Here is a 56644-nt window from a genome sequence, read left to right as displayed (position 1 = left end):
ATGGCCCTTGCCGGCGATCAGGACGATGTCGTCGTCGTTCGCCTCGGTGATCACGCGCTCGATGGCGTCGCGACGCCCGTCGATCGACCACGCTGTGGCCGGCGCCGTGAGTCCGGCCGCGACCGCGTCGCGAATGGCCTCGGCAGACTCGGTGCGCGGATTGTCGTCGGTGATGACCACGCGATCGGCATGGCGCTCGACCGCTTGCGCCATCGGCGCGCGCTTGCCGGGATCGCGATCCCCGCCGCAGCCGAACACGCACCACAGAGCGCTTCCTTCCCTCCCGGGCAGGTGCTCGCGCAGCGCGGCAAGCGCGTTGTCCAGCGCAGCGGGGGTGTGGGCGTAGTCGACGATCACCGCCGGCCCGCTCCTCTCATCGGTGGCCGGCACGCGCTGCATGCGACCGGGGACCGGGGTGAGCGCCGCCGCTGCCGGCCAGATCGACTCGAGCGAATGGCCGAGCCCGTAGAGCGTGGTCATCGCCAGCAGCGCATTGTCGAGGTTGAACCGCCCCATCAGCGGCAGTTCGAGCACGTGTTCGTCTTCCGGCGAGGCGATGACGGCGCGCAGGCCGGTCGGCAGTGCCTCGCAGCCGGCCACACGCAGCGTGGTCGCCTCCTGGCTGCCCGTGGCGAGTACGCGCACGCCCTCGGGCAGACCCGCGAGCATCAGTCGGGCGAGCGGATCGTCACCGTTGACGACGGCGAGGCGCACTCCATCGCGTTTGAAAAGCTTCGCCTTGGCCGCCGCGTACGCTGCCATGCTGGCGTGGTAGTCGAGATGATCGCGACTCAGGTTGGTGAAGACCGCCGTATCGATCGGCGTATCCCCGAGCCGATCCTGTGCCAGTGCGTGGGAAGAGACCTCCATTGCCACCGTCTCTACCCCCTCGGCGGCCATCTCTCCCAGCATCTGCTGGAGCGCGAGCGGGCCGGGCGTGGTCTGCAGCGCCGGACGGAGCGCCCCGGGACGACCGTAGCCGAGCGTACCCACGACGCCAGCCGGCTGGCCGAGGCCCTCGAGCAGCGCGGCGATATAGTGCGTCACCGAACTCTTGCCGTTGGTCCCGGTCACGCCGATGAGGCGAAGTGTCTCGGGCACGGCGAACAGTACGCGCCCCAGGGCCGCCAGGCGCTCGGTGATGCCCTCGAGCGCGATCACGCGATCGTCGCTTTCCCAGCGAGGGTCCAGCGCCGCCCCTTCCGCGAGCACGAGTGCGGCGCCCGAGGCGAGCGCGCTGTCGATGTATTCGCGCCCCTCTGCCGCGACGCCGGGCGTGGCGATGAATAGCGTTGGCATCGCCGAGGGCGTCTCATCGGCCACGTCGCGGCTGTCCTGGGTCAGTCGCAGCGTGTCGTGCTCCGCGACCCCGTGCGCGAGGCGCGCGGCCGCCTCGGGGTACGCCAGAGCCTCGAGCGCCGCGACGAGTCGTGTCGTCTTGATTTTCATGGCGCCGTCTCCTCTTCGGGTTGATCCGGCGGCACGTCGAGCAGACGCAGCGCGCTGCCGACGACGCGGCTGAACACCGGGGCCGCGACCAGGCCGCCGTAGTAATCGCCCTTCTTGGGGTTGTCGATCATCACGACCGTGACGATGCGGGGATTCGTCGCCGGCGCGATGCCGGCGAAGAGCCCGCGATATTCGGTCTCCTGATAGCCCTGGCTGGTCACCTTGCGCACCGTGCCGGTCTTACCCGCGATCTGATAGCCCGGCACCATCGCCAGATGTCCACCGGCATTGGGCCGCACGATCTTCTCGAGCATATCGAGCAGTTGATGGGCCACCGTTGGCGACATCACCGGATCGCTCTCGGGTTCGCCACTGAGCTTGAGCAACGAGGGGTGCAGGCGATTGCCGTCGTTGGCGATCGCGGTATAGGCGCTCGCCAGCTGCATCGGCGTCACCGCGACGCCGTAGCCGTAGGCCATCGCCGCCTGCGAGCTGCGAGCGAGGTTGTTCGGTGCCGGTAGACTGCCGCTGTTCTCGCCAGGGAATCCGGTGCCCGGCGTCTGCCCCAGACCGAGCGCCCGATAGCGGTTCCAGATGGTGTCCTTGTCGAGCTCGAGCGCGATGTGCGCCATGCCGATGTTGGACGAGTGCAGCAGGATGCCGGCCGGGTCGAGCTTGCCGTAGTTGCGAAAGTCCTTGATCGTGAAGCCGTCGACGACCATCCACCCCGGACTGGTGTTGATGATCGATTCGGGCGTGAACTGCTCGCTGGCGAGCGCCGCGGACATCGCCAGCGGTTTCATGACCGACCCCGGCTCGATCGCGTCAGTGATCGCCTGGTTGCGCAGACCGCGGACATCGACGTCGGATCGGTTGTTGGGGTTGTAGGACGGCAGGTTGGCCATCGCCAGCACCTCGCCGGTGTGTGCGTCGAGCATCACCAGCGAGCCGCCGTCGGCGTCGTTCTTGCGGATGCCGGCGGCGAGTTCGCGATAGGCCATGTACTGCAGGCGCAAGTCGATGGAGAGCGAAAGATCGCCGCCGGGCTTGGCATCCTCGATCAGATGCAGATCCCGTACCAGGCGCCCCTTGCGATCCTTGAGCACGCGGCGCTTGCCGGGCTGACCGGTGAGATAGCGGTTGTAGGCGAGCTCCAGCCCCTCCTGGCCCTGATCGTCGACGTTCGTCACCCCGACGAGCTGAGCGGCGACTTCACCGGCCGGGTAGTAGCGCTTGTATTCGTCCCGGGCGTAGACGCCGCTCATCTGCAGGTCGAGCACGGGTTCGGCCTGTGCCGGCGTGAGCTGCCGACGCAGATACATGAACTCGTGGTTGGCATAGCGCTCGATCCGATCCTGAAGCTGCTGCGGATCGACCTTGAGCGCGCGGGCGAGCACCGCCTGCTGGATGGGGTCCTGCGTCAGCTCCTGAGGATTGGCCCAGAGCGTCACGACCGGCGTCGAGATCGCCAGCGGATCGCCGTTGCGGTCGCTGATCATGCCGCGGTGGGCCCCGATGGACTCCACGCGCAGCGTACGCGCGTCACCCTGATTCTGAAGAAAGCTGCGGTCGATCACCTGCAGGTAGACCACGCGCCCGATCAGCGCCGAGAGCGCGATCAGGATGACGAAGAGCATGAACCAGTAGCGTCCGGGGCGAAGCGGAGCATCCGGCGCCCGCCGCTTCGACGACGCCGAGGGACGCGAGGCATTCATGGATGGATCACCTTGACTTCATCGACGCCCGGCACCCGCATTTCCAGACGCTCGGTGGAGAGCGATTCGATTCGCGCCGGCGAGGACCAGGTACTCTCCTCGAGCAGCAGGCGTCCCCACTCGGTCTGAAGGGCATCGCGCTGATTCTCGAGTTTCTGAAGGCGCGCGTACTGGACGCGTGTGAGATGAGAGGTGCTGATGATGGCCAGCGCGCTCGCCAGAATGGCGGCGACGAGCAGCGTCAGGATCAGTGACCGCACGCTGACCCGGCGCGCGAAGGGCCAATCGCCCAGCCTCGAGGGCGTGCGTCTTCCTTGAGCGGCCATGGAGCTCCTCACGCCAGCTTTTCGGCGATACGCATTACCGCACTGCGCGCACGGGGATTGATTTCGACTTCGTGCTCGTCCGGCCGAAGCGCCTTGCCCACCGGCTTGAGCCGCTTGTTGAGCTGATCCTCGCGTATCGGCATACCGCGAGGCAAGTGAGTGTCACCGCGGGACTGATCCCGAATGAAACGCTTCACTAGCCGGTCTTCGAGTGAATGAAAGCTGATCACCACCAGTCGTCCGCCCGGCGCCAGCGCGTTCAGGGCGGCATCCAGCGCCCGCTCGAGCTGGCCCAGCTCGTCGTTGAGGTGAATACGGATCGCCTGGAACACCCGTGTTGCCGGGTGCTTGTGCTTCTCCCACGCCGGATGCGCGGCCTTGACGATCTCGGCGAGCTGGTGGGTGCGCTCGATCGGCGCCTCCTGGCGGGCCGAGACGAGCGCTCGGGCGATACGTTTGGCGAACCGCTCCTCACCGTAAGTCTTGAAGACCCTCGCCATTTCGTCGGCGCCGGTGCGCGCGAGCCACTGCGCCGCCCCGATACCGGACTCGGGATCCATGCGCATGTCGAGCGGGCCGTCACGCAGAAAGCTGAAACCGCGCTCGGGATCGTCGAGCTGCGGCGAGGAGACCCCCACGTCCAGCAGCACGCCGTCGAGTCGACCGAGCAGGCCGGTTTCCTCGGCATGACGATCGAGCTCGGCGAAGACGCCGCGACGCAGACTCAGGCGAGCGTCATCGATATCGCCGCCGGCGGCGAGAGCTGCGGGGTCGCGATCGAGTGCCAGCAGACGTCCGTCGGCATCGAGGCGTTCGAGAATCGCGCGCGTATGCCCTCCGCGCCCGAAGGTACCGTCGAGATACCGCCCGGACGGATCGCGGACCAGCGCATCCACGGCGCCGTCGAGCAGGACACTGGTGTGGCGAAAATCGCGGGGAGAGGCCGCACCGTCGTCGGCGAGGGATGAAGCGTTGTCACGGTGCAGCATGGAGGTCTCGGTCGCGTTGGCGATAGAACAGGAGGGAGCCGGCCGATAAGCCGGGTTCTGTCGAGGACAGTCATTCATCTAGGGGTCGCGTCGCCACGACCCTCGAGCAACCTACCCGGATCCAGCGCGGGCCGCGCCTAAGGATCCCTATTTGGTCTTGCTCCAGGTGGGGTTTACCGTGCCACGCACTGTTACCAGGCGCGCGGTGCGCTCTTACCGCACCCTTTCACCCTTACCGGCAGCGAATCGCTGCTTAGGCGGTCTACTCTCTGCTGCACTAGCCGTCGGCTTGCGCCGCCCAGGCGTTACCTGGCACCTCGCCCTATGGAGCCCGGACTTTCCTCCCCCGGATCAACCGGCGGCGACTGTCTGGCCGACTCCCAAGCGCGCAAGAGTACCAGCCCCCCGCCCCCCTCTCAAGGCCGCAGTGACGCGGCATCGAGCCGTGGCGTGCGTCGCCGGACACCGACACTCGAACAGCCACTAACCTCACCCCTCGCCCGGTGCATCCTTGAGCGTCAGCGCCAGCTGATACCACTGCTTGCGCCGGCCGCCCAGCAGTCGCGTGGCCACCCCGGCCGCACTCTTCACGCCGACGCCCTCCGCCAGGAGCGCCTGCAGCAGCGCTTCGCCTTCGGCGTCGTCGACGGCGGTATCGGCGGCGGGCGCGCCGGCGAGCATCACCACGAACTCCCCGCGCGCCTGATCGCTGTCCTCGGCGATGGTCTCGAGCAGCGACGCGGCGCTGCCGTCGAGCAGCGTCTCGAACGTCTTGGTGAGCTCGCGGGCAAGCACCACGCGCCGCTCGCCGAGGGTGGTGGCGACATCCTCGAGGAGATCGCGAATCCGGTGCGGCGACTCATAGAACACGCGCGTCTCCTCGCGGCTCGCACCCGCTTCCAGCTGGCGCCGGCGCGCTGCGGACTTCGCCGGCAAGAATCCTTCGAAGGTGAAGCGGTCGGTAGGCAGACCGGCCACGCTCAGCGCGGCGACCAGCGCACAGGGGCCGGGGATCGGCACCACACGGCAGCCTGCCCGGCGCAGCTCGCGCACCAGCACGAAGCCGGGGTCGGAGATCAGTGGCGTACCGGCATCGCTGACCAGTGCCAGACTCTCCCCGGCGAGCAACCGCGCGCGAAGCTGATCCACTCGCCCCGCCTCGTTGTGCTCGTGCAGCGAGAGCAGCGGTCGCTCGACCCCCAGGTGCTTCAGCAGCCGCTGGGTATGCCGGGTATCTTCGGCGGCGATCGCGTCCACCTCGGCGAGGGTTCGCGCTGCGCGTGCGCTCATGTCCTCGAGATTCCCAATCGGCGTGGCGACCACGTACAATACGCCTTCTTTTCTCTCGCTCATTCGATACCATCCGGGTTGATAGGCGATAACTGGGTCGCGAGCGCCCGTGCGCCGGGCGTCATGGCGACTCACTCGACGTCACGCTTCGAGCGTCGACGCCACAGGGACACGGGTTCGAGCCGCCTTCACGCCGGCTCGACGGCAGCGATCGCGACGTCGCGTTGCGAAAGGCGCGCCTCGTACAGGTAAAGGGACAGACACTATGGGTTATTCGCTGCGGCGATTTCTTCTGCCATTGATGGCGACGCTGGCGCTGGCCGGCTGTGCGGGGCAAAGCATGATGCCGGGCAGCAGTGGCCCGGATGCGCAGACACTGCTCGAGCAGGCGAACCAGCAGAGCGGCGGGGAGGCGGCCTCGACCCGGCTCGAAGCGGCCGACATCCTAGCACGCCAAGGCGATTCGGCGCAGGCACTGGCCATCGCCAGCCAGATCGATCCGCAGTCGCTCGCCCCCGCCGAGCGGGTACGCTGGGCCATGGTGCTGTCGGACGCGGGCCTTGCCGAGAAAGACGGCTGGAATACCGTCCGCGCCACCGACATCCTGGATAGCGGCATCGAGATTGCCGACCGCGATGCGCAGACCCTGCGCTATCGCCGCGGCATCGCTCTCAACCTGATCAACGAGCCCGAGGCCTCCGCGGAGCTGCTGATCCAACTGCAGCGCAATGACGCCCCCTATGAGCTGACCGACGATATCTGGGCACCGCTGTCTCAGCTCAGCCCTACCGCTCTCGACACCCTGGCCGCGTCCGGCAGCGACCCCCTCACCCAGGGCTGGGTCGAACTGGCCCGACTCTACCGCGCCAGCGGCGGCGATGTCGGCAGCCTGTTCGATCGGCTGGGCCAATGGAGCAGCCGCTATCCTGACCACCCTGCCAATCGCCGCCTGCCGAAGGATCTCAACGCGCTTCGCCAGCTGGAAGGCCAGGAAGTGGAGCGCGTTACCGTGCTGCTGCCGGAGAGCGGACCGCTTGCCAATATCGCCTCGGCCATTCGCCAGGGTATCGAGGCTCGCGCCAGTGACGCTCGCACCCAGGGCGAGAGCGTCCCGGCCCTGACTTTCGTCGACTCGAGCCAGCAGAACATCGATGCGCTCTACGCACAGGCGACCATGAACGGGGCACAGGCAGTGCTCGGCCCCCTCGACAAGGACACCGTCAGTGAGCTGGAGACACGCGACAGCGTGCCGCTCCCGACGCTGGCGCTCAACTATGGCGAGCACCCGCGCAATCAGGCAAGCGATCTGTTCCAGTACGGCCTTTCCGCCGAAGATGAGGCGCGTCAGGTCGCTCAGCGCGCCTATCAGGACGGACGACGTCGCGCCGGCGTGATGGTGCCGAGCAACGAGTGGGGCTCGCGGATTCTCGCGGCGTTTCGACAGCGCTGGGAGAACGAAGGCGGCCAGATCGCCTCGGTCGTGAGCTATGACCCCTCCGGCTCCGTTGCCAGCGCGGTGCGCAACCTTCTCGACGGCAAGCGCACCGACATGGACATGCTCTTCTTGCTAGCACTGCCGAGCTATGCCCGCCAGATACCACCGACGCTCGACTTCTATTACGCCAGCACGCTGCCGATCTATGCGACGTCGCACCTCTACGAGGGCTCGCCACAGCCCCGCGCCGATCACGACCTCGACGACGTTCAGTTCGTGGATGTCCCCTGGATGATTCCGGATGCCGCCGTCGGCGGAACCGATGCCCTGCCCTTCGTATCGACCTATCGCCGCCTGTCGAGCGACGGCGATCCCGGCCTGCTCAAGCTCAATGCCATGGGCGTCGACGCGTTCGAGCTGGCGCGGCGCCTGCCGGTCTTCCGCGCCCTGCCCAACACTCAGCTGTTCGGCGCGACGGGCAACCTGGAAGCGCAGGACGATGGTCGGATCCGACGGACGCTACCCTGGGCGGTATTCCAATCCGGGGCGCCTCAGCCGCTGCTGACAGCCCCCAACCCGGCGCTGACGCCCGGCCCGGTTCTCGATACCGGAAACCGAGGTGGCGGCGATGGCGAACAGCCCAGTGGCGCCGTGCCACCCTCCGGACAGCCGCTCAACGGCCTCGACGACGAGAGTTTCAACGGCGATGCCTCGCTCTGATCCCCGCTTTCGCGGCGAACAGGTCGAGCAGCAAGTGGCGCACTGGCTCACCGAGCGCGGCCTGACGCTCGTTGCCAGCAACCAGCATGCCAAGGGCGGCGAAATCGACCTGATCCTGTGGCACGGCCAGACCCTGGTCTTCGTCGAGGTACGCCATCGTCGCGACACCCGCTACGGCCATCCGCTGGAGACCGTCACACCCGCCAAGCAGCGCCGCATCGTCAAGGCGGCGCGTTTTTATCTTCAGACGCAGCGGCTATCATGCCCGTGCCGCTTCGATGTCGTCGGCGTGACGGGCCAGGCGCCCGCGCTGGAATTCGAATGGATTCAGGCCGCCTTCGACGCATATTGATCGCCCAATAGGCTTCTCATGGATTTTCAATCGCGCATTCTCGATCACTTCAACGCCAGCATCGATACCAAGACTTACGCCAGCGAAGTTCTTCCCCCCTTCATCGAAGTCGCCAGCCAGATGATGGTTCAGTGCCTGGTCAGCGAAGGTAAGATTCTGGCCTGCGGCAACGGCGGCAGCGCCGGTGATAGCCAGCACTTCTCGTCCGAGCTGCTCAACCGGTTCGAGCGCGAACGCCCGAGCCTGCCGGCGCTGGCGCTGACCACGGACACCTCGACGCTAACGTCCATCGCCAATGACTACAGCTACAACGATGTCTTCTCCAAGCAGATTCGCGCCCTCGGCCAGCCGGGCGACGTACTCCTGGCGATATCGACGAGCGGCAATTCGGCCAATATCGTCCAGGCGATCCAGGCCGCCCACGACCGCGAGATGAGCATCGTCGCCCTGACCGGTCGCGATGGCGGCGACATGGCGTCGCTGCTGGGTCAAGAAGACTGCGAGATTCGAATTCCCGCGACCTCGACGGCGCGCATTCAGGAAGTACACCTCTTGGTCATTCACTGTTTGTGTGATCTGATCGACGAACAGCTTTTTGGCAGCAACGAGTAAGCCTCATGAAAAAGACCCTGATCGTCTCCTCCTGCCTCGTCGCCCTGCTCTCTCTCGGCGGTTGCGCCAGCGAAGGACCGAAGGAGAACTACAACGAGCGCACGCCGGGCGCCGAAGTCGAAGACAGCACCATTCAGAGCAAGATCTTCGATAGCCTCGAGGCAACCGACGCGCGCTTCGGCGACACTCACGTCAACGTCGACAGCTACAACAGCAACGTCCTGCTCACGGGCCAAGTGCCCAGCGACGAGCTCAAGCAGAAGGCCGGGGAGATTGCGCGCAACGTTCGCAGCGTGCGCCAGATTCACAACGAACTGATGGTTTCCGCCAACACGCCGATCAGTCAGCGCATGAACGACACCTGGATCACGGGACGCATCAAGGCCAATCTCGTTGCCAACGATCAGGTCGACGCCAATCTCATTCGTGTGATCACGGAAAATGGCACCGTCTATCTCATGGGCATGGTGTCTCAGGCACAGGCCAGCGAAGTCGTGGCTGCCGCCTCCGGAGTCGGTGGAGTCCAGCGCATCGTCAAGGTCTTCGAATACCTCGACTGAGCCAGACGCCCCCAGACGGACACAAAAAAACCACCGCCGGGTCACCGGGGTGGTTTTTTTGTCGTCGTGACATCGAGTCCGGCCGCGTAAGGGACCTATCCGACTCGCGTTCTCGAGCGCTTACTTGACGATACGCAGCGAGGGTTTGCCTCGATCCGGCTTGCCGTCAGTATCATCACTGTCGGCGTCCGGCTTGTCGTCTGCAGGCGCGTCACTGCGTCGTTCGATGCTCTCGAGTGTCGGCCGCTCCTGCCCTTCCTCTTCGAGCTCCGCATCCGCTTCACTCGCGTGGTCAGGCATGACGGGCTCCTGCCCGAACACCATGCCGACACCGTTTTCGCGGGCGTAGATCGCAATCAGCGCATCCGTCGGTACGATCACTTGCATCGGTTGACCGCTGAAGCGGGCGCCGAACGTCACGGCCGCATTGTCGATCGACAGATCCCGAACCGCAGCAGGCGCAACGTTAAGCACGATCTGCCCGTTCTGGACGAACTGCTGAGGTACGCGCACGCCTGGCTTGCCGGCATCGACGACGATGTAGGGTGTCTGGTCATTGTCGAGCAACCATTCGTACAGGGCTCGGGCCAGGTAGGGACGGCTCGTCAGCATGGGATCTCCTTTCGAGCGGCTAGCGAAGAATGCCGATCAGCTACGCATCTCACGTTCGGACTCGGACAGTGCCACCTTGAAGGTGTCACGCGCGAAGACGCGCTCCATGTAGTCCATCAGCGGCTTGACCTGCTTCTCGGGCAGTTCGACGCCGAGCGCCGGCAGGCGCCAGAGAATCGGGGCGATACAGCAGTCCACGAGCGTGAATTCATCGCTCATGAAATAGGGCATGTCTTCGAAAATCGGGGAAATACCGGTCAGGCTCTCGCGCAGTTCCTTGCGCGCCTTCTCGGACTCTTTCTTGGGACCGCGCTGAATCTGCTCGACCAGCGGACACCATTCGCGCTCGATGCGATGCATCCAGAGACGGCTCTGGGCGCGAGCGACCGGGTAGACAGGCAGCAGCGGCGGATGCGGGAAACGTTCGTCCAGATACTCCATCATGACCTTGGACTCGTAGAGCACCAGATCGCGATCGAGCAGTGTCGGTACGCTGTTGTACGGATTCAGGTCGGCCAGCTCAGCATTGTGCTCTTCCGCCGAGACATCGAGGATATCGACGGCCACGCCCTTCTCGGCCAGCACGATTCTCACGCGGTGACTGAAATGGTCATCGCTGCCGGAATAGAAGGTCATCGACGATCGCTTGGCCACTACACCCATGAAACTTTCCTCGCATTAATTGAGCTGCGCATGATAACACGACACGCTGTTGGCCACGGCGAGCGACCGGGAAGCGGACGCACAGGGCCTGACGTCAAACGACAAAACGCCCGGCTGTAACAGCCGGGCGTCGAGCGCGAAGAGCGATTCCGAAGAATCAGCGCTTGGAGAACTGCGGACGACGACGCGCCTTGCGAAGACCGACCTTCTTACGCTCGACTTCGCGAGCGTCACGCGTCACGTAGCCAGCGGCGCGAAGCGGCTTGCGAAGCTCTTCGTTGTACTCCATCAGGGCACGCGTAATGCCGTGACGAATGGCGCCCGCTTGCGCGGAACCGCCGCCACCCTTGACGGTGATGAAGGCGTCGAACTGGCCGGTCGTTTCGGTCAGCTCGAGCGGCTGGCGAACAACCATCTGCGCGGTGACACGGCCGAAGAAATCGCCGAGTTCACGATCGTTGACGGTGATCTTGCCGGTGCCCGGCTTGAGGAACACGCGAGCGGTGGAGGTCTTGCGACGTCCGGTGCCGTAATACTGTTGTGCCATGGTGGTCTACCCTCAGATGTTCAGTTCTTGCGGCTGCTGCGCGGCGTGGGGATGTTCGGTACCGGCGTACACCTTGAGCTTGGCGTACATGGCACGACCCAGCGGCCCTTTGGGCAGCATGCCCTTGACGGCGGATTCGATGACGCGCTCGGGGGCGTGATCGATCAGCTTCTCGAACGACATGGAGCGCAGGCCACCCGGATAACCGGTATGACGATAGTAGTTCTTGGCTTGCGCCTTGTTGCCGGTCACTTTCACCTTCTCGGCGTTGACCACGACGATGTAATCGCCGGTGTCGACGTGCGGGGTGTATTCCGGCTTGTGCTTGCCACGCAGGCGGCGAGCGATTTCCGTCGACAGACGACCGAGCGTCTTGCCCGCTGCATCGACGACATACCAGTCGCGCTGCACGGTCTGCGGCTTGGCACTAAACGTCTTCATGAGTGTTTCACCAGATAAGCGTGTTTGGGCTGAGGCGCACCTCTAGCCATCCCTATTTTTCTTGGGTTACCCGAAGGCGATCGCTTCAACTCGAGAAGAGACCGCGAGCCTCGGCGCAACGGCTCGAGACCCTCTTCGCCGTAGGCCTGAGCCCAGGGGCAACGTAACGAAGAGCGCGCATTGTACACGAGCGCTGATTGCCAATAAAGAGATTCGTCGCCCGCCGTCCAAGTGATGCGCGCCCTTCGACAGCCGGCTCGCCGTCAGGGTTTGTGCGTCAGTGCCAGATAGTCTCGAGACTGCATTTCCTGCAAGCGCGACAGCGTGCGCTCGAACTCGAAACCAAGATTACCGCCGGCGTAGAGCGATTCGACGTCGGTCTCAGCGGAGAGCAGCAGCTTCACGGCGCGGTCGTAGAACTCATCGACCATGCTGATGAAGCGCCGCGCCTGATCGTCGCTGGCCGCGCCCATCTTCGGAACGTTGGACACCAGCACGGTGTGAAACTCCCGCGAAAGCTCGATGTAGTCATTCTGACTGCGCGGGCCGTCGCAGAGCACCTTGAAATCGAACCATGCGACACCTTCGTGCTGACGTCGCGCGGTGAGCGTTCGATGATTGATCGTCAACGTGACGTCACTCTCGCCTTCCTGACCGGCCACCGAGCGAAAGCTCTTCGCCAGCTGCGACTCGGCCTGTTCGTCCAGCGGCGAGTGAAAGATCTCTACCTGCTCGAGCGCGCGCAGCCGGTAGTCGACCCCCGAATCGACGTTGACCACCTCGCAGTGGCGCTTGAGGAGATCGATCGCCGGCAAGAACCGCGCTCGCTGCAGGCCGTCCTTGTAGAGATCGTCCGGCACGATGTTGGAGGTGGCGACCAGCACCACCCCCTGGGCGAACAGGGCCTCCATCAGGTTGCCAAGGATCATCGCGTCGGTGATGTCCTTGACGTAGAACTCATCGAAGCAGATGACACGCGCCTCGCTGGCGAACTCCGCGGCGATCTGCGTCAACGGATTCTTCTCGCCCTTGTGGGCCTCGAGCTCTCGATGAACGCGCTGCATGAAGCGGTTGAAGTGCGTGCGCATCTTGCGCTCGAACGGCAGCGACTCGAAGAACACATCGACCAGATAAGTCTTGCCCCTCCCTACCCCGCCCCAGAAGTAGAGCCCGGTGATAGCGGGCACGGCCGGCGGCGCATCGTCACTCTTGCCGCTCTTGCCACGCTTGCCGAACAGTCCCGCCACCTTGGTCAGGGCCGACTCTCCGCCCGCACCGCCGACGGAGGGCTTCGGTGCCGGCGTACTGACGAGATCGTCGAAGAGCCGCTGAAGATGCTGAACCGCGTTTTCCTGAGCGGCATCGCGACTGAATCCTTCGCGCTCTAGGTCAGCCTGATAGCGCGCCATGGGCGTCGGGGAGCGAGAGTGAGACGTCGCGGAACTCGAAGGACTCATATCAGGGCCGTGCCTCGGATCGGAAAGTGGAGTGCGAAATGAAAACGTGGAGCGAAATTATAGCGCCCGTCGGCGGGCTTAACAGTGCCGCCTCGGCGTGGGATAGTCGCACCGATTGCGCCATCGCCGCGAAACCGCCCTGCCGGCGGCACGGGGTCGCGTTTTGAAGCACCGGGGTCGCCTCGAGGTTTGACCCGATCAGCGACCGAGTCGATATACTACGCGGTACCCATCACGCGAACGGCCGTGCCAACGCGGCAATGAGGAGCGCACTGTGAACGAAAGCAACATCGACTGGATTCTGGCGATCGCCTGTTTCTTGGCGGGCATCGGCATCGGCGCCCTCTGTTATCACCTGCTCAACGCCAATGTCGCTCGCAACCAGAAGGTACGCCAGCGTCTGGCGCAGACCGAGCTCGAACTCAATCAGGTCAAGGACGCGCTCAACGACCATTTCTCCAAAGTCGCTGACCTTGCCGGTAGCATTCAGCGTCAGAGCCAGGAGCTCGAGCACCATCTCGCCCATGGCGCCGACAAGCTGGTCGACGACCTCAAGCTCAAGCGCCGCCTGCATGGCGGCGAAACGGAGGACGAAGAGGTCGATGCCCCGCAGGTTCCGCGCGACTATGCCGACGGCGCCAAAGGAACGCTCTCGGAAGATTTCGGCGTGCGCCGACGCAACGAGGAATCCGAGACCGCCTCCCCGCCGCGCTACTGATCGACCAACACCTCGGCCGGGCGCGACCCGGCCCGAGCCGATGCTCGACGCCTGCACTCCCCGCGTCAGCGGTCACTAAGGGCCGGCTTGAATGCCGCATTCTCGCTCCCCCCTCGCTCAACCCGCTTGCTTCCCGCCCGGCATTCACGTCGCGTCCGCATGAAAGACCCTAGAGCCGAAACGTGCCGCGGTCACGCCGGGTTGTCGATATCCACGAACCGATGCTCCGCGTCGAAACGGGTGGCGAGCCACTCGCCGAGTTCGCGGACCCCATCGCGCTCGGTGGCATGATGCCCCGCGGCCACGTAGGTTATCCCCATCTCCCGCGCCATGTGTGTAGTGCGTTCGGATATCTCACCCGAGATGAACGCCTGCGCCCCCGCCTCGGCCGCCGCCGGCAGCATGTCCTGCGCCCCCCCGGTACACCAGGCGATGCGCTCTATCTCTCCCTCGTGACCCGTTACCACGGTGGGGCTACGACCCAGGGCCGATTCGACACGCGCCCCGAGTGACTCAGTGGTCAGCGACGTCTCGGGCCGACCGAACCACAGCAGACCCTTGCCGAGCTCGTCATCCAGACAACGCTCGACCTCGAGCCCCAGGCGGCGTCCCAAACAGGCGTTGTTGCCCAGTGAGACATGGGCATCCAAGGGCAGATGATAGGCGAACAGGTTGATCCCGTTTTTGAGTAGCGTGGCAAAGCGCCGCTGCTTCATGCCAGTGACCGCGACGGGTTCGTTCTTCCAGAAGTAGCCGTGATGAACCAGTACGGCGTCCGCCTGCCAGGCGACCGCCTCGTCGAGCAGTGCCTGACAGGCCGTCACGCCGCTGAGCACTCGACTGACCGTCTCGCTGCCTTCGATCTGCAGACCGTTGACGGTGTAGTCCTTGAACGTCGATGCCTTCAATTCGGCATCCATCGCCTGGTTCAGCGCATCTCGGGAAATCATGGCGGCTCCAGCGTCGAATGAGGATGAGTGCTAGACTCTTGCGTTTCGCTTGGCGGCAGCGATCATCGCGAAGCGCCCGTTTCGCGGTTTCGCCGTCGGCACGATCGTGTAACGAATGACCGTCGCGCAGCGAATCGCTGGCGATATTGTGTCAGCGCCGCCACGTAGCGGAAACCATCATTCTCGTACCAGCCGTCGAACGATAAGAACGGATTGGCTCACCCGGCCACACCGTCATTCAAGGATCCGCGCATGCGCCGCCATTTTCTGGCCTATTTCTGGCCCGCGCTCTGCGGCATCGGCTTTGCCGTGGCGCTGCTCTACGCCTTCCCGAGCCTGCTCGGTCACACTGCCGGGCCCCCCATCGATGCCCCCCAGCTGATCGAAGCCCCCGCTCTCGATCGGCGCCAGGGGCCGGTGAGCTACTCTCAGGCGGTCAATTATGCCGCGCCGGCGGTGGTGAACGTCTACTCCTCGCGGGAGGTCGACGTCAATCAGCATCCTCTGATGTCGGACCCTTTCTTTCGCCAGTTCTACGGTCGCGACATGCCTCAGCGCCAGCGCATGCTGTCGAGCCTGAGTTCCGGCGTCATCGTCAGCGAGAGCGGCTATATCCTGACCAACAACCACGTCGTCAACGACGCCGACCAGATTCAGATCGCCCTGCGCGACGGCCGCGAAGCGATCGCCCAGGTCATCGGCACCGACCCCGACAGCGATCTCGCCGTGCTCAAGATCACCCTCGACGATCTCCCCGTTATCAAATTGAGTGACTCGGAAAACGTCGCCATCGGCGATGTGACGCTCGCGATCGGCAACCCGTTCGGCGTCGGACAGACGGTGACCATGGGCATCATCAGCGCCACCGGACGTGATCATCTCGGCCTGAACGCCTACGAAGATTTCATACAGACCGACGCCGCGATCAACCCGGGCAACTCGGGCGGTGCGCTGGTCGACGCTAACGGTGCCCTGATCGGCATCAACACGGCGATATTTTCCCGCTCCGGTGGCTCTCAGGGCATCGGCTTCGCCATTCCGGCCAACGTGGCCCGCGACATCCTGGCGGACATCGTGACGCACGGTCGGGTGATTCGCGGCTGGCTGGGTGTCGACGCTCAGCAGATGACACCGGACCTCGCCACCTCGTTCGGCCTGAAGACGTTGAGCGGAGTGATCATCGCCAACGTGATCGACGACGGGCCGGGAGACGAGGCGGGCCTCCAACCGGGGGACATTCTGATTTCGATCGATGGCGCCCCCATTCGTGATCCGCGCGATACCATGGTCGATATCGCCGAGATCGCCCCCGGCACGCGGCTGCCCGTCACGCTGATTCGCGGCGGGCAGCAACGGGAAGTCATGGTGACGGTGGGCGAGCGCCCCGAACCGGGCGATGCCGAAGAGGCCGACGGCACCCCCGCCCCGGAGACGGAAGAGAACGACAAGGGGGAGGTCACGCCACCGGCGGCCCCAGAAGGCGCCCCACGCGGCCCCGACAATGAAAACGCCGACGAGCCGGCAATGCCAGAAAGCAACGCCAGCTCGGAAGCGGCGGCGTGGCCGCCCTCTTCGATGATCCCCGCGCTTCAATCACCTGACAGCGAGCTATCGCTGTAGCGAGCCCGGAGCGTCGCGCGTCACGAACATCACGATCGAAGCGGTTCGGGCGCGGCGCCCGGTGATAGCTGGGCCACAATCCAGGTAGGCCGGTCGAACAGGATCGACCGCCCGATGACGGCCGACCGCGTTGGGTCGATCAGCGTTTGAAACGACTCTCGGCCGAGCGGGCATGAGCGGTGAGCGACTCGCCGCGGGCGAGCACGGAAGCCGTGCGCCCCAGGCGGTCGGCGCCTTCCGGCGAGCACTGGATCAGCGAGGACCGCTTCTGGAAGTCGTAGACGCCCAGCGGCGAGGAGAAACGGGCGGTGCCGGAGGTGGGCAGAACGTGGTTCGGCCCGGCGCAGTAATCCCCCAGCGCCTCTGCCGTATAGCGACCCATGAAGATCGCGCCGGCGTGGCGCACGCGTTCAGCCATTGCCTGCGGTGCCTCGACGGAGAGTTCGAGATGCTCGGGGGCGACGCGATCGACGATGGCGATGGCCTCCTCCTCACTCTGACAGCGAATCAGCGCCCCGCGGCGCGAGAGCGATTCGCGAATGATCGCTTCGCGCTCCATCGTCGGCAGCAGGCGTTCGATGGCGGCCTCCACGGCGTCGAGATGTGCCGCGTCCCAACCGATCAGCATCGCCTGGGCATCCTCGTCGTGCTCGGCCTGAGAGAAGAGATCCATCGCCAGCCACTCGGGATCGGTGACGCCGTCGGAGACGATCAGAATCTCGGAAGGTCCGGCGATCATGTCGATCCCCACCTGACCGAACACCGCGCGCTTGGCGGTCGCCACGTAGATATTGCCCGGCCCGACGATCTTGTCGACCCGCGGCACGCTCTCGGTGCCGTAGGCGAGCGCCGCGACCGCTTGGGCACCGCCCACCGTGAAGACCCGCTCGACACCGGCGAGGTGCGCCGCCCCCAGCACCAGATCGTTGAGCACGCCGTCCGGCGTAGGCACGACCATCACGATCTCGCTCACGCCGGCGACCGCTGCGGGAATGGCGTTCATCAGCACCGAGGAGGGATAGGCCGCCTTGCCGCCCGGCACATAGATGCCGACGCGGTCGATCGGCGTCACCTTCTGACCCAGCAGCGTGCCGTCCGCCTCCTCGTACTGCCACGAACTCGGCTTCTGATGCTCGTGGTAACGGCGAATTCTCTCGGCGGCATGCTCGAGCGCTTCGCGCTGCGTCTCCGGTAGCGCGGCGAAGGCCCGCGCGAGGCGCTCACGGGGGAGCGTGAGTGCCGCGACGTCCGCCACGTTCAGACGATCGAAACGATTGGTGTACTCGATCAGCGCGGCATCCCCCCGGGCGCGAATGCCGGCGATGATCTCATCGACCCGGGAACCGATCTCGTGGTCGGAAACGCCCTCCCAGGCCAGTAGCGCCTCGAGGCGCGAGTCGAAGTCGGCATCCTGAGTGGACAGGCGAGCGAGGGGGCGCGATGGACTCATGACATTCTCTCAAAGGCGACGGCGCAGGCTTGCGCCACGGGACGGTATCGAAAAGACGCTACTGGCTACTGACTGACTGGGGGCGAGCGCCCCGCCGCCGGGCGATTCATTCGGCAGCGGTGAGCGACTGGCGTCAAACGTTCTGCTCGCGCGCGGTGACCGCCGTGCGCAGACGCTCGATGAGCGGCTTGAGTTCGGCGTGCTTCATCGTCATCGACGCCTTGTTGACCACCAGCCGCGTACTGATGTTCTCGATCAGCTCGCGCGGCTCCATGCCGTTGGCGCGCAGCGTATTGCCGGTGTCGACGATGTCGACGATCTCGTCGGCCAGGTTCATCAGCGGCGCGAGTTCCATGGCGCCGTAGAGCTTGATCACCTCGGCCTGGATACCCAGCTCGGCATAATAACGTCGGGCGACGTTGACGAACTTGGTCGCCACCCGCCGCCGGGCACGCGCCGGCGAGGCGCCCACGATCCCCGCGGTCATCAGTCGGCAGCGCGAGATACCCAGATCCAGCGGCTCGTAGAGCCCGTCGGCGCCGTGCTCGAGCAGGACGTCCTTGCCGGCGATGCCCAGATCCGCGGCGCCGAGCTGGACGTAGGTCGGCACGTCGACGGCGCGAATCACCACCAGCTTGACGTGCTCGAGGTTGGTGTCGAACAGCAGCTTGCGGCTCTTGCCGAAGTCATCGGCGGGCACGATGCCGGCGTCCGCCAGCAGCGGGAGCGTCTCCTCGAGAATTCTTCCCTTGGAGAGCGCGACTATCAGTTGATCGCTCATGTCATCCATCTACGGTCGTTCGGTTCGATCCCCGCGGTGACGCCCAGGGCGCCGCCGCGCGATTCGCTAGCCCGGTACGCGGCGGATCTTCGCACCCAGCAGCTGCAGTTTCTCTTCGATGCACTCGTAGCCGCGGTCGATATGGTAGATGCGATCCACCAGGGTCTCGCCACCGGCGACCATTGCCGCCACTACCAGGCTCGCCGAGGCGCGCAGATCGGTCGCCATGACCGGCGCCCCGGAGAGGCGGTCGACGCCGGTGACCACGGCGGTATTGCCCTCGAGAGCGATCTGCGCCCCCATGCGGTTGAGTTCCTGCACGTGCATGAAACGATTCTCGAAGATCGTTTCCACCACCGTTCCCGTCCCCTCGGCGACCGCATTGAGCGCCACGAACTGCGCCTGCATGTCGGTGGGAAAAGCAGGATACGGCGCCGTGCGAACGTTGACGGCCTTGGGACGGCGGCCCTGCATGTCGAGTTCGATCCAGCCCTCGCCGGCCGTGACGGTCGCCCCGGCCTCTTCGAGCTTGCTGATCACCGCCTCCATGATGTCCGCGCGGGCGTTGCGGACACGCACCCGCCCGCCGGTCGCCGCCCCGGCCACCAGAAAGGTGCCGGTCTCGATACGGTCGGGCATCACGTCGTAGTGGCAGCCGTGAAGACGCTCGACGCCCTCGATGGTGATGGTGTCGGTGCCGTGACCGCGGATGTTCGCCCCCATGGCGATCAGACACTCGGCCAAATCGACGACTTCCGGCTCGCGGGCGGCATTCTCGAGCACCGTCGTCCCCTCCGCGAGGGTCGCCGCCATCAGCAGGTTCTCCGTGCCGGTCACCGTCACCGTATCGAAGAAGATGGTCGCACCCTTGAGGCGGCCATCGACGCGCGCGCGGATGTAGCCGCTCTCGACGCGGATCTCCGCCCCCATCGCCTCGAGCCCGCGAATGTGCAGATCCACCGGTCGCGAGCCGATGGCGCAACCGCCGGGCAGCGAGACGTCGGCCGTCCCGAAGTGCGCCAGTAAGGGGCCGAGCACGAGGATGGAGGCGCGCATCTTCTTGACCAGCTCATAGGGCGCGTGACAGTCGCGGACCTGCGAGCCATCGATCTGAATGCTCATCTTCTCGCCCATGACGGGCTCGATGCCCATACGACCGAGGAGCTCGAGCGTCGTGGTGATGTCTTGCAGGTGCGGCAGATTGCCGATGGTGACCGGCTCGTCGGCGAGCAGCGTCGCGGTCAGAATGGGTAGCGCCGAATTCTTGGCGCCGCTGGCCCAGACTTCACCGTTCAGCGGGCCGTTACCGGTAATGATCAACTTGTCCATGAAGGTTCGCTATGCACTCGAACGAGAAGCGACCCCGTGGGGCCGCGAGGCGACGATCAGAGGCCGGTGTTGTCCGGGGCGCTCTGCCACTGGGCCGGCGTGAAAGTCTTGATGGTGACGGCGTGTAGCGCCCCCGAAGCGATCTCGTCGGAGAGCGCGCCGTAGATCAGCTGCTGGCTCTTGACCTTGCTCATGCCGTCGAACACCTCGCCCACGGCGGTCACCTGGAAGTTGCAGCCCTCGCCCTGGATATGAAATTCGCAGCCGTCGATTCGCTCCTCGAGGCGGCTTTTGACGTCGCTGGGTTGCATGGCAACACTCTCCCTGATGGCGGCTGGTTCAAATACGATCGGAAAGCGCCACATGGTAGCGGAAAGCGGCCCGGGTTGGCGACGCCGTGCCATGCAAAAACGTGACAGCCAGGGTGACGTCGAGCGGCGACAGGCCACAGGACTCGTTACACCGAGCGCCCGCACGATCTCCAGGGGTGCCTGCGGGGCCCCGGTGCGACTTGCAAGCCCATAACGACAACGCGGCGACCGATCGAGATCGGCCGCCGCGTCGAAACGGGCCAAGGTGAACCGGCGCGCTCAGGCGCAGGTCGTCTCACGAGCCGGCATCAGCGCCGAGAGCTCGGTAATGTCCATCAGTCGCTGCAGCGGCTGCGAGAGCGAGACGCGCTCGAGACGCAGCGAGTGATGCTGTACGCCCCTCACCCATACCAGCAGCACGCTCAACACGGCGCTGCTCGCCACTTCGACGCCGGTGAGATCGAACGAGACTTCGGTCTCGGCCGCCTGATCGGCGAGCCACTGGCGGCCCGCTTCGGCCAGCGGCCCGGCACTATCGAAATCGGCTTCGCCCCGAATGGTGAGGACGCATTCGTCGACGACGTCGAGCGTTGCATCCTCGCGTTCGAGAAGCCGACTCAAGAGTCGCCGCCCTGCTCGAGCTCCTCGGTGCCGACTTCCGGTGCCCAACCGTTGATGACCGCGTCGATGTCACGGTTGTTGTCGCGCATTGCCTGGTCGAACTGGTTGCGGAAGGTCAGCCCCAGATTGATCCCGTTGACGATCACGTTGATGACCTTCCACTCGCCATTGCTCTCACGCATCGTGAAACTGACCGGGTAGGTCTGGCCGCTGGTGGAGACCACGTCCATGCCCACCGACTCCTGATCCTCGTAGCGCCCGGCGTCGTCGTTCGCTTTGACGTTCAGCGTCTCATAGTCGAACGTCACCAGACCCTTGGCATAGGTATCGATCAGCGTCTTGCGAAAGACGTTGACGAAGCGCGAACGCTGCTCCGGCGTCGCCGCGCTGAAGTAACGCCCCATCACACTGGCACCGATGTAGCGAAAATCGGCGACGTCTTCCATGTTGCTGTCGACGAGCGAGGCGAGTTCGCCTTCATGACTGGCGTAGTAGTCCTTCTTGCCGTCGATTTCGTTCATCAGCGAATCGACGCTCTGACGCACGACCGCTTCTGCCGAACGCTCCTGGGCCTGCACGGTACCGGCAAAGAGCGCCAGCAGGGTCGAGAAGAGTACGGCTGCGACGGCAAAACCGCCGCGGTTTGAGGCAAATGACGTTTTCATGATCGACTCCTTGTCCTATCAATTGGCCATGTTGGATACGAACTGCTGGATCAACTCCTCCAGCACCAGCGCCTGCTGGGTATCGCGTATGACGTCTCCATCGTGAAGCGTATCCGGCGCGCCGCCGACTGTCAGGCCGATGTACTGCTCGCCCAGCAGCCCCGACGTCAATATCGCCGCGGTCGTGTCTTCGGAGAGTTTGCCGTCGTACTCCGAATCGAGCTCCATGATCACCTTGGCATCGAACCATTTCGGATCGAGCTCGATATCGGTGACCTTGCCGACGCGCACGCCGGCCATGGTGACCTTGGCATTGGGCCGCAGGCCGCCGATGTTGGAGAAGTTCGCGTTCAGCGTGAACGTATCGTTGGGCACGCCTACCCCGAGGCCGCTGACGCGCAGCCCCAGAAATACCAGCCCCAGAATCCCCGCCAGCATGAAGATGCCGACTCCCAGCTCGAGTAAGCTATTGCGCTTCATCCCAAATCTCCAAACATCAAGGCGGTAAGTACGAAATCGAGTCCCAGCACCGCCAGCGAGGCGTACACGACCGTGCGGGTGGTCGCGCGTGAAATGCCTTCGGAGGTCGGAATCAGGTCGTAGCCTTGGAACACTGCGATCCAGGTCACGACCAGACCGAACACCAGGCTCTTGACCATGCCGTTGAGCACGTCACCGACGAAGCTCACGCTGTCCTGCATGTTGCTCCAGAAGGAGCCGTCGTAGACGCCCAGCCACTTCACGCCGACCAGATAGCCGCCCCAGATACCCACCACGCCGAAGATGACGGTGAGAATCGGCAGCGATACGAAGCCGGCCCAGAGTCTTGGGGCCACGATACGCCGCAGCGGATCGACACCGATCATCTCCATGCTGGTGAGCTGCTCGGTCGCCTTCATCAGACCGATCTCGGCGGTGAGTGCCGAGCCCGCTCGTCCGGCGAACAGCAGTGCTGCCACGACCGGCGCGAGTTCACGCACCAGCGACAGCGCCACCATCTGTCCGAGCGCTTCATCGGCGCCGAAACCGACCAGAATCGTGAAGCCCTGCAGCGCCAGCACCATGCCGATGAAAAGCCCCGAGACCAGCACGATGGCAACCGACATCACCCCGACGAAGTGCATCTGCCGAAGCCAGAGATGAAGACCTTCCCGAGAGGGAAGGCAGATGATGGACTGAACGAGAAAGAGCCCGGCACGCCCGACTGCTGCGAGCATCTCCAGCGTGCCCCGGCCGAGCAAAGCGATACGATCGATCATGAAAACTGCCCCGCCGGTGCCAGGATATCGTCGTAGAAATCGGGCGCCGGATAGTGAAACGGTACCGGCCCGTCCGGCTCACCGTGCACGAACTGACGCACGTGCGCGTCGTCGTTCACGTCCAGCGTGCTGGGTGTGCCGTGGGACATCACCTGACCGTCGGCGATGATGTAGACATAGTCGGCGATGGAGAGCGCCTCCTTGATGTCGTGAGAGACCATGATCGCGGTCAGCCCCAGCGCCTGATTGACCTTCTTGATCAGCTGGACCAGCACGCCCATCGAAATCGGGTCCTGCCCCACGAAGGGCTCGTCGTAGAGCACCAGGTCCGGATCGAGAGCGACGGCGCGCGCCAACGCCACCCGTCTCGCCATGCCGCCGGAGAGCTCGGAGGGCATCAGGTGGCGCGCGCCGCGAAGCCCCACAGCCTGCAGCTTCATCAGCACGATGTCGCGGATCATGGCATTGGGCAGCTCGGTATGAATTCGCAGCGGAAAGGCCACGTTCTCGAAGACATCGAGATCGGAAAACAGCGCCCCGCTCTGAAACAGCATGCCCATGCGCCGGCGCAGCTTGAACAGCGAGCGTCGAGACAGCTTGTGAACGTCCTGACCGTCGATGAGCACCTGCCCTCGGTCCGGCGTCAGCTGGCCGCCAATGAGTTTGAGCAGCGTCGTCTTGCCGGTACCGCTCGGGCCCATGATGGCCGTGATTTTACCGAGAGGAATCTGAAGGTCGACGCCGCGAAAGATCTGAGTCTTGCCGCGCCTGAAGTGCAGATCCTTGACCTCGATCATGATCGGGTCATTCATGCATCATCCACCGTTGGGGAGCTGGAATATTATCGAACATTGTATCTTAACCTGAGCGAAGGCGCCCAGTCGCTGATCGATACGCCATCGGATCGTCGATGCGAGGCGCACCGCCAGAACGTCGGCGTCCGGTGCCGGTCCACCGGCGTCACTCGGCTCTAGCGCATCGAGCACCGAACCGACGCCACGACCACGTAGACGGAATACCGCAACGTAGTCGGCAAACACCCGCGCGTCGAACCGCCTCAACGTCCGGCATCCGTGACTCGCGCGCCAGTCGTTCCATCAGAGGCGGCGCGAACGCGTGCCGCATCCGCGCTGACGACCGAACACCCGGCGTCGTCGGGGGACGAATCCCGCTGCGATCGTAGGTATACTCCCTCGCCACACTCTCGACTCAGACTGATCTCGTCAGGCTTCGGCGCCTATCCGGCCGACGAGATTGCGGGCTACCGATGACACACTCCCAATTCGACTTTCGCGCCAGCGCCCGCCATACGCTGACGCTCGAGCAGCAGGCGATCGGCGAACTCGTCGATAAGCTCGACGCCGCTTTCGATCGCGCCTGCGAGACATTGATGGCCTGCCGTGGCCGGCTCATCGTCACCGGCATGGGCAAATCCGGGCACATTGCCCGCAAGATGGCGGCCACCTTCGCCAGCACCGGGTCGCCGGCGTTCTACGTACATCCCGGCGAAGCGAGCCACGGCGATCTCGGCATGATCACCGGTGACGACGTGGTCGTCGCCCTCTCCAATTCCGGGGAGACCCAGGAGATCACCGGGCTGCTGCCGTTGTTCAAGCGCCTGGGAACGCCGTTGGTGAGCCTCACGGGTCGCGCGCGTTCGACGCTCGCCCGCTACAGCGACGTGCACATCGACGTCGGCGTCTCCCGCGAGGCGTGCCCCCACGACCTCGCCCCCACGTCGTCGACCACCGCTGCGCTCGCCATGGGCGACGCCCTGGCACTGGCGCTACTCGAGGCACGCGGCTTCAGCGCCGAGGATTTCGCGCTCTCTCATCCCGGCGGCACGCTGGGCAAACGACTGCTGCTCCGAGTCCGCGATCTGATGCACAGCGACGCTCGCCTGCCGAGCGTTCCCGCCGGCAGTCCGCTGCGAGAGGCGCTACTGGAAATGACCCACAAGGGAATGGGCTTTACCTGCGTGGTGGATGAACACGGTCGCCTCGCCGGTGTCTACACCGACGGCGACCTGCGCCGCACGCTGGACCAGCGCGGCGACTTCGCAACGCTTCGCGTCGACGACGTCATGACCCGCGGCGGCAAGACCGCCGCTCCCGACATGCTTGCCGCCGAGGCGGTGCGTATCATGGAAGACAACCGTATCACCGCACTCGCCGTAGTGGAGAACGGCTTCCCCGTCGGCGCCCTGCACATGCACGACCTGTTGCGAAGCGGCGTCATTTGATCGGCCCGACCTGCGAGGAGACTGCGTGAAACAGACCGCGAGATGGCAATCGCCGTGGGGCCGTCGACTCGGCCTCGTCGCGATCCTGCTGCTGCTCGGTGGCGGCCTGGCCTGGCTGGACCAGCGCGGCGAGCAACAGGACGAGCCGGTACCCGGCAACGAAGCGGGCGAGCCTGACTACTACCTGGAGGACGCGAGCCTGACGCGATTCGATGCCGATGGCCGCCCCTATCAGCGGCTCGAGACACCGCGCATGGTGCACACACCTGCCGACGACGTCATTCGCGCCGAGACACCCCACGGCTATCTCATCGACAGCGACGAGCGTCAGTGGCAGATCACCAGCGAAAGCGCCCGGCTGCTACGCGGCGGCGAAGCGCTCACCCTCGAGGGCGATGCACGCCTCGTGCAGCCCGATCAGGCCTGGCAACTCGCCACCCAGACGCTGCACTACGACAATCAGGATGCCCACGCCTGGAGTGACACGCCGTCGGTCTTGAGCCAGCATGATCAGCGCATGAGCGGCGAACGCTTCGATGCCTGGATCGATGACAACCGCATGCGCCTGACGAACGACGTCAAAGGCTACCTGCCCCAGCAACCTGAGGATCAATGATCATGAGGCGAGAACTCGGCCCCCTGCTGATGCTGACGGCGCTATGCCTGCCCGTCACCCCGGCCTTCGCCCTCGACGGCGATGCCAGTGCCCCTATCGAGATCGCCGCCGACCAGCTGGAGATCGACGACCGCGAGGGCACCGCGGTCTACTCCGGCACCGTCGACATGCAGCAGGGCAGCATGAAACTCAACGCCGCCCAGGTCGATATCCGGCGCGGCGACAACGGTCAGGTGAGCCTGGTGACCGCCAGAGGCGGTGGCGGTCGGGCCTATCTCGCCCAGACCCCCGCGCCGGACGAGGCGCAGGTCGAGGGCTGGGGCAACACCGTCATCTACCATGCCGCCGAGCGACGCGTGGAGCTGGTCGGCAACGCCGAGCTGCACCAGGGCGGTGACACGTTCGACGGCGCCTACGTCGAGTACTATCTCGACTCGCGCCGCGTGAGCGCTCGCTCGAGCCGTAGCGGCGAAGGCGAGAGCGATGGTCGCGTGCGCATGACACTCACCCCGCGGCAGTCTCAGCCGTAGCGCCGCCGGCGTGAACCGAGGTTAAGGATCGATGAAAACGTTAACGGCCGCCAACCTGGCCAAGAGCTACAAGGGACGCCGCGTCGTCCACGATTTCAGCCTGACCCTGCGCCAGGGAAGCATCGTCGGCCTGCTCGGCCCCAACGGCGCCGGCAAGACGACGTCGTTCTACATGATCGTTGGCCTGGTCAAGGCCGACGCCGGCAGCGTCCACATCGATGAGCGCGACCTGAGCCGCGCGCCGATGCACGACCGCGCCCGGGCCGGCATCGGCTATCTCCCCCAGGAGGCCTCGATCTTTCGCAAGCTCAGTGTCGCCGACAACATCATGGCGATTCTGGAGACGCGCAAGGACCTCGATCGCGCCGGCCGCCGCCAACGCCTCGAGGAACTCCTCGGTGACTTCCACATCGAGCACATCCGGGACAATCTCGGCATGTCGCTCTCCGGCGGCGAACGCCGACGCGTCGAGATCGCACGCGCCTTGGCCACCGAACCGGCGTTCATCCTGCTCGACGAACCGTTCGCCGGCGTCGACCCCATCTCGGTCGGCGACATCAAGAGCATCATTCGCCAGCTTCGCGACCGCGAGATCGGCGTTCTCATCACCGACCACAACGTTCGCGAGACGCTCGACATCTGCGACAACGCCTATATCGTCGGCGACGGGCAGATCATTGCGGAGGGGCGCCCGGAGGCGATTCTCGACAACCAGCGCGTTCGAGAGGTCTATCTGGGGCACGAGTTCCGCCTTTGACGCCGAGGGTCGTGCTCTTCCCCTCGCCCCTACCAGGTAGCCAACCGCCCCTTCTGCCGGCGGCGCCCGCCTTCGCCGCCGGCGCGGCGAACAACCTCGCCCCAACACCCCCCTTGGCGGGCGCCGACACTATTGCGAGAAACGATGACCGAACCGCTGGCATGCTTGTTGCATGTCAATCGTTGAAAGTCGCGAGGTTCGGCATTACGGTAGTGGCTGACTGTTGCGACCGACGACGTTAGCGCCATGTCCATGAAAGCCTCACTGCAACTCAAGGTCGGCACGCAGCTGACGATGACGCCGCAGCTACAGCAGGCGATACAGCTGCTGCAGCTCTCCACGCTCGATCTTCGCCAGGAGATTCAGCAGGCGCTCGAGAGTAACCCCCTGCTCGAGCTCGAAGAGGAGTACGGCGAACAGCTCCTCGACGAGCCCGCCGAAGACGACTGGGCGAGCGACATCCCGGCAGAGCTCAGCGTCGACAGCGACTGGGGCGACACCTATCAGGATTTTGCCGCCAGCGAATCGATGGGCGAAGCGCCCGATCTCGATCGCAATGCAGCCGTCGTCGGCCTCGGCGAGCATCTGCTGTGGCAGCTAGCGATGGGCGACTTCGACCCGCGCGACGCGGCGTTGGCGACCTATCTGATCGACGCCATCGGCAGCGACGGCTACCTCGGCGACTCGCTCGAGGCGCTGGCGGCGGGATTGCAAGACGCGATTCAACCGGTGTCGACGGCGGAGCTCGAGCGCATCCTGTCGCGAATCCAGCGTTTCGATCCGATCGGCGTGGGCGCGCGAGACCTGCGTGAGTGCCTGCTGCTGCAGCTCGATGTACTCGACGCCGACACCCCGCTGCTGGTTCAGGCCAAGCGTCTGGTCCGGCAATTTCTCGAGGCGCTGGCCGCCGACGACCGACGCCTGCTCAAGCGTCGCCTGCGGCTCGACGACGACGAACTCGATGCGGTCATCGCGCTGATCCGAACCCTGGACCCTCGCCCGGGGCAGCGTTTCGCGAGCACGGGGAACAGCTACGTCATTCCGGACCTCATCGCCCGCGTAACGCCCGAGGGCTGGCGCATCGAGCTCAACGCCGACGCCCTGCCGCGCCTGCGCATTCAGCCGGACTATGCCGCCCTGATTCGACGGGCGGACAAAAGCGATGACAACGTCTTTCTACGCCAGCATCTGCAGGAAGCGCGCTGGCTGATGAAGAGTCTCTCGAGTCGCAACGACACCCTGCTACGGGTCGGTCGCGAGATCATGGAACGCCAGGTCGCGTTTCTCGAACGCGGTGAAGAGGCGATGAAACCGTTGATCCTCGCCGACATCGCCGAGCGCGTCGAACTCCATGAATCGACGATTTCGCGGGTGACGACCCAGAAGTTCATTCATACCCCGCGCGGGGTGTTCGAGCTCAAGTACTTTTTCTCCAGCCAGGTGGGCGGTCAAAGCGGCGACGCCGACAGCGTCTCGAGCACCGCGATTCGGGCGCGGCTGAAAAAGCTGATCGGCGAGGAGCCGGCGCGCAAACCTCTCTCCGACAGCAAGCTGGTGGCGCTGCTCGCCGAAGCGGACATCAACGTGGCCCGGCGCACCGTGGCGAAGTATCGCGAGGCGATGGGCATCCCCTCCTCCAGCGAGCGCAAACGGCTCTCCTGAGGACGAATCCGTGAACGAGCGCGGTCGCGAGAACGATGGCGTCGATGAAACCTCGCCCATGCCTTTGCACCAGTGGGAAAAGGGTTACAATCAGAAGGGCCAACTGCCGCAACAGGAGCGTGCCATGCAAGTGAACGTTACCGGCCATCACGTCGAGCTGACCGATGCACTCAGAGACTACGTCGGCGAAAAGCTCGAGCGTCTCGAACGTCACTACGACAACATCACCAACGTCCAGGTCACGCTCAGCGTCGAGAAAGAGCGACAGCAAGCGGCCTGCACCCTGCACGCGGCAGGCAAGGATCTACACGCCGACGCCAGTGACGTCGACATGTACGCCGCCATCGATGCGCTGGCCGACAAGCTCGACCGTCAACTCGTCAAACACAAAGAGAAGGCACAAGCCCGCGCCCAAGGCGCTGGCGCCCGCTGACGCCTGATGATCACACTGGAAACGATCCTGCCCCCCGAACGGACGCTGTTCGACGTGACGGGGGGTAGCAAGAAAAGGGTGCTGGAGTTCTTCAGCACCTTCATCGCACAGAACACGCCGAGTCTCGATAGCCAGGAAGTCTTCAGCCGCCTCATCGGTCGCGAGCGACTGGGCAGCACGGGTATCGGCAACGGTGTCGCCATTCCCCACGCACGCAGCCCGCACTGCAAGTCACCGGTGGCAGGGTTCATGCGGCTGGAGGATGCGATCGATTTCGACGCCATCGACGGCGAGGCGGTCGATCTGATCTTCGTGCTGCTGGTACCCGAAGAGGCCGATGACGCCCATCTGTCGCTGCTCGCCGAGGTCGCCGGCATCATGAGTCAAACGAGCGTACGTCAGGCGCTGCGTCAGGCCGACTCACAGCGTGCGCTCTACCAGGCACTGGTCGAGGCCATACGCCATCACCGAGACGTCGAAGACGGATAGCCATGCAACTCGTCATCATCAGCGGTCGCTCGGGCTCGGGTAAATCCATCGCGCTCCAGGCGCTGGAGGATCTGGGCTACTACGCCATCGATAACCTTCCGGCCAATCTGCTGGCACCGCTGATCGACGAGCTGCGTACCGCGCCGCCAACGCGGTCCAGCGTTGCGGTCAGCATCGATGCGCGAAACCTGCCCGAATCGCTGGAACGCTTTCCCATGCTGCTGGATGCCGTTCGCCAGCGGGGCATCGACTCTCAGGTCGTCTATCTGACGGCCGACGCCAAGGTACTGCTCGAGCGCTATTCGGCGACCCGTCGTCGTCATCCGCTGACGCGGGGCAACGACATGACGCTCGCCGAAGCCATCGACAGCGAGCAGGAGTATCTCGCCCCCATCCGACGCGTCGCCGATCTGGTCATCGATACTCAGGGGCTCTCGGTTCACGATCTGCGCGGACGCATCTCGGAACAGGTGGCCAAACACGCCGGTGGCCGGCTGACGCTGACCTTCGAATCCTTCGGGTTCAAACGTGGCGTGCCGCTCGATGCCGACATGGTCTTCGACGTGCGCTGCCTACCCAATCCCTTCTGGGACCCGAACCTGCGTAGCTACGACGGCCGCGACGTTCAGATCGTCGAATTTCTCGAGAGCTACCCGGACGTTCATGCCATGGCCGAGGACATCCACGCCTGGCTGACACGCTGGCTACCGGCCTACCTCGCCAGCCATCGCAGCTATCTCACCATCGCCGTCGGCTGCACCGGGGGACACCACCGCTCGGTCTATCTCATCGAACGTCTGGCGCGCCACTTCGAGCATCAGGGCGTGGATATCCGTCTGCGTCACCGCGAGCTCGGCATCCACACCGCGCTCGACCGACCCGCCCGCCTCGAGCAGCCCGCTGCCACCCGGACGCGCGATGCCGACGCGTGAACTGCGGCTCACCAACCGCCGCGGCTTGCACGCCCGGGCCGCGACCAAGCTCGTGCAGTGCTGCCAGCCGTTCGATGCGCGCGTCGCCGTGCACCATGGCGAGCGAGCCGCCGATGCCGCCAACATCATGTCGCTGTTGATGCTCGCCGCCCCCTGCGGTACCCCCTTGACGATCGTCACCGAAGGCCGCGACGAAGAGGACGCCATGCTGGCGATCCAGGCCCTCTTCGACGCCCGATTCTTCGAAGACGAATAGATCGATCCCGGGTTTTTGAACACTGTTTTTGATCCTCGTCATTTCCCTCGACGATGGTAGAATGCAGGCCCCGCCAGCCGTTCAAGGATGACGTCAGGATGAGCCGCAACCCGCAGAAGCTGAAGCCACGGCTGGCCAAGCTCAACGAAGCCCTGGAGAGCGGAGCGCTCGACCAGGCCCGACGCATGCTCAATCGCGGCCTCGCACCGGTCGACGTCGCCCACCTGCTCGAATCCTCTCCGCCCAAGGAACGCGAGATCCTGTGGGGCCTGCTCGCCCCCGAGCTGCACGGCGACGTGCTGCAGTACCTCAACGACGACGTCCAGGTCGAGTTCCTCAACCGGATGGATGCCGAGCAGTTGCTCACCGCCACCGAAGGCCTCGATGTCGACGACCTCGCCGACCTGCTTCAGCAGCTGCCCAACACCGTCATCCAGGAAGTCCTGCAGTCGATGGAGGCGCAGGAGCGCCATCGGGTCGAAGAGGTGCTCTCCTATCCCGAAGACACCGCCGGTGGCCTCATGAATCCGGATGCGGTGACGATTCGCCCGGACATCACCCTCGACGTCGTGATGCGCTATCTGCGTCGTCACGAGCGCCTGCCGGATGCCACCGATACCCTACTGGTAGTGACCCGTCGGGATGAACTGATCGGCATGCTCTCGCTCAACCGGCTGCTGGTGTCGGATCTCTCGATGCTGGTACGCGAGGTGATGGAGACCGACTTCCATGCGATTCAGGCCACCGCTTCCGACAGTGACGTGGCAACGCTCTTCCAGAAGCACGACCTTATCTCGGCCCCGGTGGTCGGCATGGATGGCAAGCTGCTGGGTCGCATCACCATCGACGACGTGGTCGACGTCATCCGCGAGGACGCCGAGCACCAGGTGATGAGCATGGCCGGCCTCGACGAGGACGAGGACACCTTCGCCCCGGCGCTACGCACCAGTCGACGCCGTGCGGTCTGGCTCGGCATCAACCTGATCGCCGCGACCATCGTGTCGATCGCGATCGGCTTTTTCGAGGATACGATTCAGCAGATCGCCGCACTCGCGGTGCTCATGCCGATCGTCTCCAGCATGGGGGGAATTGCCGGCTCGCAGACGCTGACGGTACTCATCCGCGGCATCGCGCTCGGCCATGTCTCCGGCGCCAACGTGCGCTGGCTACTGGGCAGAGAACTGCTCGTCGGCCTGACCAACGGCATGATCTGGGCGGTGGTCGTGGGCGCAATGTCGGTCTTTCGTTTCGACGACATCCGCCTCGGCCAGGTGATCGCCATGGCGATGGTGATCAATCTTACGGTCGCCACACTCGCCGGCACCCTGATCCCGGTGCTGCTCAAACGACTCAAGATCGACCCGGCACTTTCCGGTGGGGTACTGCTGACGACGATTACCGACGTGGTCGGCTTCGTTGCCTTCCTCGGCCTTGCCACGGCCATCTATCTGTAGCCTTCGGTCGACGCTCACGGAGACATCCATGAACTTTCACACCCGCAAATGGATCAAGCCCGAGGATCTCAACCCCAACGGGTCGCTGTTCGGCGGGAGTCTACTGCGCTGGATCGACGAAGAGGCGGCGATCTACGCCATCATTCAGCTCGGCAACGCCCGCGTGGTGACCAAGTACATCTCGGAGATCAACTTCGTCTCCAGCGCCGTTCAGGGCGATATCATCGAGCTTGGCATCACCGCCACGCACTTCGGCACTACCTCGATTTCGCTGGAGTGCCAGGTACGCAACAAGATCACCCGCAAGAGCATTCTCACCATCGACCGGATGGTCTTCGTGAATCTCGGTGACGACGGCGAACCGGCGCCCCACGGCAAGACCGAAATCACCTACGCCAAGGAACGGCTGGAGAGCTGAAGCCGTAAGTCGAGAGTCGAGAACTGGAAAGCCGAGAGCCGCGAAATCAGTTCAAGGCATGCCGCAAAGACGAACGCCAGCGATACAAGATCGCTGGCGTTTTTCGTCGTGCGGAGTCGTCGTCGACCGCGCTTGGATGCCGACGCAATCGTCGCTTTCGGCTCGAAGACTACTGACCGGCAATGGTCATGGAGTCGATCAGCCAGCTGCCGGTATGGGTACTGCTGCGCCGGTCGATGTCGTCACCCACGCCCACCAGCCCCGAAAATATCGTTTCGAGATTGCCGGCAACCGTGAACTCCTCGATCGGATGCGAGAGCTTGCCGTTCTCGACCCAGAAACCCGCCGCGCCACGGGAGTAGTCACCCGTTACCGGGTTGAGACCCTGCCCCATCATTTCGGTCACCAGCACGCCGGTGCCCATCTGACGCAGGAGTTCGTCGATCGGCGTGGCCGGGGCCTGTACCCGCACGTTACGCGCCCCGCCGGCATTACCGGTAGTCGTCATGCCGAGTCGTCGCGCGCTATAGGCGGAAAGCATGTAGCTGGCGAGCCGCCCCTGGTCGATGAATACGTTGTCTCGCGTGGCGACGCCATCGCCGTCGAAGGCGGAGCTGGCGAGGCCACCCGGCTCTCGAGGCCGCTCGCCGAGAGAGAACCACTCGGGGAAGAGCGTATCGCCCAGCCGATCGCAGAGAAACGACGATTCGCGATACAGCGCCCCGCCGCTGATGCTCGAGAGCAGATTGCCCACCAGCGAGCGCGCCATTTCCGGTGAGAACAGCACGGGGAAGCGCCCGGTCCTGGGACACTCGCCGCCCAGGCGCTTCAAGGTCCGCTCGGCGGCTCGGCGACCCACCGTCTCCGGGCTCTCCAGCGAATCGGCGCGCCGCCCGGTCGTGTAGTCATGGTCGCGCTGCATGCGATCGCCGCTGCCGGCGATCAGCAGACACGACAGCGAGTGGCGCGTACCGCGCTTGCTGCCGAGAAAACCGTGGCTGTTGGCGTAGACGGTCACGATCTCCGACGAGGAGAGATTGGCGCCCTCGCTGTTGGTGATCCCCTCGCATTCGCGCCCCGCCGCTTCACAGCGAAGTGCCAGCTCGACCGCCTCGTCGGTGGAAAGCGCCCACGGGTGATGAAGGTCGAGGTCCGGCAGCGCCGTCGCCATCTCGCTCGCGTCCGCCAACCCGGCGGCGGCATCCTCGCCGGTATAGCGCGCGATGGAGACCGCTTTCTCCACCGCGGCGCGAATCGACGCGTCGCTCTCGTCGGAGGTGGAAGCGCTGCCCTTGCGCTTGCCGACGTAGACCGTCACCCCGATTCCCTGATCGCGGGAGAGTTCGATCGACTCGGTCTCGCCGAGGCGAACGCCGATCCCAATCCCCTGATCCACGCTGGCGCCGACCTCACAGGCGTCCGCTCCCAGGCGCTTGGCCAGATCCAGCGCCGCCGTTGCCCGCTCTTCCAGGCGCGACTGCTGCTCCACGGCATCGAAGGTTTGACTCATCAAGGACTCCCAGAAAGATCCGATGACACCGCGAGACGCGCATGAACGCCACCGAAGGTGGGTCGCGTTGCGCAGGCTGATATACTCCCGGCCTCACTCGCGGTGAATGGTAAAGAGATGAATTTCGAAGACGACGATGCGCCCCTCAGCAAGACCCAGCGCAAGCATGAAATGCAGGAGCTCCAGGCGCTGGGCGAGCGGATCATCGCGCTCGATCCGGGCATTCGCGCCCGCCTGCCGCTATCGGACGAGATGATCGCCGCGGTCGAGGAGACCTCGCGCATCCGCTCCCACGAGGGCCGCCGCCGCCATATGCAGTACGTCGGCAAAGTGATGCGCAAGGAGGATCGCGCAGCGATTCGCGCCGCCTTCGACGCAATGGACCAGGAACAGAACCAGCGCAACGCCGCCTTCCACCGCCTCGAGAAGACCCGCGACGCGCTGATCGACGACGATGCGGCGCTCGAACCGTTCATCGAAGCCCACCCCGACGTCGATCGCCAGACGCTGCGCCAGCTGATCCGTAACGCACGCAGCGAGCGCCAACGTGGCAAGCCTCCCGCCAGCGCGCGCAAGCTGTTCCAACTGATTCGCGACACCAAGGGTCTCTAAGCGAGCCGCACCGCGCTTTCGCATCGGCGCGGCCGCTCGACGAACGAGACGGTCGCAGAAGGGACGATCTCAAGACGCCGTGCCGCCGACCGTGATCTCGTCGAGTTTCAGGGTCGGCTGGCCCACGCCCACCGGCACGCCCTGCCCCTCCTTGCCGCAGATACCGATGCCGGTATCCAGCGCCATGTCGTTGCCGACCATCGAGACGCGCGACATCGCCTCCGGGCCGTTGCCGATCAGCGTCGCGCCCTTCACCGGCGCGGTGATCCTGCCATCCTCGATCAGATACGCCTCGGACGCCGAGAACACGAACTTGCCGGAAGTGATGTCGACCTGGCCGCCGCCGAAGCTGACCGCGTAGATGCCGCGCTTGACGCTCGCGATGATCTCGCCGGGATCGTCGTTACCCGCCAGCATGCAGGTGTTGGTCATCCGCGGCATGGTGACGTGGGCGTAGGATTCGCGACGGGCGTTGCCGGTCGGGCGCATGCCCATCAGCCGCGCGTTGAGCTTGTCCTGCATGTACCCGGTGAGGATGCCGTCCTCGATCAGCGGTGTGCACTGACCCGGCGTGCCCTCGTCATCGACGCTGAGCGAGCCGCGGCAGTCCGCGAGCGTGGCGTCGTCGACCACGGTCACGCCGCGCGACGCGACCTGCTCGCCGAGACGGCCGGCGAAGGAGGAACTCCCCTTGCGGTTGAAATCCCCCTCGAGACCGTGACCCACCGCCTCATGCAACAGAATGCCGGGCCAGCCGTTGCCCAGCACGATCGGCATCTGCCCCGCCGGCGCATCGACCGCTTTCAGGTTCACCAGCGCCTGACGCACGGCGTCGCGGGCGTAGCACTCGGCCACGCCCTCGTCGCGCAGTCGGCTCATGGCATAGCGACCGCCACCCCCGGCACTACCGCGTTCGCGCTTGCCGTCCCGGGCGACGATTACGCTGACGTTGAGCCGTACCAGCGGCCGGATGTCGGTGGCGAGCGTCCCGTCGCTGGCGCAGACCAGCACCACCTCGTGCACGCCGGTCAGTGATGCGCTCACCTGGACCACCGCGGGGTCGGCGGCGCGCGCGACGCGATCCGCCTGCTTGAGCATGGCGATCTTCTCCTCGGCAGAGAGCCCGCTCAGCGGATCGACGCCTGCGTAGCGTGGCGTTGCGCTCACCGCCTGGATCTTCGCCGGCTGATGGCGCTCGCCGCTGCGGGCGATGGCACAGGCCGTACGCCCGGTTTCGACCAGCGCGTCGGCGTCGATCTGATTGGAGTAGGCGAAGCCGGTCTTCTCGCCGGAGAGCGAGCGTACGCCGACGCCGCCGTCGATGCTGTAGCTGGCATCCTTGACCTCGCCATCCTCGAGCACCCACATCTCGTGCCAGGTGCGCTGGAAAAAGAGGTCGGCATAGTCGATGCCCGCCCCCATGGCGTGACCGAGGCCCGCCTCGAGCGAGGCCGTGTCCAGCCCGCCCGGCGCCAGCAGCTGGGCCGACGCCTGTTCGAAGGAGTTGCTCTGCACGACTGTCATTGCGCACTTTCCCGATGGTTGAGGAGGTTTCGAGCGTCGCGTGCGCCGGCTTGACGATGCCGACTCACTCCGCGCTCTCCAGTTGGATGTCGGGGTCGGAGAGCGGGCCCTCGACGCGATAATAGATCTGTGTCGCGCTGTCGACCCACTGGCCGAACAGCTGATGAAAGAGAAACAGCCCCGCCCCGACCTGGGGCGCGCCGGCCAGTACTGCGACCAGCGGCAGGTTTTGACTGACGGGCACGGTGATACCCAAGCGCTGGTCGATACGCTGACGGTTGAGATCGACACTCCCGGCCAGCGTGAAACGCGTCGAGGCCCCGTCGATGACCAGGGGCCCCTGGGTCTCGAGCACGCCGTTGTACAGCGTAGCGCTGCCGTGGAGGCGATTGAAAGCCGTCCCGCCGTCGGTGACATCGGAAAAATCGAGCTGCAGCCGGCGCAGAATGTTGTCGAGGTTGAATAGCCCCACCAGCTTGGCCGACGACGAGTGGAGCTGGCGCAGCCGCCCTTCGTCGAGATCGACCTGGGCGCGACCGCTCGCGCGAGGCAGCGCGAACTGCCACGGCGCACCGGGCCACGAGAGCTGCGCGCTCGCCTGCGCACGCTCGCTGGCAATCGGTACCGGCGCACCCAGGGCGCGGAACGCGGTGGCCACATCGCCGCCGCTGGCGTCGAGGTCGGCCCGGGTCAGACTCGCCTCCCCGGCTCCCTCCCAGGTCAGCGCCCCGCTGGCGGCAATCTCTCCGAGCTGCAGACTCAGGGGCGCGAGCCGCAGCCGATCGCCCGTCACCCGCCACTGCGCGTCCAGCGGACCGAAACGCTGGCCCTGACGCAGGAACTCGTCGATGCGCACGTGGCCGGCGGGCACCTGGTCGAGGGCCGCCGGCATGGCGGCCGGCGCCGGCGCGATCGCGATGCGATCCAGCAGGGTCGCGCCTATCGCTTCGCCCTCCCCATCACCATCGTCGGCATCCGGCATCAGGGCATCGAGATTGAGGCGCGCCAGATCGACATCGACGGGGACCGCGGCACTCGGCTGCCAGTTCGCGCTTCCCGAGACGATGCCGCCGTCGAGGGAGAGCTGCCAGCCATCGCCGAGCGGTGAAGCATCAGCCTGCAGCCCGCCTAGGCAACGCCCTTCCACCAGCACGCAGGGCGTGGCGAGCGCCACTCTTTTCAGACCGCCGCCGTCATTGACCGGTTTGGGCTCGGCCGTCTCGAGGTCTTCGTCGATCGATGTCGGTACACCGTCTTCGCTGGGCGCCGCATCCGCCGCCCCCAGTTCGGTCAGTGCCTGAGCCCAGCGCTGGGTATCCAACCGGTTGGGTCGCCACAGCACGTACCAGCCGGGCCCACTGGGCCAGGCCGCGGTCTCGCCGGGCCACCCCTCGAGCCAGACCTGCCCCTGAACCTGCTCGCCGAGCGTGCGCCAGCGCGCCAGTCCCGCTTCCCCTAGCGTCACTCGACCGGTACCCGCGGCGATGTCCGCATCGACGGCGAGCGGTTCGGGATGCGCCGCGCCCTTGCCGAACGGCGGCGGTAGCGCAATGGTGAGTCCCTCGAGATCGCTCCGCAGACTGAAGCTCGCGTTGTTGTCGTCGTCGAACGCGATCTGCGCCGTGTACGGAAAGGTTCCCTCCAGCAGCCCACCCACGCTCGAAAGCCCCGCCCAGTCGAGCAGGCCAGCGCCACGGGCGCGCCCATCGAGGGAGATACCCGCCGGGCCGGCGGCGCCGCCGATATTGAAATCGGCCAGCAGCGGACCTTCGAACGCGCGTGCCCCGAGCTTGCCGTCGATGAAGTCTTCCCCCCCGCGTCGCCGATAGCGCAGCGCCCCATCGATAGCCCCGAGCGTCAGCGACAGTTCGGGGAACGTCAGGCTATCGACGTCGAGGTCGCCATCGATCTCGACCCGCATGTCCGTCTCGGGATCGCTCTGCTCGTCCATCGGCAGACTCAGATGCAGCCTGGCGTCGATATCACCCTCGCTCTGCCAGAGACCGAAGGTCTCGTCGGCGCCCTCGATCGGCGCATTGCCGAGAAAATCCAGAAGACCGCCGCTGCTGCCGCGAATGTCGCCGTCGACGACGAGATTCTGATCCTCCAGCGTCACCGTGGCGTTCCGTGTCGTCAGACCGTGGCTGATGGCGTGCGTGACGTGGCCCTGGACGTTCATGTCGTGCATTTCGAGATGGCCGTAGACCCGCTCGAGCGCCGGCCACTCGGGGTCGTACTGCAGCCGGCCGTCGGCGATATCCAGCGACAGCGCCAGGCTGTCGTCGGGATTGACGAACATTCGGCCGTCCGGCGCCTCCTGCTCGGAGAGCGTCAGCGAGAGCCGGAGTGCACCGCGCTCGACGATGCCCCCGATGTCGCCGCCGAACCATTCACGCAGGTCGGGATCGTCGATGACACGCGTCGGTAGCCAGGAGAGCACGCGAGAGTTGCGGGCGTCGGCGCCGCCGAAGTCGAGCTCGAGCAGCAGATGACCGGGCTTGGCCTCGTCTTCGTAGGTAGTGAGACCGAAGCGACCCGTCGCGCTCGCCCCGCGCCATCCGGCTTCGAGCCGCTCACCGCTGAGCACCGCGCCGTCGTCGGTGATCGCCCAATCGATGACGCCGCTGGCCGCGGTGAGATCGAGCGGCTCGGCGTAGACGGTGGGGATCGCGAAGTGCGCGTCGTCGCCGGCGGCAAAGGTGACGCTGCCGCTGCGTCCGCGAACGGTAGCCCAGGCGTCTACCGGCCCGCCGCCGGGAATGTCGTCCCAGGGCGAGACCGACACGCCTTCGAGTGCGCTCTGCGCGTACCACTCGCCATCGCTGCGACCGACCTCGAGGCTATCGACGTGGCCGGTCGGCGCAAGCCCCACCAGCGTCTCGGCGAGATCGCGCGATAGCGGCAGCAGTGCCAGATAGGCGGTGATGCCGTCGAGCTCGAAGGGCGAGGTTCGCAGCCACCATCCGTCCCGCGTCGATTGCGCCTGCCAGTCCGCCGGCCATTCGACCGGAGGCAGACCGGGGCTAGAGAGCCCCAGATCCTCGATCCGAGCCTGCCAGCGGCCATCGGCATCGCGATCCAGTCGGGTATCGACAGACAGATCGCTGAGCTTTCGCGAGACCTCACGCTGTCGATCGATGAGCGTGATCTGCGGCACGTCCAGTGAGCCCTGCGCCCGCTGCACGCCGCCGTTCGCCCAGACGCCGGCGATTTCGGCGTCTCCCTGAAGCTCGGCCACGCCGGTCGGGTAGACCGAGGTGAACGTCGAGAGCGCCGATGAGAGAGAACCGAACGCTATCGACGTGACGAAGCGTGCGCGGGGCTCGGCAGACTGCGTATCCTCGACGGCGAGTCCGAGGCGCCCCGCGCCACCTTCGAGCACGGCTTCGAGCGATGCCCGCCCCGCCTCGCTCGCCAACTGCAGGTGATCGAGACGCACGCGGGCGGTGTTCTCGGCGCCGTGGAGCACGAGCGTGGCGCCCTCGATCTGGGCGTGCTGATGCGCCATGCGGCGCAGCCACTCATCCCACGTCGTCGCTTCGCTCTCGCTCTGGGTGTCGTCCCCCCCGAACCAGCCGGCGCCGGCACCGTCGGGCCAGCCCCAGCCGCCGTTCGCGCTGGGGTAAAGGTGGAGCGTGAGATTTCGCAGCGTGGCCTGGGCCAGCACTGGAAAGCGCTGGCGCCAGCTCTCGCCGGTATCGAGTCGCGCGTCCAGCTGCGCGACCTGGAGCAGCGGCTGCCCGCCCCGGCTGGAGAGGGCGAGATCGTCGATACCGATGGCAGGGTCGAGGCGGTGAAGATCGAGCGACAGGCCCCCGAGCTCGCCTTTCGCGTGGAGTGACTCGGCCAGTTGCGACACCGCCCACGGCGCGAGACGGTCGCTCTGCCAGGCGATGACACGCCAGGCGGTCGTCACGCAGGCGATGACGACCAGCAGGACCGCAAGCGGCGTCAGAATCCAGCGAAAAAGCGGGCGCGAACGACTCATCGCGTTACATCAACACGATGTCGTACTGTTCCTGCGAGTAGTGCGCCTCGACCTGAAACCGGATCGTCTTGCCGATGAAGGACTCGAGATCGGCCACCGCCGCGGACTCCTCGTCGAGCAGCCGGTCGACGACCGACTGCGACGCCAGCACCATGTAGGTTTCGGGTGAGTAGGCCCGCTCCTCGCGCAGGATCTCGCGGAATATCTCGTAGCAGACGGTCTCGGGCGTGCGCATGGCGCCGCGGCCGTGGCAGGTCGGACACGGCTCGCAGAGCGTCTGTTCCAGGCTCTCGCGGGTGCGCTTGCGAGTGAGCTGGACCAGGCCGAGCTCGGTCACGCCGGTGAGCTTGTTCTTGGCGTGATCGCGCTCCAGCGCCTTCTCGAGCACGCGCAGCACCTGGCGCTGATGCTCGAGCTCTTCCATGTCGATGAAATCGATGATGATGATGCCGCCGAGATTGCGCAGCCTGAGCTGGCGCGCGATCGCCGTGGCGGCCTCGAGGTTGGTCTTGAAGATCGTCTCTTCGAGATTGCGATGACCGACGTAGCCGCCGGTATTGACGTCGATGGTGGTCATCGCTTCGGTCTGGTCGATCACCAGATAACCGCCGGACTTGAGCTGCACCTTGCGGCTGAGCGCCTTCTGCAGTTCGTCCTCGACGCTGTAGAGATCGAAGATCGGTCGCTCGCCGGGGTAGTACTCGATGCACGACTCGAGCGTCGGCATGAACTCGCGGGCGAACTCCTTGAGCCGAAAGTAGTTCTCGCGCGAGTCGATGCGCACCTTCTCGATCTGGTCGCGCATCACGTCGCGCAGCGTGCGGATGAACAGCGGCAGGTCGTCGTAGATCGGGCTCGGCGCGGCGGCGGTGAGCTTCTGCTCGGCGATCTTCTGCCAAAGCCGCTGCAGGAAGACCATGTCGGCGAAGAGTTCGTCGCGCCCCACCCCTTCGGCAGCGGTACGCACGATGAACCCGCCCTGATTGTCGTCACCGATCTCGGTTTGGCCAGTTTCGACCAGCGCTCTGAGCCGCTCGCGCTCGCCGTCGTCCTCGATACGCTGGGAAACGCCGACATGCGGCGAGTCCGGCATGTAGACCAGATACCGCGACGGAATCGACAGATGCGTGGTGAGCCGGGCGCCCTTGGAACCGATCGGGTCCTTGGTCACCTGCACCACCAGCGACTGGCCGGCGTGCAGCAGATGACCGATGGAGGCAGCGTCACTGGGATGCGCGTCGGGGGCGATCACTTCGTTGACGTGAATGAAGGCGGCACGCTCGAGACCGATATCGATGAACGCGGCCTGCATGCCGGGCAGGACGCGGGCGACCTTGCCCTTGTAGATGTTGCCCACGATGCCGCGGCGCCGGCTGCGCTCGATGAACGCTTCCTGAAGCACGCCGTTCTCGACGACGGCGACACGCGTCTCCATCGGCGTCAGATTGATCAGTACCTCACCGCTCATGCGGACATCCTTATCGCGGGTAACTGGACGCGAGTGACCAGGCGCAGGTGACTGGGCGCGAGTGACTGGGTAGCGGCGGACGGCGCGCGGCGCCGTCGCGAGGTTATGGTACAGCCCTGTGCGGGTTCGATGGTACAGCCCTGCGCGGGTTTGATGGTACAGCCCTGCGCGGGTTTGTGGTACGACCGCGCTTGCGGGCAAGCCACCTAGCGCCGACGAGCCTTCGTGCGATCCCCATGGCGCGCGTCACGACCAGAGTGGGACGCCCTGGGCGCTCAGAAGTTCGGCGGTCTCGTGAAGCGGCAGGCCGACCACCGCCGAGTAGCTCCCTTCCAGACGCTCGACGAAGATCGCCGCGCGGCCCTGGATGGCGTAGCCGCCCGCCTTGTCGATCGGCTCCCCCGTCGCCCAGTAGGCCGCCATCTCGACCTCGGCGATCTCGCGCAGGTGCACCGTGGTCGCGACACGGCATTCGGTCAGCCCGCGCGGGCCGATGACCGCCACCGCGCTGAGCACCCGGTGGGCACGCCCCGATAGCGCCTCGAGCATTCGGCGCGCGTCCGCGGCATCCGTCGGCTTGCCGAACACCGCGTCGTCGCAGACCACGATCGTATCCGCGCCGAGGGTCGCGAGACCGTCGGCGCGATGACCGGCTTTCGCTTTCTCGCGGGCGAGTCGCGAGACGAAGAGAGGCGCCGACTCGCCGTCATCGCGAGACTCGTCGATGTCGGCGGGGGCGATCTCGACGCTGAGTCCGATCGACGCCAGCAGCTCACGCCGGCGAGGCGACGCGGAAGCTAGACGAAGCGCAGCGGGCGTGGAGGACGACATGAGAAACCTCTAATTGAGGGGTATCGGACGCTAACCGATACCCAGCCGGCGGCGCACCACCTGCATCATCGTGAAGAGCCACGGCCACAGGGCCGCCCCGATCAGCGCGGGGATCAGAAATTCGAGACTCACCGAGACCGGTCCGAAGATGGTGCGCAGCCACTGCTCCAGCAGCTGGGCGATACCCAGCAGCACGAAGACCAGCACCGCCTGCTGCCAGATCGAATAGACCCGAAAGCGCTGATAGAGCAGCAGAAAGAGATAGGCGAGCAGCGAGAGCGTCAGCGCGTTCTGACCCAACGGCGCGCCCTCGATGAGATCCAGCGCCAGCCCCAGCACGAAGCCGTGAATCACGCCGACCCGCTGCGGTGTGGCCACGCACCAGTAGGCCAGCAGGATCCCCAGCCAGTCAGGGCGCCACACCAGCCAGGCGTCCGGCAGCGGCATCACCTGAAGACACAGCGCCAGCAGCAGCGTGAACCAGACAAACAGATAGCCGAAGAGGGTCATGGCGACTCTCCCACGTCCTGGATCTTGAGTGCGGCCGTCAGCCCGGCCTCGCTGATGCGTCCGACGTCCGGGTTGGCCGGGTCGCCGGGCCAGACCACGCGCCGCGCCATCTGCTCGGCGCCGTCCAGGCCATCGGTACTCGGCGGGTCCGGCGGAAACAGCAGCAGGAAGTAGCGCGAGCGCTCCGGCTGGGCGATCGGCTCGGCGGTGACCTCCATGAAGGCCTGGCTCGATTCTCTCTGGACGTCACTGATACGCGCGACCGGATAGCCCCGCGGAAAGCGCCCGCCGAGCCCCGAAGTCACCAGCAGGTCACCTTCGCGGATATCCGCGGTCGCCGGCACGCTGGGAACGTCGAGGATATCCAGCTGCCCGGTACCCTGGGCGATGAAGCGCAGCCCGTTGCGGTTGATCTCCACCGGCACGGCGTGATTGGCATCGGCCACCATCAACACCCGGCTGGTATAGGCGGAGACCGACACGACCTGGCCGATCAACCCCGAGGCATCCATCACTGGCTGGCCGATATAGGCGCCGTCGCGACGACCTCGGTTGATCACGATCTGCTGAGTGAACGGATCGGAGTCCAGCGACAGGAGTTCTGCCGTGATGTAAGGGACATCATCGGGGTTGGGCGCATTGAGCAGTTCGCGAAGATGCACGTTCTCCGCGGTCAGGCTGGCCATGCGCTGTACCCGGTTGGAGAGCGTCAGGAGCTGTTCTCGCAGGCGCTGGTTCTCGTCGATCAGGCTCTGCTGATCGGAGATGGCCATCGCGCCCCAGCGCATGCCTTCACTGGGCAGACTGACCAGCCACTGGATGGGGGCAACGACCGAGGTCAAGTGCGAGCGTGCCGTTTCCACCGCGCTGAAGCGGTGTTCGGCGAACATCAGCCCGAACGCGAGTACCGCACACAGAAGCATGCGGTACGTCGGCACCGGGCCGTAGGAAAACAGCGGTTTGATAGGCCTCACCCCCGCCTACCGGCGACCGCCGCTGCCGAGTGGCGACGGCGGCGCGGATGGCCTCAATCGCTGGAGAGCAGTTCGAAGGTATGCTGGTCGATCATTTCCAGCGCCTTGCCACCGCCGCGCGCCACACAGGTCAGCGGATCTTCCGCGATGATGACCGGAAGCCCGGTTTCCTCGGCGATGAGCTTGTCGATGTCGCGCAGCATCGCCCCGCCACCGGTAAGCACCAGGCCACGCTCGGCGATATCGGAGGCGAGCTCCGGGGGTGACTGCTCGAGCGCGCTTTTCACCGCGGCCACGATCGCCGCCAGCGGCTCCTGCAGCGCATCGAGGATCTCGTGAGAGTTGAGCGTAAAGCTGCGCGGGATGCCCTCGGCCAGGTTACGACCGCGGACGTCGATTTCCCGCAGCTCGCCGCCGGGGTAGGCACAGCCGATCTCTTCCTTGATTCGCTCGGCCGTGGCCTCGCCGATCAGGCTGCCATAGTGGCGGCGCACGTAGGAGGTGATCGCCTCGTCGAAGCGGTCGCCGCCAATGCGGACGGACTCGGAGTAGACGACACCGTTGAGCGAGATGATCGCGATCTCGGTGGTGCCGCCACCGATGTCGACCACCATCGAACCCTGGGCCTCTTCCACCGGCAGTCCGGCACCGATCGCAGCCGCCATCGGCTCTTCGATCAGATAGACGTCACGGGCACCCGCCCCTTCGGCGGACTCCTTGATCGCGCGGCGCTCGACCTGCGTCGACATGCAGGGAACGCAGACCAGGACCCGCGGGCTCGGCGTGAGGAAGGTGCTCTGATGCACCTTGCGGATGAAGTGCTGGAGCATCTGCTCGGTAACGGTGAAATCGGCGATCACGCCATCCTTCATGGGACGGATGGCGGTAATGTTACCGGGCGTGCGCCCGAGCATCCGCTTGGCATCCAGACCCACGGCGGCAACGCTACGCATGTTGCCGGATTGGCGGATGGCCACAACGGAGGGTTCGTCCAGGACGATACCCCGGCCGCGGACGTAAATCAGCGTGTTGGCGGTTCCCAGATCGATCGACAGATCGCTCGAGAACAGCCCCCGTAAACGTTTAAACATGGAAACTTTTACCTAGTCCAGACCGGAACCCTGTGCGGAGGCAAACGGTATCACCGCGGGGGGTAACCAGCAAGCGCGCGCCTGCCAGCGGCGGCGAGATTATGGTAGTCTTGCCCCCATTTTCCGAGGTCCCGGATCGACGTTTCATTGCACTTGAGCATGAACGTTTCGATCGCTTTTTTGACGCGCTTTTCGAATGAGGAACTGCCGATGGCAATCGAACACGCAGACGTTCTGCGAGCAGCCCATCTCGCCCGTCTCGGTTTGAAGGACGATGCCGAAGCCCACGGCTACGTGGATGATCTCACACACATTCTGGAGATGGTCGACCGACTCCAGGCAGTGGATACCGAGGGCGTGGCCCCGCTTTCGCACCCGCTGGACGCCACCCAGCGCCTGCGCCCGGACGAAGTGACCGAATCCAACCAGCGCGAGACGTTCCAGGCCTGCGCCCCGGCGACCACCGAAGGGCTCTACCTGGTGCCTCGCGTCGTCGAGTGAGACTTGCATTGAAATGACGCGCGTCGTTGCGCGACGGCCCGGACCGCGCGCATCGATGACTTTGTTTTTTCGGAACCGCGATGAAGACCCGCTCGCGGCCGGGACCATCCAATAGGGAACTTCGACTCCATGCACCACAAGACGCTCACGGAGCTCGCCCAGGGGCTCAAGGCCGGCGACTTTTCCAGCCGAGAGCTGACGACCCATCTGTTCGAGCGCATCGAGCGCTTCGACGGCGACATCAATAGCTTCATCACCGTCACGCGCGACCAGGCGCTGACGGCGGCCGACGCCGCCGACGCCGCTCGCGCCAAGGGCGACAGCCGCCCGCTGGCCGGTCTGCCGCTGGCGATCAAGGACATCTTCTGCACCCAGGGCGTTCGCACCAGCTGCGGCTCGAAGATGCTCGACAACTTCGAGGCCCCCTATAACGCCACCGTGGTCGAGAAGCTCGAAGCCGCCGGCATGATCAGCCTTGGCAAGACCAACATGGACGAGTTCGCCATGGGCTCGTCGAACGAGACGAGCTACTACGGCGCGGTGAAGAACCCGTGGGATCGCAGTGCCATCCCCGGTGGCTCCTCCGGCGGTAGCGCTGCGGCCGTCGCCGCCGGGCTGGCCCCGGCCGCCATGGGCACCGACACCGGCGGCTCGATTCGTCAGCCGGCAGCTTTCTGCGGCATCACCGGTCTCAAGCCGACCTACGGCCGCGTCTCCCGCTACGGCATGATCGCCTTCGCCTCCAGTCTCGATCAGGGCGGCCCGATGGCGCGCAGCGCGGAAGACTGCGCTCATCTGCTCGGCGCCATGGCAGGGCACGATCTGCGCGACTCCACCAGCGTCTCCCGCGTGGTGCCGGACTACGTCGCCGAACTCGATACGCCGCTGGCCGGGCTCAAGATCGGTTTGCCCAAGGAGTACTTCGGTGACGGTCTCGACAGCGACGTCGAGAGCGCGATTCAGGAAGCGATTCGCGTCTACGAGTCCCTCGGCGCGACGGTGTGCGAGGTCAGCCTGCCGCACACGCATCTGGCCGTGCCGGCCTACTACGTCATCGCCCCGGCAGAGGCGTCGTCCAACCTCTCGCGCTATGATGGCGTGCGTTTCGGCCACCGCTGCGACAACCCCGCCGATCTCGAGGATCTCTACAAGCGCACCCGCGCCGAAGGCTTCGGCGACGAGGTCAAGCGCCGCATCCTGATCGGCACGCACACCCTGTCGGAAGGTTTCTTCGACGCCTACTACCGCAAGGCGCAGCAGGTCCGCCGCCTGATCCGCCAGGACTTCCTCGACGCCTTCGACCAGGTCGACGTGCTGATGGGCCCCGCCGCGCCGACGCCCGCCTTCGACCTCGGCGCCAAGAAAGACCCGGTGTCGATGTACCTGCAGGACATCTACACCATCGCCGTCAACCTGGCCGGCATTCCGGGAATCAGCGTGCCCGCCGGCTTCGCCGGCAAGCGCCCGGTAGGGTTGCAGATTCTCGGCAAGCACTTCGCCGAGGGGCAGCTGCTCAACGTGGCGCATCAGTTCCAGCAGGCGACGGACTGGCACCGCCGCCACCCGGCCGATCAGGAGACAACCTAATGCAGTGGGAAACCGTCATCGGGCTGGAAGTCCACGTTCAGCTCGCGACCCAGTCGAAAATCTTTTCCGGGGCCTCCACCGCGTTCGGCGCCGAGCCCAACACCCAGGCCTGCGCCGTCGATCTGGGACTGCCGGGCGTGCTGCCGGTGCTCAACGAGGGCGCGGTCGCCATGGCGGTGCAGTTCGGCCTCGCCATCGACGCCGAAATCCCCGAGACCTCGCTGTTCGAGCGCAAGAACTACTTCTACCCGGACCTGCCCAAGGGCTATCAGACCAGCCAGATGGCCCAGCCCATCATCGGCAAGGGTGAGGTGGAGCTGGTACTCGACGAGACCGAGCGCAAGACCGTGCGCATTCATCACGCGCACCTGGAAGAGGACGCCGGCAAGTCGCTGCACGAAGACTTTCACGGCATGAGCGGGATCGATCTCAACCGCGCCGGTACCCCGCTTTTGGAGATCGTCTCCGAGCCCGACATGCGCTCGGCCAGGGAAGCGGTCGCCTACATCCGCGCGATCCACGCCATCGTCACCTATCTGGGGATCTCCGACGGCAACATGGCCGAGGGTTCGATGCGCTGCGACGTCAACGTCTCCGTGCGGCCCAAGGGGCAGGAAGCCTTCGGCACCCGTGCCGAGATCAAGAACGTCAACTCGTTCCGCTTCGTCGAACGGGCGATCGAGTTCGAGGTCGAGCGCCAGATCGAGCTGATCGAGGACGGCGGCAAGGTGGTGCAGGAGACGCGCCTCTACGACCCGGATCTCGACGAGACCCGCAGCATGCGCACCAAGGAAGAAGCCAACGACTACCGTTACTTCCCCTGCCCCGACCTGCTGCCGATCATGCTGGATTCCGCGTACATCGAGCACCAGCGCACCACCCTGCCGGAGCTGCCCACCGAGAAGCGCAATCGCTTCGAGAGCGATCTCGGCCTCTCCGCCTACGATGCCGGCGTGCTCTCCGCGACGCGCCCGACGGCGGAGTACTTCGAGGCCGTTCTCGCCGTGTGCGGCGATGCCAAGCAGGCCGCCAACTGGGTCCAGGGCGAACTCTCCGCGCATCTCAACCGCGAAAACATCGACATCAAGAACAGCCCGGTCACCCCGGAGCAGCTCGGTGGGCTGATCAGCCGTGTGCTCGATGACACCATCAACGGGAAGGCCGCCAAACAGGTCTTTGCCGCCCTGTGGAACAACGACGGTCAGAGCGCCGACGAGATCATCGACGCCCAGGGGCTCAAGCAGGTCACCGATACCGGCGCCATCGAAGCGATGATCGACCAGGTCATTGCCGACAACCCGGTCCAGGTAGCCCAGTACCGCGAAGCGGACGAAGCCAAGCGCGGCAAGATGATCGGCTTCTTCGTCGGTCAGGTGATGAAAGCCTCTCGCGGCACCGCCAACCCGCAGCAGGTCAACGGCGTGCTCAAGCAGAAGCTGGACGAGGCGTAAGCCCACCGCACGCTCGCCCGAGACGTTAGCAACGCTCGCCCTGCGACACCTCGCGTGTCGCGGGGCGTTTTCGTTGGGTGATACCCCGATGCCGGACGCTGGCAGGCTTCTCGCCTCGCTCGACATGGCCCGCCACCGCCCCTACCACCAAGGTCGCATTCAGCAAAACCGAAGGCCCCCACCGCGAAAGCCGAATGGCCGCCACGACGCCTTTCGAGGATGCTGACGGCATTGGACATCCTCGAGGGCAAGCCGCATGTCGCAGGAACCGTTGGACCGCTGGATCGGCAACCAGGAGCGCTGTTCGGATGCGCTCGATCCGGCGCTCGCCGCGCGGGTCGCGGCGACGCTCGGGCACGACTGCCCGGCGCCGGGTCAGGCGCTGCCGCCACTCTGGCACTGGGCGTTCTTCCAGAACCCGGTTACCGCCGACGGCCTGGGCGCGGACGGCCACGCGGCGCGGGGCGGCTTTCTGCCGCCGGCGGACGATCGCAATCGCATGTGGGCGGGGGGGCGCGTCGAATTCCTGGCCCCGTTGCGGGTGGGCATCGCGGCCGAACGCGAATCGACCGTCACCGACATTCAGGAGAAGCAGGGCCGCACCGGTGCCCTGCTGTTCGTGACGGTTCGGCACGACTACCGCCAAGGCGACGACATCGCCATCCGCGAAACGCAGGAGATCGTCTACCGCCAGCCCGCCCCGCCGAAGCGTGAACTCGACGAGCCGATGCCGGACGCGGAATGGTCGCGCACCGTTACCCCGACGCCGACGCTGCTCTTTCGCTACTCGGCGGTGACCTTCAACGGCCACCGCATCCACTACGACTGGCCCTACGCCACCGAGACGGAGGGCTACGCCGATCTGGTCGTCCACGGCCCGCTCATCGCCACGCTGCAGCTCGACACCTTCTGCGCCGCCCACCCCGAGGCTCGCGTCACCGAGTTCACCTATCGCGGCCTACGCCCGCTGACCGCCGAGCGCACCTTCCAGACCACCGGTCGGCTCGTCTCACCGGGTCGCGCCGAACTCACCGCCGGCAACGAGTTCGGGCCGGCGCACCGCGCCAGCGTCAGTTTCGACATCGATCACGGAGATCCAACCCCATGAGCGTCGCCCCACTGGATCAAGAGTCTCTGGACGCCATCCGTGACGGCGTTCGCAGCGTCTGCCAGAACTACAGCGCCGAGTACTGGCGCGGTATCGACGAGCAGCAGGGCTTTCCCGACGCCTTCGTTACCGAGCTGACCGAGGCCGGCTGGCTGGCGGCGATGATTCCCGAAGCGTTCGGCGGCTCGGGGCTGGGCCTTGCCGAGGCCTCGGTGATCCTCGAGGAGGTCAATCGCTGCGGCGGCAACGCCGGCTTCGTGCACGGCCAGATGTACAACATGGCCACCCTGCTCAAGCACGGCAGCGAAACGCAGAAGGCGGAGATACTGCCCCGACTCGCCAGCGGCGAGCTTCGCCTGCAGTCGATGGCAGTGACCGAGCCCACCGCCGGCACCGATACCACCCAGATCAAGACCACCGCGATCAAGCGCGGCGACAAGTACGTGATCAACGGCCAGAAGGTCTGGATCTCCCGGGTGCAGCACTCGGATCTGATGATTCTTCTGGCGCGCACCACGCCACTGGCCGAGGTCGCCCGCAAGTCCGAGGGGATGTCGATCTTCCTGGTCGATCTGCACCAGGCGATCGACAACGGCATGAGCGTGCAGCCGATCTCCAACATGGTCGGCCACGAAACCAACGAGCTCTTCTTCGACGAGCTCGAACTCCCCGAAGAGAGCCTGATCGGCGAGGAGGGCAAGGGGTTTCGCTACATTCTCGACGGGCTCAACGCCGAGCGTACGCTGATCGCCGCCGAGTGCATCGGCGACGGCCGCTGGTTCATCGACAAGGCGCGCCACTACGCCGGCGAGCGCGTGGTCTTCGGCCGGCCCATCGGGCAGAACCAGGGCGTGCAGTTCCCCATCGCCGAGGCGCACATCGAGGTGGAAGCCGCCGATCTGATGCGCTGGCAGGCGTGCCAGGCGTTCGATGCGGGCCAGCCCGCCGGCGCCAGCGCCAACATGGCGAAGTATCTGGCGGCGAAGGCCTCTTGGGAGGCCGCCAACGTCTGCCTGCAGACTCACGGCGGCTTCGGCTTCGCCACCGAGTACGACGTCGAGCGCAAGTTCCGCGAGACGCGGCTCTATCAGGTCGCCCCGATCTCCACCAACCTGATTCTCTCCTACGTGGCCGAGCATCTGCTCGATCTGCCGCGTTCGTTCTGATCGATCAACCGTGACCGGAGCCGAGATGCCTGCCATCGACTACACCCATCGTCTCGCCGAGTTCCTGGCGTCGCTACGCTTCGAGCAGCTTCCTTCGGATGGGGTCGCGCGCTGCCAGGCACTCTATCTCGACTGGCTGGGCTCGGCGCTGGCAGGCAAAGGCCACGCGCCGATACCGCTGTTCGAGGACTACAGCCGGCTGATGGGGCCGAGCGATGGCCCCAGCCAGCAGCTCACCGATCGCCGCATGACCTCGCCGCCGTTCGCGGCGATGGTCAACGCCGCGGCCTCCCACGTGGTCGAACAGGACGATCTCCACAACGCCTCGGTGCTGCAACCCGGCACGGTGGTCTTTCCGGCGGCACTGGCGACGGCGCAGGCGCTCGGCGCGAGCGGCGCCGACTTCATCACCGCCGCGGTGGCGGGCTACGAGGCCGGGATTCGCGTCGGCGAATTCCTCGGCCGCTCGCACTATCGCCTCTTCCACACCACCGGCACCGCCGGGACGATCGCCGCCGCCGTCGCGACCGGCAAGCTGTTGAAGCTCGATACCGACGGCTTCGTCAACCTGCTGGGTAGCGCCGGCACCCAGGCAGCAGGGCTGTGGGAGTTCCTGCGCGACGCCGCCGATTCCAAACAATTGCACACCGCCAAGGCGGCCGCCGACGGCGTGCTCGCGGCCTATCTCACCCGGGCCGGACTCACCGGAGCGCGCCATCTGCTCGAAGGGCCGCAGGGGCTGGGCGCCGGCATGTCTCGCGATGCCGACCCCGAGCGGCTGATCGCCGGGCTCGGCAGCCGCTGGGCGCTGACCGAGACCTCGTTCAAGTTCCACGCCTCGTGCCGGCATACGCACCCGGCGGCGGATGCGCTGCAGACGCTGATGGCCCGCGAATCGCTTCGCCATGACGACATCCACGCGCTCACCGCCCACGTGCATCAGGCGGCGATCGACGTGCTGGGACCGGTGACGGTCCCTCGCACGATCCATCAGGCGAAGTTCTCGATGGGCACGGTACTCGGACTGATCGCGGTATATGGGGAGGCGAGTCTCGAGCGGTTTCGCGACTCGGCCCTGCAGGACCCGCGGGTGGCGGCATTTCGCGAGCGCGTCTCGATGACCCTCGACGACGAGATCGACGCGGCCTATCCCCGCCGCTGGCTGGGTCGGGTCGAGGTGACCACCCGCGACGGGCGCACGTTGAGCGCGGCCATCGACGAGCCCAAGGGCGACCCCGGCAATACGCTGGAACGCGACGAACTCGAGGCGAAGTTTCGTCGCCTGCTCGCCTTTTCCGGCGCTGCCGATGCCGACGAGGCCACGCGACTGATCGCTCACGCCTGGGCGCTCGCCGGGCTCGAGCGATTCGAGACGCTGCTTTAACGATTCGGCTTGCAACGCTTCGGCGTTACCCCATCTTCCGGCGGCGTCGCTCAGCTTGAGGGCGTAACGCCGCCGGCTTCGACAGGAGTCTTCATGACCGGCCAAGCCCCCCGCCCGCTCGACGGCATCACCGTGGTCAGCCTCGAGCACGCCATCGCGGCGCCCTTCTGCACCCGCCAGCTCGCCGATCAGGGCGCGCGAGTGATCAAGATCGAACGTCCCGGCGTCGGCGATTTCGCTCGCGGCTACGACGAGCGGGTCAACGGCCTCGCCTCGCATTTCGTCTGGACCAACCGGTCGAAGGAGAGTCTGACGCTGGATCTCAAGCATGCCGATGCTCGCCCCGTGCTCGACACCCTGCTCGGCGAGGCCGACGTGCTGGTGCAGAACCTCGCCCCCGGCGCGGCGGCGCGCATGGGGCTCGACTTCGACAGCCTGCATGCGCGCTACCCCAGGCTGATCGTCTGCGATATCTCCGGCTACGGCGAAGGCGGCCCGTATGCGACCAAGAAAGCCTACGACCTGCTGATCCAGAGCGAGGCGGGCTTTCTCTCGGTGACCGGCGGCCCGGAACCGGAAGCGATGGCCAAGGCCGGCTGCTCGGTGGCGGACATCGCCGCGGGCATGTACGCCTACTCCAACATTCTCTCAGCGCTGCTGCTGCGCGGACGCACCGGTGAAGGTTCCGGTATCGACGTCTCGATGCTGGAAAGTCTCGTCGAGTGGATGGGCTATCCGATGTACTACGCCTTCGACGGCGCCCCGCCACCGCCCCGCGCCGGCGCCTCGCACTCGACCATCTATCCCTACGGCCCCTTCGCCACCGGCGATGGCGGCACCGTCATGCTGGGTCTGCAGAACGAGCGGGAGTGGGCGCTCTTCTGCGAGGGGGTGCTCGAGATGCCGCGGCTCGCCACCGACGACCGCTTCGACGCCAACTTCAAGCGCTCGGCCAACCGCGACGCGCTGCGGGAAATCATCCTCGGTGTCTTCGGCGAGCTCACCGCCGACGGCGTCATTGCCAGGCTCGATGCCGCCCAGATCGCCAATGCCCACGTCAACGACATGACCGGCGTCTGGCATCATGCGCAGCTCGCCGCTCGCGACGGCTGGCGCGAGGTCGACACCCCTAGCGGGCGCGTGCCGGCGCTGGTGCCGCCGGGCCGCAGCAGCGCCTACGCCCCGCGCATGGATGCCGTGCCCGCCCTCGGCGAGCACAGCGAGGCGATCCTCGAGGCGCTGGGCTATGACGCCGCCACCGTGGCACACCTGCGCGAAAACGGTACGATCTGACGCGGCGGGTCGGTCCGCCACTGTCGTCGAATGGAGAACGCCTCATGCTCAACGCCCAGCCCCCGATCTGTCGCTCGGCGCTATTCGTGCCCGCCAACCGGGCCGAGCGCATCCCCAAAGCGTTCGCCGCCGGCGCCGACCGGGTCATCGTCGACCTGGAGGACGCCGTCGCCCCCGAAGCGAAGGACGCCGCCCGCGAGGCCCTCGGCGAACGGCTCGATGCCGGCGAATTCGACGGTATCTGGCTGCGTGTCAACGCGCCGGACAGCCTCGCGTTCGAGACCGATCTGGCGTTCTGCCGCACACACCCGGGGCTTGCCGGCATCGTCGTACCCAAGGCCGAGACCGAGGCGTCGCTCGAACGGCTCGCGGCCTTCGGCCTGCCGCTGCTGCCGCTGATCGAGAGCGCCGCGGGGCTAGCCGCGCTGGCGGGCCTGAGCCGGGTCGCGGGCGTCGAGCGACTGAGCTTCGGGGCGCTGGATCTGAGCCTGGATCTCGGCAGCGAGCCCGGTAGTGAGGGTGGCGAGTGGCTGCTGGACCAGGCCCGCTATCAGCTCGTGCTGCACTCGCGCCTGGCCGGGCTCGCCCCGCCGCTGGAGACCGTACTGCCGGATTTCCGCGATCTGGCGCGAGTCGAGCGCGTCGCCCGCCGCGCCGTCGAGATGGGTTACGCCGGTATGCTCTGTATCCATCCGCATCAGGTCGACGCCGTGCATCGCGGTCTCACCCCGAGCGAGGCCCAGCGCGACTGGGCGAAACGCGTACTCGACGCCGCCGAGCGAAGCGCGGATGCCGCTCAGGTGGATGGACAAATGATCGATGCACCGGTGATCGAGCGAGCCCGGCGGCTGATCGCGCGTGCCGGCGCCGCGTAACGTGGCGATAGCCATTCGTCCCGGGAGGTCGTGACGCAAGAAGTCACGGTGCCGCCATAAAAATCGCATTCCTCCGATAATCCGGCTGCGTAAATCGGTTGAGATCGCGAGCGCGAAATCGCGGTAATTTTCGAGATTAGTCACAGAAATTTCCGCGACGATCATCCCGAACAATATCGTCCAGAAACACGAACATCGACGCCGACGCCGCTCGATGCCGGTTTCCGTCAGACGCCTTGCGTGCCGCACCTTCGAGCGAAAGTCGCCCTGCTTCGGTGCGGCGGCGGGCGCCCTCTTTTTGTAACTAAAAAAACCGCATTTACCCCGTAAAACCGGGCAAACCGCCACTAAGGTTGAATGGTCGTTACAAAACGCCTCCGCCCATACTCCGCGAGTCGAAGCCGCTCATGCCGGCGGCTTTTTCCGCTTAATGAACAATAAAACGGAGCGTGCCCCATGCCATTTCTCACTCGTCATTTCCTGCTCGGCACCGCCGGATGCGTCGCCCTCGTCGCGAGTATCGGCGCCCACGCGCAGGACCCCATCGTGATCAAGTTCTCCCACGTCGTGGCCGAGAACACCCCCAAGGGTCAGGGTGCCCAACTCTTTGCCGAGGAGGTGGAAGAGCGACTCGGCGATCGCGTCCGCGTCGAGGTCTATCCCAACTCGTCGCTCTACGGTGACGGCAAGGAGATGGAAGCACTGCTGCTCGGCGACGTTCAGATGCTGGCGCCTTCGCTTGCCAAGTTCGAGCAGTACAGCCCGAGCATCCAGCTCTACGATCTTCCCTTTCTGTTCGACGACATCGAGGCGGTCGATCGCTTCCAGCAGGGAGAGGCCGGCCAGGGTCTGCTCGACTCCATGCAGGAACGCAACATCCAGGGGCTCGCCTACTGGCACAACGGCATGAAGCAGCTCTCCGCCAACAAGGCGCTGCACGAACCCCGCGATGCCCGTGGTCTGAAGTTTCGCGTCCAGGCTTCCGACGTGCTCGACGAACAGTTCAAGGAGCTACGAGCGGTGCCGCGCAAGATGAGCTTCGGCGAGGTCTACCAGGCGCTGCAGACCGGCGTGGTCAACGGTCAGGAGAACACCTGGTCCAACATCTACAGCCAGAAGATGCACGAGGTGCAGCCCTACATCACCGAATCCAACCACGGGATCATCGACTACATGGTGATCACCAACGCCGATTTCTGGAACGGTCTACCGGACGACCTGCGCAGCGAACTCGACGCGATCCTGGTCGATGTCACGCAGCAGGTGAACCAGCAGGCCTTCGATCTCAACCAGCAGGCCAAGCAGGCGATCGTCGACGCCGGAACCAGCGAGATCATCCAGCTCTCGCCGGAGGAGCGCGAAGAGTGGCGCGAAGCGATGCGCCCGGTGTGGGAGAACTTCGAAGACGAGATCGGCGCTGATCTGATCGATGCCGCCGAAAACGCCAACACCTCCTCGACCCCTCAGTAACGAGCCGGCCATGTCACGTTTCCTGCGTGCCTGGGCGCATCTGGAGGAGGGCCTGGTGGCCTTCCTCCTCGCCCTCATGACTCTGGTGACCTTCTCCTATGTGATGGTCAACAACCTCTATACCGTCTTCTACGATGCCGCCGACGCGCTCCCCTTCGCAGAGACGCCACTCCTGGCGATCGGCGACTTCATCATCGACCTCGCCCAGCGGATGACCTGGAGCGTGGCCTTGACCAAGGCGTGCTTCGCCTGGCTGATCTTTCTGGGTATCGCCTACATCGTGCGAATCGGGGCCAATATCGGCGTCGACCTGCTGATTCGGCTGCTGCCGGTCACGCTCAGACGCGGGGTCGGCATCGTGACGTGTCTGATCTGCATCGCCTATACGGCGCTTTTCATGGTCGCCAGCGCCACCTGGGTGCAGGCGCTGATGCGCGCCGGTATCGGGGCCGAGGATCTCGACCGCTACGGGGTGCTGCAGTGGCACATCACCGTCGTGGTGCCGGTCGGTTTCCTGCTGGTATTGGTTCGGCTGATCGAGGTGCTGATCCGCATGCTGCGCGGCAAGCAGATCACCATGGAGCTCACCAACGAATCGACCGAGGCACTCAAACTCCAGGACGAGGCGAGCCTCGAAGGG

55 protein-coding genes, 1 other RNA gene and 1 pseudogene (2 of these 57 only partly in view) are annotated in these 56644 nt (G+C 65.5%); 28 read left to right on the top strand and 29 right to left on the bottom strand.

Annotated features, from left to right (window positions below; all coding sequences use genetic code 11):
* The 6 genes from DOM33_RS09765 to rsmI all read right to left on the bottom strand — a co-directional run.
* A protein-coding gene (locus DOM33_RS09765) for a UDP-N-acetylmuramoyl-L-alanyl-D-glutamate--2,6-diaminopimelate ligase (RefSeq protein WP_110668392.1) crosses the window boundary here: on the bottom strand, window positions 1-1449 show its 5' portion. 93 nt of this gene lie to the left of the window's left edge; 1449 of the gene's 1542 nt are visible here — the first part of the coding sequence; its start codon is at window positions 1447-1449; its stop codon lies off the left edge, out of view.
* Window positions 1446-3164: a peptidoglycan D,D-transpeptidase FtsI family protein gene (locus tag DOM33_RS09760; RefSeq protein ID WP_110668390.1), complete on the bottom strand. Its 1719-nt coding sequence runs from the start codon at window positions 3162-3164 to the stop codon at window positions 1446-1448. The genes DOM33_RS09765 and DOM33_RS09760 overlap by 4 nt, the downstream gene beginning before the upstream one ends.
* Entirely contained in the window at window positions 3161-3490 is a 330-nt protein-coding gene (gene ftsL, locus DOM33_RS09755) for a cell division protein FtsL (RefSeq protein WP_110668388.1), read from the bottom strand. The genes DOM33_RS09760 and ftsL overlap by 4 nt, the downstream gene beginning before the upstream one ends.
* 8 nt (window positions 3491-3498) lie before the next feature.
* On the bottom strand, window positions 3499-4479 hold the full coding sequence (gene rsmH, locus DOM33_RS09750) for a 16S rRNA (cytosine(1402)-N(4))-methyltransferase RsmH (protein ID WP_110668386.1): 981 nt from the start codon (window positions 4477-4479) through the stop codon (window positions 3499-3501).
* A 30-nt stretch (window positions 4480-4509) separates the two neighbouring features.
* Window positions 4510-4860: RNase P RNA component class A (gene rnpB, locus DOM33_RS09745), an RNA gene on the bottom strand.
* Between the two features lie 108 nt (window positions 4861-4968).
* Window positions 4969-5832: a 16S rRNA (cytidine(1402)-2'-O)-methyltransferase gene (gene rsmI, locus DOM33_RS09740; protein WP_110668384.1), complete on the bottom strand. Its 864-nt coding sequence runs from the start codon at window positions 5830-5832 to the stop codon at window positions 4969-4971.
* Window positions 5833-6034: 202 nt separating this feature from the next.
* Here rsmI and DOM33_RS09735 point away from each other — a divergent pair, with 202 nt between their 5' ends.
* Genes DOM33_RS09735 through DOM33_RS09720 form a run of 4 tightly spaced genes read left to right on the top strand, consistent with a single transcriptional unit; the run spans window position 6035 to window position 9448 of the window.
* Window positions 6035-7924, top strand: coding sequence for a penicillin-binding protein activator (locus DOM33_RS09735; protein ID WP_110668382.1), 1890 nt, complete (start codon window positions 6035-6037; stop codon window positions 7922-7924).
* Complete coding sequence (locus tag DOM33_RS09730; RefSeq protein WP_110668380.1) at window positions 7911-8276, top strand: YraN family protein; 366 nt, start codon at window positions 7911-7913, stop codon at window positions 8274-8276. The genes DOM33_RS09735 and DOM33_RS09730 overlap by 14 nt, the downstream gene beginning before the upstream one ends.
* Window positions 8277-8294: 18 nt before the next feature.
* Entirely contained in the window at window positions 8295-8888 is a 594-nt protein-coding gene (locus tag DOM33_RS09725) for a phosphoheptose isomerase (RefSeq protein WP_110668378.1), read from the top strand.
* A 5-nt stretch (window positions 8889-8893) separates the two neighbouring features.
* Window positions 8894-9448, top strand: coding sequence for a BON domain-containing protein (locus tag DOM33_RS09720; protein WP_110668376.1), 555 nt, complete (start codon window positions 8894-8896; stop codon window positions 9446-9448).
* 120 nt (window positions 9449-9568) lie between these two features.
* Here DOM33_RS09720 and DOM33_RS09715 read toward each other — a convergent pair whose 3' ends face one another.
* The 5 genes from DOM33_RS09715 to zapE form a co-directional block, all read right to left on the bottom strand.
* Window positions 9569-10060, bottom strand: a complete 492-nt coding sequence (locus tag DOM33_RS09715; protein ID WP_110668375.1) for a ClpXP protease specificity-enhancing factor — start codon at window positions 10058-10060, stop codon at window positions 9569-9571.
* Window positions 10061-10096: 36 nt separating this feature from the next.
* Window positions 10097-10723: a stringent starvation protein SspA gene (gene sspA, locus DOM33_RS09710; protein ID WP_110668373.1), complete on the bottom strand. Its 627-nt coding sequence runs from the start codon at window positions 10721-10723 to the stop codon at window positions 10097-10099.
* Window positions 10724-10880: 157 nt separating this feature from the next.
* Entirely contained in the window at window positions 10881-11270 is a 390-nt protein-coding gene (rpsI, locus tag DOM33_RS09705; protein ID WP_110668370.1) for a 30S ribosomal protein S9, read from the bottom strand.
* A 12-nt stretch (window positions 11271-11282) separates the two neighbouring features.
* Window positions 11283-11711, bottom strand: coding sequence for a 50S ribosomal protein L13 (rplM, locus tag DOM33_RS09700; protein ID WP_110668369.1), 429 nt, complete (start codon window positions 11709-11711; stop codon window positions 11283-11285).
* Between the two features lie 263 nt (window positions 11712-11974).
* Window positions 11975-13120 carry a cell division protein ZapE gene (gene zapE / locus DOM33_RS09695; protein WP_110668279.1) on the bottom strand — a complete coding sequence of 382 codons (1146 nt, stop codon included), beginning with the start codon at window positions 13118-13120 and terminating at the stop codon, window positions 11975-11977.
* 322 nt (window positions 13121-13442) lie between these two features.
* Between zapE and DOM33_RS09690 the strand changes: the two genes are divergently transcribed.
* Window positions 13443-13886 (top strand): Z-ring associated ZapG family protein, encoded by a 444-nt coding sequence (locus tag DOM33_RS09690; RefSeq protein WP_110668277.1) that lies wholly within the window; start codon window positions 13443-13445, stop codon window positions 13884-13886.
* A 191-nt stretch (window positions 13887-14077) separates the two neighbouring features.
* On the opposite strand, the gene DOM33_RS09685 is transcribed toward DOM33_RS09690, so the two are convergent.
* A complete protein-coding gene (locus DOM33_RS09685; protein ID WP_110668275.1) occupies window positions 14078-14836 on the bottom strand; it encodes a Nif3-like dinuclear metal center hexameric protein in 759 nt (252 codons plus the stop codon).
* Between the two features lie 252 nt (window positions 14837-15088).
* Between DOM33_RS09685 and DOM33_RS09680 the strand changes: the two are divergent.
* Window positions 15089-16249, top strand: a pseudogene (locus tag DOM33_RS09680) (Do family serine endopeptidase); the annotation flags it as partial.
* Window positions 16250-16595: 346 nt separating this feature from the next.
* On the opposite strand, the gene hisD reads toward DOM33_RS09680, so the two are convergent.
* The 9 genes from hisD to DOM33_RS09635 form a co-directional block, all read right to left on the bottom strand.
* Window positions 16596-17906, bottom strand: coding sequence for a histidinol dehydrogenase (gene hisD, locus DOM33_RS09675; RefSeq protein ID WP_110668270.1), 1311 nt, complete (start codon window positions 17904-17906; stop codon window positions 16596-16598).
* 133 nt (window positions 17907-18039) lie between these two features.
* A complete protein-coding gene (gene hisG, locus DOM33_RS09670) occupies window positions 18040-18687 on the bottom strand; it encodes an ATP phosphoribosyltransferase (protein ID WP_110668673.1) in 648 nt (215 codons plus the stop codon).
* 66 nt (window positions 18688-18753) lie between these two features.
* A complete protein-coding gene (gene murA, locus DOM33_RS09665) occupies window positions 18754-20016 on the bottom strand; it encodes a UDP-N-acetylglucosamine 1-carboxyvinyltransferase (RefSeq protein WP_110668268.1) in 1263 nt (420 codons plus the stop codon).
* Between the two features lie 56 nt (window positions 20017-20072).
* Entirely contained in the window at window positions 20073-20327 is a 255-nt protein-coding gene (locus tag DOM33_RS09660; protein ID WP_110668266.1) for a BolA family protein, read from the bottom strand.
* Between the two features lie 279 nt (window positions 20328-20606).
* The gene (locus tag DOM33_RS09655; protein ID WP_110668264.1) at window positions 20607-20948 is read right to left on the bottom strand and encodes an STAS domain-containing protein; all 342 of its coding nucleotides are present in this window, start codon (window positions 20946-20948) and stop codon (window positions 20607-20609) included.
* Window positions 20945-21613 carry an MlaC/ttg2D family ABC transporter substrate-binding protein gene (locus DOM33_RS09650; RefSeq protein ID WP_110668262.1) on the bottom strand — a complete coding sequence of 223 codons (669 nt, stop codon included), beginning with the start codon at window positions 21611-21613 and terminating at the stop codon, window positions 20945-20947. The genes DOM33_RS09655 and DOM33_RS09650 overlap by 4 nt, the downstream gene beginning before the upstream one ends.
* An 18-nt stretch (window positions 21614-21631) precedes the next feature.
* Complete coding sequence (mlaD, locus tag DOM33_RS09645) at window positions 21632-22093, bottom strand: outer membrane lipid asymmetry maintenance protein MlaD (RefSeq protein WP_110668260.1); 462 nt, start codon at window positions 22091-22093, stop codon at window positions 21632-21634.
* The gene (mlaE, locus tag DOM33_RS09640) at window positions 22090-22872 is read right to left on the bottom strand and encodes a lipid asymmetry maintenance ABC transporter permease subunit MlaE (RefSeq protein ID WP_110668259.1); all 783 of its coding nucleotides are present in this window, start codon (window positions 22870-22872) and stop codon (window positions 22090-22092) included. Before mlaE ends, mlaD begins: the two co-directional genes overlap by 4 nt.
* Window positions 22869-23684: an ABC transporter ATP-binding protein gene (locus DOM33_RS09635; protein ID WP_110668257.1), complete on the bottom strand. Its 816-nt coding sequence runs from the start codon at window positions 23682-23684 to the stop codon at window positions 22869-22871. The genes mlaE and DOM33_RS09635 overlap by 4 nt, the downstream gene beginning before the upstream one ends.
* 455 nt (window positions 23685-24139) lie before the next feature.
* Between DOM33_RS09635 and DOM33_RS09630 the strand changes: the two genes are divergently transcribed.
* The 11 genes from DOM33_RS09630 to DOM33_RS09580 all read left to right on the top strand — a co-directional run bounded on the left by DOM33_RS09630 (window position 24140) and on the right by DOM33_RS09580 (window position 32661).
* Window positions 24140-25114, top strand: coding sequence for a KpsF/GutQ family sugar-phosphate isomerase (locus DOM33_RS09630; protein ID WP_110668255.1), 975 nt, complete (start codon window positions 24140-24142; stop codon window positions 25112-25114).
* A 25-nt stretch (window positions 25115-25139) separates the two neighbouring features.
* Window positions 25140-25730: an LPS export ABC transporter periplasmic protein LptC gene (lptC, locus tag DOM33_RS09625; RefSeq protein WP_204352657.1), complete on the top strand. Its 591-nt coding sequence runs from the start codon at window positions 25140-25142 to the stop codon at window positions 25728-25730.
* A 2-nt stretch (window positions 25731-25732) separates the two neighbouring features.
* Complete coding sequence (gene lptA, locus DOM33_RS09620; RefSeq protein WP_110668253.1) at window positions 25733-26260, top strand: lipopolysaccharide transport periplasmic protein LptA; 528 nt, start codon at window positions 25733-25735, stop codon at window positions 26258-26260.
* 31 nt (window positions 26261-26291) lie between these two features.
* The gene (lptB, locus tag DOM33_RS09615) at window positions 26292-27017 is read left to right on the top strand and encodes an LPS export ABC transporter ATP-binding protein (RefSeq protein ID WP_110668251.1); all 726 of its coding nucleotides are present in this window, start codon (window positions 26292-26294) and stop codon (window positions 27015-27017) included.
* A gap of 246 nt (window positions 27018-27263) precedes the next feature.
* Window positions 27264-28679, top strand: coding sequence for an RNA polymerase factor sigma-54 (locus DOM33_RS09610; RefSeq protein ID WP_110668249.1), 1416 nt, complete (start codon window positions 27264-27266; stop codon window positions 28677-28679).
* Window positions 28680-28803: 124 nt separating this feature from the next.
* Entirely contained in the window at window positions 28804-29112 is a 309-nt protein-coding gene (gene hpf, locus DOM33_RS09605) for a ribosome hibernation-promoting factor, HPF/YfiA family (protein ID WP_110668668.1), read from the top strand.
* A gap of 9 nt (window positions 29113-29121) precedes the next feature.
* Entirely contained in the window at window positions 29122-29601 is a 480-nt protein-coding gene (gene ptsN / locus DOM33_RS09600; protein ID WP_110668666.1) for a PTS IIA-like nitrogen regulatory protein PtsN, read from the top strand.
* Between the two features lie 2 nt (window positions 29602-29603).
* Window positions 29604-30533 carry an RNase adapter RapZ gene (rapZ, locus tag DOM33_RS09595; RefSeq protein ID WP_110668247.1) on the top strand — a complete coding sequence of 310 codons (930 nt, stop codon included), beginning with the start codon at window positions 29604-29606 and terminating at the stop codon, window positions 30531-30533.
* Window positions 30520-30789 (top strand): HPr family phosphocarrier protein, encoded by a 270-nt coding sequence (locus tag DOM33_RS09590; protein WP_110668245.1) that lies wholly within the window; start codon window positions 30520-30522, stop codon window positions 30787-30789. The genes rapZ and DOM33_RS09590 overlap by 14 nt, the downstream gene beginning before the upstream one ends.
* Window positions 30790-30887: 98 nt before the next feature.
* Complete coding sequence (mgtE, locus tag DOM33_RS09585) at window positions 30888-32243, top strand: magnesium transporter (RefSeq protein ID WP_110668243.1); 1356 nt, start codon at window positions 30888-30890, stop codon at window positions 32241-32243.
* Between the two features lie 28 nt (window positions 32244-32271).
* A complete protein-coding gene (locus DOM33_RS09580) occupies window positions 32272-32661 on the top strand; it encodes an acyl-CoA thioesterase (RefSeq protein WP_110668241.1) in 390 nt (129 codons plus the stop codon).
* Window positions 32662-32830: 169 nt separating this feature from the next.
* On the opposite strand, the gene pmbA is transcribed toward DOM33_RS09580, so the two are convergent.
* Window positions 32831-34171 (bottom strand): metalloprotease PmbA, encoded by a 1341-nt coding sequence (gene pmbA, locus DOM33_RS09575; RefSeq protein ID WP_110668239.1) that lies wholly within the window; start codon window positions 34169-34171, stop codon window positions 32831-32833.
* A 117-nt stretch (window positions 34172-34288) separates the two neighbouring features.
* Here pmbA and yjgA point away from each other — a divergent pair, with 117 nt between their 5' ends.
* Entirely contained in the window at window positions 34289-34783 is a 495-nt protein-coding gene (gene yjgA / locus DOM33_RS09570; protein ID WP_110668237.1) for a ribosome biogenesis factor YjgA, read from the top strand.
* Window positions 34784-34852: 69 nt separating this feature from the next.
* Here yjgA and tldD read toward each other — a convergent pair whose 3' ends face one another.
* From tldD to DOM33_RS09535, 7 genes are all read right to left on the bottom strand, one after another.
* Window positions 34853-36307 carry a metalloprotease TldD gene (tldD, locus tag DOM33_RS09565; protein WP_110668235.1) on the bottom strand — a complete coding sequence of 485 codons (1455 nt, stop codon included), beginning with the start codon at window positions 36305-36307 and terminating at the stop codon, window positions 34853-34855.
* Between the two features lie 64 nt (window positions 36308-36371).
* Window positions 36372-40295: a YhdP family phospholipid transporter gene (locus DOM33_RS09560; protein ID WP_110668233.1), complete on the bottom strand. Its 3924-nt coding sequence runs from the start codon at window positions 40293-40295 to the stop codon at window positions 36372-36374.
* Between the two features lie 4 nt (window positions 40296-40299).
* On the bottom strand, window positions 40300-41763 hold the full coding sequence (gene rng / locus DOM33_RS09555; RefSeq protein ID WP_110668231.1) for a ribonuclease G: 1464 nt from the start codon (window positions 41761-41763) through the stop codon (window positions 40300-40302).
* Between the two features lie 246 nt (window positions 41764-42009).
* Window positions 42010-42594 carry a Maf family protein gene (locus DOM33_RS09550; protein WP_110668229.1) on the bottom strand — a complete coding sequence of 195 codons (585 nt, stop codon included), beginning with the start codon at window positions 42592-42594 and terminating at the stop codon, window positions 42010-42012.
* Window positions 42595-42624: 30 nt separating this feature from the next.
* Window positions 42625-43104 carry a rod shape-determining protein MreD gene (gene mreD / locus DOM33_RS09545; protein WP_110668227.1) on the bottom strand — a complete coding sequence of 160 codons (480 nt, stop codon included), beginning with the start codon at window positions 43102-43104 and terminating at the stop codon, window positions 42625-42627.
* Window positions 43101-44078, bottom strand: a complete 978-nt coding sequence (mreC, locus tag DOM33_RS09540) for a rod shape-determining protein MreC (protein ID WP_275425796.1) — start codon at window positions 44076-44078, stop codon at window positions 43101-43103. Before mreC ends, mreD begins: the two co-directional genes overlap by 4 nt.
* A gap of 53 nt (window positions 44079-44131) precedes the next feature.
* Window positions 44132-45169: a rod shape-determining protein gene (locus tag DOM33_RS09535; protein ID WP_110668224.1), complete on the bottom strand. Its 1038-nt coding sequence runs from the start codon at window positions 45167-45169 to the stop codon at window positions 44132-44134.
* A gap of 210 nt (window positions 45170-45379) precedes the next feature.
* Between DOM33_RS09535 and gatC the strand changes: the two genes are divergently transcribed.
* The 10 genes from gatC to DOM33_RS09485 form a co-directional block, all read left to right on the top strand.
* Window positions 45380-45670: an Asp-tRNA(Asn)/Glu-tRNA(Gln) amidotransferase subunit GatC gene (gene gatC / locus DOM33_RS09530; protein ID WP_110668664.1), complete on the top strand. Its 291-nt coding sequence runs from the start codon at window positions 45380-45382 to the stop codon at window positions 45668-45670.
* A gap of 129 nt (window positions 45671-45799) precedes the next feature.
* On the top strand, window positions 45800-47257 hold the full coding sequence (gene gatA / locus DOM33_RS09525; RefSeq protein WP_110668222.1) for an Asp-tRNA(Asn)/Glu-tRNA(Gln) amidotransferase subunit GatA: 1458 nt from the start codon (window positions 45800-45802) through the stop codon (window positions 47255-47257).
* Window positions 47257-48708 carry an Asp-tRNA(Asn)/Glu-tRNA(Gln) amidotransferase subunit GatB gene (gene gatB, locus DOM33_RS09520; protein WP_110668220.1) on the top strand — a complete coding sequence of 484 codons (1452 nt, stop codon included), beginning with the start codon at window positions 47257-47259 and terminating at the stop codon, window positions 48706-48708. The genes gatA and gatB overlap by 1 nt, the downstream gene beginning before the upstream one ends.
* 256 nt (window positions 48709-48964) lie before the next feature.
* Window positions 48965-49816: an HTD2 family dehydratase gene (locus DOM33_RS09515; RefSeq protein WP_110668218.1), complete on the top strand. Its 852-nt coding sequence runs from the start codon at window positions 48965-48967 to the stop codon at window positions 49814-49816.
* Entirely contained in the window at window positions 49813-50982 is a 1170-nt protein-coding gene (locus DOM33_RS09510; protein ID WP_110668216.1) for an acyl-CoA dehydrogenase family protein, read from the top strand. The genes DOM33_RS09515 and DOM33_RS09510 overlap by 4 nt, the downstream gene beginning before the upstream one ends.
* 25 nt (window positions 50983-51007) lie before the next feature.
* Entirely contained in the window at window positions 51008-52366 is a 1359-nt protein-coding gene (locus DOM33_RS09505; RefSeq protein WP_110668661.1) for an MmgE/PrpD family protein, read from the top strand.
* A gap of 93 nt (window positions 52367-52459) precedes the next feature.
* Window positions 52460-53659: a CaiB/BaiF CoA transferase family protein gene (locus tag DOM33_RS09500; RefSeq protein WP_110668215.1), complete on the top strand. Its 1200-nt coding sequence runs from the start codon at window positions 52460-52462 to the stop codon at window positions 53657-53659.
* A 44-nt stretch (window positions 53660-53703) separates the two neighbouring features.
* Window positions 53704-54534, top strand: a complete 831-nt coding sequence (locus DOM33_RS09495) for an HpcH/HpaI aldolase/citrate lyase family protein (RefSeq protein WP_110668213.1) — start codon at window positions 53704-53706, stop codon at window positions 54532-54534.
* A gap of 456 nt (window positions 54535-54990) precedes the next feature.
* Window positions 54991-56004: a DctP family TRAP transporter solute-binding subunit gene (locus DOM33_RS09490; RefSeq protein WP_110668211.1), complete on the top strand. Its 1014-nt coding sequence runs from the start codon at window positions 54991-54993 to the stop codon at window positions 56002-56004.
* A 10-nt stretch (window positions 56005-56014) separates the two neighbouring features.
* Window positions 56015-56644, top strand: partial view of a TRAP transporter small permease gene (locus tag DOM33_RS09485; RefSeq protein ID WP_110668209.1) — the 5' portion only. 12 nt of this gene lie beyond the right edge of the window; the window shows 630 of its 642 coding nt (coding positions 1-630); the start codon lies at window positions 56015-56017; the stop codon falls past the right edge of the window.

This window comes from Salinicola halophilus (assembly GCF_003206155.1).
Classification (GTDB): domain Bacteria; phylum Pseudomonadota; class Gammaproteobacteria; order Pseudomonadales; family Halomonadaceae; genus Salinicola; species Salinicola halophilus.
The sequence above is the reverse complement of the archived record's forward strand: the minus strand, read 5'-3'. Positions and strand labels throughout refer to the sequence as shown.

Bases quoted from the DNA above. Each gene is read 5' to 3' on its own strand.
- DOM33_RS09760 (WP_110668390.1), bottom strand. From the start codon at position 3,164: ATGAATGCCTCGCGTCCCTCGGCGTCGTCGAAGCGGCGGGCGCCGGAT.
- ftsL (WP_110668388.1), bottom strand. From the start codon at position 3,490: ATGGCCGCTCAAGGAAGACGCACGCCCTCGAGGCTGGGCGATTGGCCC.
- rsmH (WP_110668386.1), bottom strand. From the start codon at position 4,479: ATGCTGCACCGTGACAACGCTTCATCCCTCGCCGACGACGGTGCGGCC.
- rsmI (WP_110668384.1), bottom strand. From the start codon at position 5,832: ATGAGCGAGAGAAAAGAAGGCGTATTGTACGTGGTCGCCACGCCGATT.
- DOM33_RS09735 (WP_110668382.1), top strand. From the start codon at position 6,035: ATGGGTTATTCGCTGCGGCGATTTCTTCTGCCATTGATGGCGACGCTG.
- DOM33_RS09730 (WP_110668380.1), top strand. From the start codon at position 7,911: ATGCCTCGCTCTGATCCCCGCTTTCGCGGCGAACAGGTCGAGCAGCAA.
- DOM33_RS09725 (WP_110668378.1), top strand. From the start codon at position 8,295: ATGGATTTTCAATCGCGCATTCTCGATCACTTCAACGCCAGCATCGAT.
- DOM33_RS09720 (WP_110668376.1), top strand. From the start codon at position 8,894: ATGAAAAAGACCCTGATCGTCTCCTCCTGCCTCGTCGCCCTGCTCTCT.
- DOM33_RS09715 (WP_110668375.1), bottom strand. From the start codon at position 10,060: ATGCTGACGAGCCGTCCCTACCTGGCCCGAGCCCTGTACGAATGGTTG.
- sspA (WP_110668373.1), bottom strand. From the start codon at position 10,723: ATGGGTGTAGTGGCCAAGCGATCGTCGATGACCTTCTATTCCGGCAGC.
- rpsI (WP_110668370.1), bottom strand. From the start codon at position 11,270: ATGGCACAACAGTATTACGGCACCGGACGTCGCAAGACCTCCACCGCT.
- rplM (WP_110668369.1), bottom strand. From the start codon at position 11,711: ATGAAGACGTTTAGTGCCAAGCCGCAGACCGTGCAGCGCGACTGGTAT.
- zapE (WP_110668279.1), bottom strand. From the start codon at position 13,120: ATGGCGCGCTATCAGGCTGACCTAGAGCGCGAAGGATTCAGTCGCGAT.
- DOM33_RS09685 (WP_110668275.1), bottom strand. From the start codon at position 14,836: ATGATTTCCCGAGATGCGCTGAACCAGGCGATGGATGCCGAATTGAAG.
- hisD (WP_110668270.1), bottom strand. From the start codon at position 17,906: ATGAGTCCATCGCGCCCCCTCGCTCGCCTGTCCACTCAGGATGCCGAC.
- hisG (WP_110668673.1), bottom strand. From the start codon at position 18,687: ATGAGCGATCAACTGATAGTCGCGCTCTCCAAGGGAAGAATTCTCGAG.
- murA (WP_110668268.1), bottom strand. From the start codon at position 20,016: ATGGACAAGTTGATCATTACCGGTAACGGCCCGCTGAACGGTGAAGTC.
- DOM33_RS09660 (WP_110668266.1), bottom strand. From the start codon at position 20,327: ATGCAACCCAGCGACGTCAAAAGCCGCCTCGAGGAGCGAATCGACGGC.
- DOM33_RS09650 (WP_110668262.1), bottom strand. From the start codon at position 21,613: ATGAAAACGTCATTTGCCTCAAACCGCGGCGGTTTTGCCGTCGCAGCC.
- mlaD (WP_110668260.1), bottom strand. From the start codon at position 22,093: ATGAAGCGCAATAGCTTACTCGAGCTGGGAGTCGGCATCTTCATGCTG.
- mlaE (WP_110668259.1), bottom strand. From the start codon at position 22,872: ATGATCGATCGTATCGCTTTGCTCGGCCGGGGCACGCTGGAGATGCTC.
- DOM33_RS09635 (WP_110668257.1), bottom strand. From the start codon at position 23,684: ATGAATGACCCGATCATGATCGAGGTCAAGGATCTGCACTTCAGGCGC.
- DOM33_RS09630 (WP_110668255.1), top strand. From the start codon at position 24,140: ATGACACACTCCCAATTCGACTTTCGCGCCAGCGCCCGCCATACGCTG.
- lptA (WP_110668253.1), top strand. From the start codon at position 25,733: ATGAGGCGAGAACTCGGCCCCCTGCTGATGCTGACGGCGCTATGCCTG.
- lptB (WP_110668251.1), top strand. From the start codon at position 26,292: ATGAAAACGTTAACGGCCGCCAACCTGGCCAAGAGCTACAAGGGACGC.
- DOM33_RS09610 (WP_110668249.1), top strand. From the start codon at position 27,264: ATGTCCATGAAAGCCTCACTGCAACTCAAGGTCGGCACGCAGCTGACG.
- hpf (WP_110668668.1), top strand. From the start codon at position 28,804: ATGCAAGTGAACGTTACCGGCCATCACGTCGAGCTGACCGATGCACTC.
- rapZ (WP_110668247.1), top strand. From the start codon at position 29,604: ATGCAACTCGTCATCATCAGCGGTCGCTCGGGCTCGGGTAAATCCATC.
- DOM33_RS09590 (WP_110668245.1), top strand. From the start codon at position 30,520: ATGCCGACGCGTGAACTGCGGCTCACCAACCGCCGCGGCTTGCACGCC.
- mgtE (WP_110668243.1), top strand. From the start codon at position 30,888: ATGAGCCGCAACCCGCAGAAGCTGAAGCCACGGCTGGCCAAGCTCAAC.
- DOM33_RS09580 (WP_110668241.1), top strand. From the start codon at position 32,272: ATGAACTTTCACACCCGCAAATGGATCAAGCCCGAGGATCTCAACCCC.
- pmbA (WP_110668239.1), bottom strand. From the start codon at position 34,171: ATGAGTCAAACCTTCGATGCCGTGGAGCAGCAGTCGCGCCTGGAAGAG.
- yjgA (WP_110668237.1), top strand. From the start codon at position 34,289: ATGAATTTCGAAGACGACGATGCGCCCCTCAGCAAGACCCAGCGCAAG.
- tldD (WP_110668235.1), bottom strand. From the start codon at position 36,307: ATGACAGTCGTGCAGAGCAACTCCTTCGAACAGGCGTCGGCCCAGCTG.
- DOM33_RS09560 (WP_110668233.1), bottom strand. From the start codon at position 40,295: ATGAGTCGTTCGCGCCCGCTTTTTCGCTGGATTCTGACGCCGCTTGCG.
- rng (WP_110668231.1), bottom strand. From the start codon at position 41,763: ATGAGCGGTGAGGTACTGATCAATCTGACGCCGATGGAGACGCGTGTC.
- DOM33_RS09550 (WP_110668229.1), bottom strand. From the start codon at position 42,594: ATGTCGTCCTCCACGCCCGCTGCGCTTCGTCTAGCTTCCGCGTCGCCT.
- mreD (WP_110668227.1), bottom strand. From the start codon at position 43,104: ATGACCCTCTTCGGCTATCTGTTTGTCTGGTTCACGCTGCTGCTGGCG.
- DOM33_RS09535 (WP_110668224.1), bottom strand. From the start codon at position 45,169: ATGTTTAAACGTTTACGGGGGCTGTTCTCGAGCGATCTGTCGATCGAT.
- gatC (WP_110668664.1), top strand. From the start codon at position 45,380: ATGGCAATCGAACACGCAGACGTTCTGCGAGCAGCCCATCTCGCCCGT.
- gatA (WP_110668222.1), top strand. From the start codon at position 45,800: ATGCACCACAAGACGCTCACGGAGCTCGCCCAGGGGCTCAAGGCCGGC.
- gatB (WP_110668220.1), top strand. From the start codon at position 47,257: ATGCAGTGGGAAACCGTCATCGGGCTGGAAGTCCACGTTCAGCTCGCG.
- DOM33_RS09515 (WP_110668218.1), top strand. From the start codon at position 48,965: ATGTCGCAGGAACCGTTGGACCGCTGGATCGGCAACCAGGAGCGCTGT.
- DOM33_RS09510 (WP_110668216.1), top strand. From the start codon at position 49,813: ATGAGCGTCGCCCCACTGGATCAAGAGTCTCTGGACGCCATCCGTGAC.
- DOM33_RS09505 (WP_110668661.1), top strand. From the start codon at position 51,008: ATGCCTGCCATCGACTACACCCATCGTCTCGCCGAGTTCCTGGCGTCG.
- DOM33_RS09500 (WP_110668215.1), top strand. From the start codon at position 52,460: ATGACCGGCCAAGCCCCCCGCCCGCTCGACGGCATCACCGTGGTCAGC.
- DOM33_RS09495 (WP_110668213.1), top strand. From the start codon at position 53,704: ATGCTCAACGCCCAGCCCCCGATCTGTCGCTCGGCGCTATTCGTGCCC.
- DOM33_RS09490 (WP_110668211.1), top strand. From the start codon at position 54,991: ATGCCATTTCTCACTCGTCATTTCCTGCTCGGCACCGCCGGATGCGTC.